Origin of the sequence: Sphingorhabdus sp. (genome assembly GCF_040079335.1) — a bacterium.
Taxonomy (GTDB): Bacteria; Pseudomonadota; Alphaproteobacteria; order Sphingomonadales; family Sphingomonadaceae; genus Sphingorhabdus_B.
The window spans coordinates 1-56256 of record NZ_JBEBKL010000006.1; the positions used below are offsets into that span (position 1 = coordinate 1).

General features: G+C 57.8%; 61 protein-coding genes, 1 tRNA gene and 1 pseudogene (1 of these 63 only partly in view). 38 read left to right on the forward strand and 25 right to left on the reverse strand.

Going from position 1 to position 56256, the window contains the following annotated elements; genetic code table 11:
• Positions 1–143 precede the first annotated feature (143 nt).
• Genes zwf through pgl form a run of 5 tightly spaced genes read left to right on the forward strand, consistent with a single transcriptional unit; the run spans position 144 to position 5767 of the window.
• On the forward strand, positions 144–1589 hold the full coding sequence (gene zwf, locus ABL922_RS03250) for a glucose-6-phosphate dehydrogenase (protein WP_349022768.1): 1446 nt from the start codon (positions 144–146) through the stop codon (positions 1587–1589).
• Positions 1582–3405, forward strand: coding sequence for a phosphogluconate dehydratase (edd, locus tag ABL922_RS03255; protein WP_349022769.1), 1824 nt, complete (start codon positions 1582–1584; stop codon positions 3403–3405). Before zwf ends, edd begins: the two co-directional genes overlap by 8 nt.
• A gap of 44 nt (positions 3406–3449) precedes the next feature.
• Positions 3450–4418 (forward strand): glucokinase, encoded by a 969-nt coding sequence (glk, locus tag ABL922_RS03260; RefSeq protein WP_349022770.1) that lies wholly within the window; start codon positions 3450–3452, stop codon positions 4416–4418.
• A 9-nt stretch (positions 4419–4427) separates the two neighbouring features.
• On the forward strand, positions 4428–5042 hold the full coding sequence (gene eda / locus ABL922_RS03265) for a bifunctional 4-hydroxy-2-oxoglutarate aldolase/2-dehydro-3-deoxy-phosphogluconate aldolase (protein WP_349022771.1): 615 nt from the start codon (positions 4428–4430) through the stop codon (positions 5040–5042).
• Between the two features lie 17 nt (positions 5043–5059).
• Positions 5060–5767, forward strand: coding sequence for a 6-phosphogluconolactonase (gene pgl / locus ABL922_RS03270; RefSeq protein WP_349022772.1), 708 nt, complete (start codon positions 5060–5062; stop codon positions 5765–5767).
• 4 nt (positions 5768–5771) lie between these two features.
• Here pgl and ABL922_RS03275 read toward each other — a convergent pair whose 3' ends face one another.
• The 3 genes from ABL922_RS03275 to ABL922_RS03285 all read right to left on the reverse strand — a co-directional run bounded on the left by ABL922_RS03275 (position 5772) and on the right by ABL922_RS03285 (position 6759).
• The gene (locus ABL922_RS03275) at positions 5772–6179 is read right to left on the reverse strand and encodes a PilZ domain-containing protein (protein ID WP_349022773.1); all 408 of its coding nucleotides are present in this window, start codon (positions 6177–6179) and stop codon (positions 5772–5774) included.
• 172 nt (positions 6180–6351) lie between these two features.
• On the reverse strand, positions 6352–6516 hold the full coding sequence (locus ABL922_RS03280) for a Flp family type IVb pilin (protein ID WP_349022774.1): 165 nt from the start codon (positions 6514–6516) through the stop codon (positions 6352–6354).
• Positions 6517–6618: 102 nt separating this feature from the next.
• Positions 6619–6759, reverse strand: coding sequence for a Flp family type IVb pilin (locus ABL922_RS03285; protein WP_349022775.1), 141 nt, complete (start codon positions 6757–6759; stop codon positions 6619–6621).
• A gap of 137 nt (positions 6760–6896) precedes the next feature.
• Between ABL922_RS03285 and ABL922_RS03290 the strand changes: the two genes are divergently transcribed.
• Positions 6897–7295, forward strand: a complete 399-nt coding sequence (locus tag ABL922_RS03290) for a (deoxy)nucleoside triphosphate pyrophosphohydrolase (RefSeq protein ID WP_349022845.1) — start codon at positions 6897–6899, stop codon at positions 7293–7295.
• On the opposite strand, the gene ABL922_RS03295 is transcribed toward ABL922_RS03290, so the two are convergent.
• Positions 7284–8156: a methyltransferase domain-containing protein gene (locus ABL922_RS03295; protein WP_349022776.1), complete on the reverse strand. Its 873-nt coding sequence runs from the start codon at positions 8154–8156 to the stop codon at positions 7284–7286. The genes ABL922_RS03290 and ABL922_RS03295 overlap by 12 nt on opposite strands.
• A gap of 7 nt (positions 8157–8163) precedes the next feature.
• Here ABL922_RS03295 and ABL922_RS03300 point away from each other — a divergent pair.
• The 5 genes and pseudogenes from ABL922_RS03300 to ABL922_RS03320 form a co-directional block, all read left to right on the forward strand.
• Positions 8164–8361 (forward strand): annotated as a pseudogene (locus ABL922_RS03300) (double zinc ribbon domain-containing protein); the annotation flags it as partial.
• 9 nt (positions 8362–8370) lie between these two features.
• Entirely contained in the window at positions 8371–8916 is a 546-nt protein-coding gene (locus ABL922_RS03305) for a ComF family protein (RefSeq protein WP_349022846.1), read from the forward strand.
• Between the two features lie 43 nt (positions 8917–8959).
• Positions 8960–9220 carry a glutaredoxin 3 gene (gene grxC / locus ABL922_RS03310; RefSeq protein ID WP_349022777.1) on the forward strand — a complete coding sequence of 87 codons (261 nt, stop codon included), beginning with the start codon at positions 8960–8962 and terminating at the stop codon, positions 9218–9220.
• A 4-nt stretch (positions 9221–9224) separates the two neighbouring features.
• Entirely contained in the window at positions 9225–9707 is a 483-nt protein-coding gene (locus ABL922_RS03315) for a DUF1178 family protein (RefSeq protein WP_349022778.1), read from the forward strand.
• A gap of 34 nt (positions 9708–9741) precedes the next feature.
• A tRNA-Arg gene (locus tag ABL922_RS03320) sits at positions 9742–9818 on the forward strand.
• A 150-nt stretch (positions 9819–9968) separates the two neighbouring features.
• Here ABL922_RS03320 and ABL922_RS03325 read toward each other — a convergent pair.
• Together ABL922_RS03325 and ABL922_RS03330 are read right to left on the reverse strand one after the other, a co-directional pair.
• The gene (locus ABL922_RS03325) at positions 9969–10283 is read right to left on the reverse strand and encodes a hypothetical protein (protein WP_349022779.1); all 315 of its coding nucleotides are present in this window, start codon (positions 10281–10283) and stop codon (positions 9969–9971) included.
• A 100-nt stretch (positions 10284–10383) separates the two neighbouring features.
• Positions 10384–11934, reverse strand: a complete 1551-nt coding sequence (locus ABL922_RS03330; protein ID WP_349022780.1) for a CpaF family protein — start codon at positions 11932–11934, stop codon at positions 10384–10386.
• A 197-nt stretch (positions 11935–12131) separates the two neighbouring features.
• Here ABL922_RS03330 and ABL922_RS03335 point away from each other — a divergent pair, with 197 nt between their 5' ends.
• Both ABL922_RS03335 and ABL922_RS03340 read left to right on the forward strand, forming a co-directional pair.
• The gene (locus tag ABL922_RS03335; RefSeq protein WP_349022781.1) at positions 12132–13025 is read left to right on the forward strand and encodes a DMT family transporter; all 894 of its coding nucleotides are present in this window, start codon (positions 12132–12134) and stop codon (positions 13023–13025) included.
• The gene (locus ABL922_RS03340; RefSeq protein ID WP_349022782.1) at positions 13022–13477 is read left to right on the forward strand and encodes a DUF6265 family protein; all 456 of its coding nucleotides are present in this window, start codon (positions 13022–13024) and stop codon (positions 13475–13477) included. Before ABL922_RS03335 ends, ABL922_RS03340 begins: the two co-directional genes overlap by 4 nt.
• Here ABL922_RS03340 and ABL922_RS03345 read toward each other — a convergent pair whose 3' ends face one another.
• Genes ABL922_RS03345 through ABL922_RS03370 form a run of 6 tightly spaced genes read right to left on the reverse strand, consistent with a single transcriptional unit; the run spans position 13478 to position 18910 of the window.
• On the reverse strand, positions 13478–13732 hold the full coding sequence (locus ABL922_RS03345) for an ATP synthase F1 subunit epsilon (protein WP_349022783.1): 255 nt from the start codon (positions 13730–13732) through the stop codon (positions 13478–13480).
• A 2-nt stretch (positions 13733–13734) separates the two neighbouring features.
• Entirely contained in the window at positions 13735–14265 is a 531-nt protein-coding gene (locus tag ABL922_RS03350) for a hypothetical protein (RefSeq protein ID WP_349022784.1), read from the reverse strand.
• A 7-nt stretch (positions 14266–14272) separates the two neighbouring features.
• Positions 14273–15865 carry a F0F1 ATP synthase subunit beta gene (atpD, locus tag ABL922_RS03355; RefSeq protein ID WP_349022785.1) on the reverse strand — a complete coding sequence of 531 codons (1593 nt, stop codon included), beginning with the start codon at positions 15863–15865 and terminating at the stop codon, positions 14273–14275.
• A gap of 27 nt (positions 15866–15892) precedes the next feature.
• Positions 15893–16771: a F0F1 ATP synthase subunit gamma gene (locus tag ABL922_RS03360; protein ID WP_349022786.1), complete on the reverse strand. Its 879-nt coding sequence runs from the start codon at positions 16769–16771 to the stop codon at positions 15893–15895.
• Between the two features lie 12 nt (positions 16772–16783).
• Entirely contained in the window at positions 16784–18313 is a 1530-nt protein-coding gene (gene atpA, locus ABL922_RS03365; RefSeq protein WP_349022787.1) for a F0F1 ATP synthase subunit alpha, read from the reverse strand.
• Between the two features lie 30 nt (positions 18314–18343).
• Positions 18344–18910 carry a F0F1 ATP synthase subunit delta gene (locus ABL922_RS03370; RefSeq protein WP_349022788.1) on the reverse strand — a complete coding sequence of 189 codons (567 nt, stop codon included), beginning with the start codon at positions 18908–18910 and terminating at the stop codon, positions 18344–18346.
• Positions 18911–19284: 374 nt separating this feature from the next.
• Between ABL922_RS03370 and ABL922_RS03375 the strand changes: the two genes are divergently transcribed.
• The 17 genes from ABL922_RS03375 to ABL922_RS03455 all read left to right on the forward strand — a co-directional run bounded on the left by ABL922_RS03375 (position 19285) and on the right by ABL922_RS03455 (position 37854).
• Entirely contained in the window at positions 19285–20979 is a 1695-nt protein-coding gene (locus tag ABL922_RS03375; RefSeq protein ID WP_349022789.1) for a hypothetical protein, read from the forward strand.
• Between the two features lie 25 nt (positions 20980–21004).
• Entirely contained in the window at positions 21005–21682 is a 678-nt protein-coding gene (locus ABL922_RS03380; protein ID WP_349022790.1) for a dienelactone hydrolase family protein, read from the forward strand.
• 1 nt (position 21683) lies between these two features.
• Positions 21684–22076, forward strand: a complete 393-nt coding sequence (locus tag ABL922_RS03385; RefSeq protein WP_349022791.1) for a hypothetical protein — start codon at positions 21684–21686, stop codon at positions 22074–22076.
• Positions 22076–22801, forward strand: coding sequence for a type 1 glutamine amidotransferase domain-containing protein (locus ABL922_RS03390; RefSeq protein ID WP_349022792.1), 726 nt, complete (start codon positions 22076–22078; stop codon positions 22799–22801). The genes ABL922_RS03385 and ABL922_RS03390 overlap by 1 nt, the downstream gene beginning before the upstream one ends.
• Positions 22802–22875: 74 nt before the next feature.
• Complete coding sequence (locus ABL922_RS03395) at positions 22876–23340, forward strand: DUF1203 domain-containing protein (RefSeq protein WP_349022793.1); 465 nt, start codon at positions 22876–22878, stop codon at positions 23338–23340.
• A 1-nt stretch (position 23341) separates the two neighbouring features.
• On the forward strand, positions 23342–24358 hold the full coding sequence (ada, locus tag ABL922_RS03400) for a bifunctional DNA-binding transcriptional regulator/O6-methylguanine-DNA methyltransferase Ada (protein ID WP_349022794.1): 1017 nt from the start codon (positions 23342–23344) through the stop codon (positions 24356–24358).
• A complete protein-coding gene (locus ABL922_RS03405; protein ID WP_349022795.1) occupies positions 24355–25131 on the forward strand; it encodes an isocitrate lyase/phosphoenolpyruvate mutase family protein in 777 nt (258 codons plus the stop codon). The genes ada and ABL922_RS03405 overlap by 4 nt, the downstream gene beginning before the upstream one ends.
• Positions 25132–25339: 208 nt before the next feature.
• Positions 25340–25981, forward strand: a complete 642-nt coding sequence (locus ABL922_RS03410; protein ID WP_349022796.1) for an XrtA/PEP-CTERM system exopolysaccharide export protein — start codon at positions 25340–25342, stop codon at positions 25979–25981.
• Positions 25982–26002: 21 nt separating this feature from the next.
• On the forward strand, positions 26003–27499 hold the full coding sequence (locus tag ABL922_RS03415) for an XrtA system polysaccharide chain length determinant (protein ID WP_349022797.1): 1497 nt from the start codon (positions 26003–26005) through the stop codon (positions 27497–27499).
• A 14-nt stretch (positions 27500–27513) separates the two neighbouring features.
• Positions 27514–28512: an AAA family ATPase gene (locus ABL922_RS03420; protein WP_349022798.1), complete on the forward strand. Its 999-nt coding sequence runs from the start codon at positions 27514–27516 to the stop codon at positions 28510–28512.
• 1 nt (position 28513) lies between these two features.
• Entirely contained in the window at positions 28514–30205 is a 1692-nt protein-coding gene (locus tag ABL922_RS03425; protein WP_349022799.1) for a hypothetical protein, read from the forward strand.
• A gap of 26 nt (positions 30206–30231) precedes the next feature.
• Positions 30232–31314, forward strand: a complete 1083-nt coding sequence (locus ABL922_RS03430) for an XrtA/PEP-CTERM system-associated ATPase (RefSeq protein ID WP_349022800.1) — start codon at positions 30232–30234, stop codon at positions 31312–31314.
• Between the two features lie 27 nt (positions 31315–31341).
• On the forward strand, positions 31342–32184 hold the full coding sequence (locus ABL922_RS03435; protein ID WP_349022801.1) for an XrtA system polysaccharide deacetylase: 843 nt from the start codon (positions 31342–31344) through the stop codon (positions 32182–32184).
• Entirely contained in the window at positions 32181–33254 is a 1074-nt protein-coding gene (locus ABL922_RS03440; RefSeq protein ID WP_349022802.1) for a FemAB family XrtA/PEP-CTERM system-associated protein, read from the forward strand. The genes ABL922_RS03435 and ABL922_RS03440 overlap by 4 nt, the downstream gene beginning before the upstream one ends.
• Complete coding sequence (locus ABL922_RS03445; protein ID WP_349022803.1) at positions 33254–34462, forward strand: TIGR03087 family PEP-CTERM/XrtA system glycosyltransferase; 1209 nt, start codon at positions 33254–33256, stop codon at positions 34460–34462. Before ABL922_RS03440 ends, ABL922_RS03445 begins: the two co-directional genes overlap by 1 nt.
• Positions 34459–35949 carry an exosortase A gene (gene xrtA, locus ABL922_RS03450; protein WP_349022804.1) on the forward strand — a complete coding sequence of 497 codons (1491 nt, stop codon included), beginning with the start codon at positions 34459–34461 and terminating at the stop codon, positions 35947–35949. The genes ABL922_RS03445 and xrtA overlap by 4 nt, the downstream gene beginning before the upstream one ends.
• Positions 35950–35961: 12 nt before the next feature.
• Entirely contained in the window at positions 35962–37854 is a 1893-nt protein-coding gene (locus ABL922_RS03455) for an XrtA/PEP-CTERM system amidotransferase (RefSeq protein ID WP_349022805.1), read from the forward strand.
• Here ABL922_RS03455 and truA read toward each other — a convergent pair.
• Together truA and fmt are read right to left on the reverse strand one after the other, a co-directional pair.
• Positions 37851–38591, reverse strand: a complete 741-nt coding sequence (gene truA / locus ABL922_RS03460; RefSeq protein ID WP_349022806.1) for a tRNA pseudouridine(38-40) synthase TruA — start codon at positions 38589–38591, stop codon at positions 37851–37853. The two genes, ABL922_RS03455 and truA, sit on opposite strands and share 4 nt — an antisense overlap.
• Complete coding sequence (gene fmt, locus ABL922_RS03465; protein ID WP_349022807.1) at positions 38588–39493, reverse strand: methionyl-tRNA formyltransferase; 906 nt, start codon at positions 39491–39493, stop codon at positions 38588–38590. Before fmt ends, truA begins: the two co-directional genes overlap by 4 nt.
• Before the next feature lie 141 nt (positions 39494–39634).
• Here fmt and recR point away from each other — a divergent pair, with 141 nt between their 5' ends.
• From recR to ABL922_RS03505, 8 genes are all read left to right on the forward strand, one after another.
• A complete protein-coding gene (gene recR, locus ABL922_RS03470) occupies positions 39635–40231 on the forward strand; it encodes a recombination mediator RecR (protein ID WP_349022808.1) in 597 nt (198 codons plus the stop codon).
• 31 nt (positions 40232–40262) lie between these two features.
• Complete coding sequence (gene def / locus ABL922_RS03475; protein ID WP_349022809.1) at positions 40263–40820, forward strand: peptide deformylase; 558 nt, start codon at positions 40263–40265, stop codon at positions 40818–40820.
• Between the two features lie 231 nt (positions 40821–41051).
• On the forward strand, positions 41052–41843 hold the full coding sequence (locus ABL922_RS03480; RefSeq protein WP_349022810.1) for an enoyl-CoA hydratase-related protein: 792 nt from the start codon (positions 41052–41054) through the stop codon (positions 41841–41843).
• 354 nt (positions 41844–42197) lie between these two features.
• Positions 42198–42566, forward strand: coding sequence for a plasmid mobilization relaxosome protein MobC (mobC, locus tag ABL922_RS03485; RefSeq protein WP_349022811.1), 369 nt, complete (start codon positions 42198–42200; stop codon positions 42564–42566).
• Positions 42563–43852 carry a relaxase/mobilization nuclease domain-containing protein gene (locus tag ABL922_RS03490; RefSeq protein WP_349022812.1) on the forward strand — a complete coding sequence of 430 codons (1290 nt, stop codon included), beginning with the start codon at positions 42563–42565 and terminating at the stop codon, positions 43850–43852. Before mobC ends, ABL922_RS03490 begins: the two co-directional genes overlap by 4 nt.
• A 138-nt stretch (positions 43853–43990) precedes the next feature.
• Positions 43991–44599 carry a DUF6088 family protein gene (locus ABL922_RS03495; RefSeq protein ID WP_349022813.1) on the forward strand — a complete coding sequence of 203 codons (609 nt, stop codon included), beginning with the start codon at positions 43991–43993 and terminating at the stop codon, positions 44597–44599.
• A complete protein-coding gene (locus ABL922_RS03500) occupies positions 44592–45653 on the forward strand; it encodes a nucleotidyl transferase AbiEii/AbiGii toxin family protein (protein WP_349022814.1) in 1062 nt (353 codons plus the stop codon). Before ABL922_RS03495 ends, ABL922_RS03500 begins: the two co-directional genes overlap by 8 nt.
• Before the next feature lie 237 nt (positions 45654–45890).
• On the forward strand, positions 45891–46064 hold the full coding sequence (locus ABL922_RS03505) for a hypothetical protein (RefSeq protein ID WP_349022815.1): 174 nt from the start codon (positions 45891–45893) through the stop codon (positions 46062–46064).
• A 31-nt stretch (positions 46065–46095) separates the two neighbouring features.
• Here the strand turns inward: ABL922_RS03505 and ABL922_RS03510 are convergent, their stop codons facing one another.
• The 11 genes from ABL922_RS03510 to ABL922_RS03560 form a co-directional block, all read right to left on the reverse strand.
• Positions 46096–46299 (reverse strand): hypothetical protein, encoded by a 204-nt coding sequence (locus tag ABL922_RS03510; RefSeq protein ID WP_349022816.1) that lies wholly within the window; start codon positions 46297–46299, stop codon positions 46096–46098.
• 322 nt (positions 46300–46621) lie between these two features.
• A complete protein-coding gene (locus ABL922_RS03515) occupies positions 46622–47302 on the reverse strand; it encodes a class I SAM-dependent methyltransferase (RefSeq protein WP_349022817.1) in 681 nt (226 codons plus the stop codon).
• Positions 47303–47340: 38 nt separating this feature from the next.
• On the reverse strand, positions 47341–48324 hold the full coding sequence (locus ABL922_RS03520) for a sugar ABC transporter substrate-binding protein (protein WP_349022818.1): 984 nt from the start codon (positions 48322–48324) through the stop codon (positions 47341–47343).
• A 16-nt stretch (positions 48325–48340) separates the two neighbouring features.
• Positions 48341–49027 (reverse strand): TylF/MycF/NovP-related O-methyltransferase, encoded by a 687-nt coding sequence (locus ABL922_RS03525; RefSeq protein WP_349022819.1) that lies wholly within the window; start codon positions 49025–49027, stop codon positions 48341–48343.
• On the reverse strand, positions 49020–50021 hold the full coding sequence (locus ABL922_RS03530) for a hypothetical protein (RefSeq protein WP_349022820.1): 1002 nt from the start codon (positions 50019–50021) through the stop codon (positions 49020–49022). The genes ABL922_RS03525 and ABL922_RS03530 overlap by 8 nt, the downstream gene beginning before the upstream one ends.
• Complete coding sequence (locus ABL922_RS03535; protein ID WP_349022821.1) at positions 50018–50722, reverse strand: ATP-binding cassette domain-containing protein; 705 nt, start codon at positions 50720–50722, stop codon at positions 50018–50020. The genes ABL922_RS03530 and ABL922_RS03535 overlap by 4 nt, the downstream gene beginning before the upstream one ends.
• Complete coding sequence (locus tag ABL922_RS03540; protein ID WP_349022822.1) at positions 50719–51510, reverse strand: hypothetical protein; 792 nt, start codon at positions 51508–51510, stop codon at positions 50719–50721. The genes ABL922_RS03535 and ABL922_RS03540 overlap by 4 nt, the downstream gene beginning before the upstream one ends.
• 459 nt (positions 51511–51969) lie before the next feature.
• A complete protein-coding gene (locus ABL922_RS03545) occupies positions 51970–52278 on the reverse strand; it encodes a hypothetical protein (protein WP_349022823.1) in 309 nt (102 codons plus the stop codon).
• Between the two features lie 250 nt (positions 52279–52528).
• The gene (locus ABL922_RS03550) at positions 52529–54610 is read right to left on the reverse strand and encodes a hypothetical protein (RefSeq protein WP_349022824.1); all 2082 of its coding nucleotides are present in this window, start codon (positions 54608–54610) and stop codon (positions 52529–52531) included.
• A 148-nt stretch (positions 54611–54758) separates the two neighbouring features.
• A complete protein-coding gene (locus tag ABL922_RS03555; protein ID WP_349022825.1) occupies positions 54759–55685 on the reverse strand; it encodes a zincin-like metallopeptidase domain-containing protein in 927 nt (308 codons plus the stop codon).
• Positions 55686–55884: 199 nt separating this feature from the next.
• On the reverse strand, positions 55885–56256 hold the 3' portion of the coding sequence (locus ABL922_RS03560; protein WP_349022826.1) for an ATP-binding protein. The gene runs 1890 nt beyond the window's last position; 372 of the gene's 2262 nt are visible here — the last part of the coding sequence; its start codon lies off the right edge, out of view — the gene reads right to left on this strand; its stop codon occupies positions 55885–55887.

A 56256-nucleotide genomic window follows, 5' to 3' on the forward strand; every position in this document is an offset into this window, starting at 1 on the left:
GTCTCGCTGCCCCTCCCCTGAAGAGGAGGGGAGAAGGTGATCGTTACATACGAATAAACGCTTTCCGCCCCTCCTAGCCATTTGACATCGCTGCTATATGGTTGTCGAAGGCGCGCGACCATGCGGCTGGGAGAAGGACTGAAATGAGCCAGCATAGCGAGACCCTTTTGCTGTTCGGCGCGACCGGCGATCTGTCGCGGCGGATGCTGCTGCCTTCGCTTTATGCGCTGCATTCGGACGAGTTGATCGCATCCAATCTGCGCATCTTCGGAACCGCCCGCAGCGAGCATGACGATGAAAGCTTCCGCAGCTTTGCCAAGGAAGCCTTGTGCGAATTCCTGCCCGATGACCGCAAGGACGAAGGCAAGATCGACACCTTTCTGACGCGGCTGCACTATCAGGCGCTCGATGCGTCAAAGCCCGAAGGGTTTGCGGCACTCGCCGACAAGATTGGCGACATTTCGGGAGGCCTTTCGATCTTCCTGTCGACCGCGCCCTTTCTGTTCGAACCGACAATCAAGGGGCTGCATGCGGCGGGCCTTGCCGGTGACAATGTCCGCATCGGTCTGGAAAAACCGCTGGGTAACGATCTGGCCTCCAGCCGGTCGATCAACGACGCCGTCAACGCGGTATTCCCCGAAAACCGCACCTTCCGCATCGACCATTATCTCGGCAAAGAGACGGTGCAGAACCTGATGGCGCTGCGCTTCGGCAACATGCTGTTCGAGCCGCTTTGGAACGCCAATGCGATCGAGCATGTGCAGATCACCGTCAGCGAAACGGTGGGTCTTGAAGGGCGCGCAGGTTTCTACGACGATACCGGCGCGCTGCGCGATATGGTGCAGAATCATATGCTGCAACTGGTCGCGCTGACCGCGATGGAACCTCCGGCAAATCTCGATTCCACCGCAATTCGTGATGAAAAGGTGAAGGTGCTCCGCGCCTTGCGTGCGGTTCAGGAAGGTGATGTTGTTACGGGCCAATATGGCGAAGGCGCGGTCAAGGGCGCACCGGTTACAAGCTATGACAGCGATCTCGGCAAGCCTTCGGACACCGAAACCTTTGTCGCGATCAAGGCCTTTGTCGACAATTGGCGCTGGCAGGGCGTGCCCTTTTATCTGCGCACCGGCAAACGCCTCGCCGAGCGGCGCAGCGAGATTGTGATCCAGTTCAAGCCGGTGCCGCACAATATCTTCAAGGATCGCGGCGGGCGGCTGGAGGCCAATGCTTTGATCATCCGCCTGCAGCCCGAGGAATATGTCCGCCTGCTGGTCATGGCGAAGGAACCGGGGCTTGATCGTGGCGGCGTTACTTTGCGCGAGGTGCCGCTCGACCTGTCGCTGACGACTGCCTTTGCCGGTTCGCGCCGCCGCATCGCTTATGAACGGTTGCTGCTCGATCTGATCGAAGGCGACCAGACTTTGTTCGTCCGCCGCGACGAGGTGGAGGCGCAATGGACCTGGGTCGATGCGATCCGCAAGCTTTGGGCAGACACCGGCCTGAAACCCAAAAATTACGGTGCGGGTGGATGGGGGCCCAATGCGGCCATCGCCTTGGTCGAGCGCGACGGGGTGAGCTGGCATGAATAAGCCCCATCCAGTTGTCGAGGCGGTTACCAACCGGATCATCGAACGGTCGAAACCGGGGCGCGCCGCCTATCTCGACCTCATCGCCCGCGCCCGTGATGCCGGGGTCAACCGGACTGCACTTTCCTGCGGAAATCTGGCGCATGGTTTTGCCGCGAGCGGGGACGACAAGACCGCGATCCGCGGCGGCAAGGCGATGAATATCGGGATCATCACCGCCTATAACGACATGCTGTCGGCGCATCAGCCCTATGGCCGCTACCCCGAACAGATCAAATTGTGGGCGCGCGAAAGAGGCGCGACGGCGCAGGTCGCAGGCGGCGTGCCTGCGATGTGCGACGGGGTGACTCAGGGCCAGCTGTCGATGGAATTGTCACTGTTTAGCCGCGACAATATCGCCATGGGCGCAGCCATAGGCCTCAGTCACGGCATGTTCGAAGGCGCGCTGCTGCTCGGCCTTTGCGACAAGATCGTACCCGGTCTGTTGATCGGAGCGCTGCGTTTCGGCCATGTGCCGATGATCCTGATCCCGGCGGGACCGATGCCTTCGGGCCTTGCCAACAAGGAAAAACAGCGCGTCCGGCAATTGTTCGCCGAGGGCAAGGTAGGACGCGAAGAACTGTTAAAGGCAGAGGCCGCATCCTACCACGGCGCAGGCACATGCACCTTTTATGGCACTGCCAATTCGAACCAGATGATGATGGAAATGATGGGCCTCCACATGCCCGGTTCCAGCTTCTGCAATCCCGGGACAAAGCTGCGGCAGGAACTGACCCGCGCGGCGACGCACCGGATTACCGAAATCGGTTGGGAAGGCGAGGATTACCGTCCCTTTGGCCAATGCGTCGATGAAAAGGCGATCGTCAACGCAATCGTCGGGCTGCTGGCGACCGGTGGATCGACCAACCATGTTCTGCACTTGCCTGCGATCGCGCGCGCAGCAGGCATCATCGTCGACTGGCAGGATATGGACGAGCTGTCGGCGGTCGTCCCATTGATCGCGCGCGTCTATCCCAATGGTGCGGGCGATGTGAACTATTTCGCTGCCGCTGGCGGCATGCCCTTTGTGATCCGCGAACTGGTAGAGGCGGGTCTTGCACATGATGACATCATGACCGTTTATGGCGGCGGGCTAAGCGCCGGTGCACAAGAACCGCGGATGGATGGCGAGGCTTTGGTCTGGGATCCGGCACCCAAGCAATCCGGTGAAGAAACCATCCTGCGCGGCGTTGCAAACCCCTTTTCGCCCGATGGCGGGATGCGGCTGGTGCAGGGCAATCTCGGGCGCGGCACGTTCAAGACCAGCGCGGTCGAGGAAGCCCGTTGGACCATCGAGGCGCCGTGCCGTGTCTTTAGCGATCAGAATGATGCGCTGGCCGCGTTCAAGGCAGGCGAGCTGGAACGCGATGTTGTCGTTGTCGTCCGCTTTCAGGGGCCTGCAGCCAATGGCATGCCGGAGCTGCACAAACTCACCCCTGCGCTCGGCGTGCTGCAGGATAAAGGCTTCAAGGTCGCGCTTGTCACCGATGGTCGCATGTCGGGCGCTTCGGGCAAGGTCCCTGCCGCCATCCACATCAGCCCGGAAGCTGTCAAAGGCGGCCCGCTCGCAAAGTTGCGCGATGGCGATGTCGTCCGCCTGTGTGCCAACCGAGGCAGTCTGGAAGCGTTGGTCGATGCTGCCGAATGGGATGTGCGCGAACATGCAAAGCAGCCACCTTTCGAACCAGGCGTAGGCCGCGAACTCTTTGCGATCATGCGCCATTTTGCCGATGAGGCCGAAAAGGGCGGCTCGGCAATGCTGGCGGAGGCGGGGCTGTGAGCGCTGTGCAATATTCTCCCCTCCCGCAAGCGGGAGGGGGACTTATGAGACTTGTCACCGTTGACATCGGCGGCACCCATGCGCGCTTTGCACTTGCACAAGTCGCGGACGGCAAAGTGGTCTCGCTTGGCGAACCCGTGACCATGAAAACCGCCGAACATGCGTCGTTCCAGACGGCGTGGGAGGCGTTTGACGAGATGATCGACGAACCGATCCCGCAGGCCGTTGCCATCGCAATCGCTGGTCCGATCAACGCCGAGGTGATCAAGTTCACCAACAATCCGTGGATCATCCGCCCCGCGCTGATCAAGGAGAAGCTGCGGGTCGACGCCTATACGCTGGTCAATGATTTCGAAGCGGTCGGCCATGCCGTGGCTCAAGCCGATGCCGAGCATTTCGTCCATCTGTGCGGGCCGGATCAGCCGCTGGCGGCGACAGGCACAATAAGCATCATCGGTCCCGGTACCGGTTTAGGCGTTGCGCATTTGTTGCGCACGGGTGGCCATTATCATGTGCAGGCAACCGAAGGCGGGCATATTGATTTCGCGCCGCTCGACAGCATCGAGGATGCGGTGCTGGCGAAGCTCCGCAAACGCTATCGCAGGGTCTCGGTCGAGCGCGTTGTTTCGGGGCCAGGCTTGCTCGAGATCTACGAAACGCTCGCCGGTATAGAGGGCAGGGCGATCCAGCAACTGGATGACAAGGAATTGTGGGCGCTTGGCACTTCGGGCGAGGATAGTCTGGCGGCCGCAGCTGTCGACCGTTTTTGCCTGTCGCTCGGTAGCATTGCAGGCGATATCGCGCTGGCACAGGGTGGCTTTGCAGGGGTTGTCGTTGCTGGCGGGCTCGGTCTGCGGATCAAAGACACGCTGCTGCGGTCGGGTTTTGCCGAACGGTTCCGCGCCAAAGGGCGTTTTGAAGGCTTGATGGCCGGGATTCCGGTCAAACTGATCACCCACCCGCAGCCCGGGCTGTTCGGGGCGGCGGCGGCCTTTGCCCGCCAGCATGGATAAGGACACCCAATGAAACCCATTGAAACCATCATGCGCACCGCGCCGGTGATCCCCGTTCTGGTGATCGAAGATGTGGCGCACGCCAAGCCGATTGCCGAGGCGCTGGTCGCGGGCGGGTTGCGCGTGCTTGAAGTGACGCTGCGCACGGAGGCCGGGCTTGATGCCATCCGCGAAATGAAGAAGGTGCCGGGCGCGATTGTTGGTGCAGGCACCGTCGTCGACGTTGTCGGTCTCGAAAGCGCGATTGCGGCGGGTAGCGAGTTCATCGTGTCTCCGGGGCTTACCGAACCGCTGGGTGCAGCAGCCGTCGCCAAGGGCATTCCATTCCTTCCCGGCGTCGCCAATGCAGGCGATATCATGCGCGGGCTCGATCTTGGCCTTACCCATTTCAAATTCTTCCCGGCAGAAGCCAATGGCGGCCTTCCGGCGCTCAAATCGTTGATCGGCCCCTTTGGTCAGTGCAAATTCTGCCCCACCGGCGGCATTCGGCAAGATACCGCAGCAGATTGGCTGGCGGTTCCCGAGATTTTATGTGTTGGCGGAAGCTGGCTTGTTGCTAAAGGAACCCCCGATGCTGCGGCGATAGAGGCCGCGGCGCGCGCCGCCGCTGCGCTGGCGCGCTAGACTAAGGGAAAAGATATATGGCCGAAGAAATCGAGTGGTGGGAATTTGATTCGGCCGAAGAGTTTATCGACGGTGTCGTCGGCGATGTAACTTTCATCATCGAAAGCGCTTTGGATGCGCGTGGACAGGCGCTGGTCGCCTTTCCCGGTGGCAATACCCCCAAGCCGATCCTCGAGAAACTGGCTCAGGCCCCGTTGCGTTGGAAGGGCGTGACCATCATTCCGACTGACGAACGGCTCGTTCCGGTCAGCGATCCGCTGTCCAATGTCGCGATGCTCGCCAAGATTTTCCTGCCCAAAGGTGCTCGCGTATTGCCGCTCAACAGCGAGGCTGCGGACTATAAGCTGGCAGGAAGTGCTGCCAACGCCCGGCTGTCGGATTTGCACTGGCCGCTCGATCTGGTCTGGCTGGGCATGGGCGCTGACGGGCATACCGCGTCAATTTTTCCGGGATCCGATTATGAAGAGGCGTTGAATCCCGCCAAGGGGGTTCGTGCGATCGGCGTTCGCCCGGATCCGTTCCCACCCGAAGCGCCAGTCGACCGGGTCACGCTTACAGTTCCAGCGATTGTCGAGGCGCGCACTACGATGTTGGTCATCAATGGTGCCGAAAAGCAGAAAGTGCTGGAACAGGCTATCGAAGAGGGCAAGAAATCGGCATTTCCGGTCGCGCGCGTGATCGATGCGCTGACCGTACCGGTCGATATCTACTGCCTCAGCGTGTGAACCGTCAAAGTCGGCGCAGAGGCGCTTTTGGTGCAAGCGCCTGATTGTTCAATTTGCGCAGATAGAGCGGAATATTCTCGTCGTTGCTGTTACCGCCAATTTGCTGTCGTGCCGCTTTAGGGTCGATCGGATAGTCAAAGGCAATGCCACAGCGCGATTCTGCGATCCAGGCGACCTTGCCGGTCACCCACCCCAAATTTTTGAGATTGACTTCAACGGGCTCGCCGCGAACCGCTTGCACGGGCGCTTCAGCCATCAGGCCGCCCGATGATACATTCCGCACCCGCACTTCACCCTGAGTTCCGCTCGAGGGGAAGCGCAAAACTGCCATCATAAACAAGCTGTTGCGATCTTGCGCTCGCGGCTTGTCTTTGGCGTTTTCAGTTTCCATTGGATCAACCGGTTTGTTCATGGCGCCTTTTCGGGTGCTATATTTTGTGACTGTAAGCCTATCGCTACCAACAATTGGTCGCCAATTGGTTAATGCATCATTCGGAATTTCATAGAAAAAGGGCGGAAACCAATTGGTTCCCGCCCCGTTTTCTCAGACGTCCGATCCGTTTGGATCGAGCGAACCTGACGGATTAGCCGTCGAGTTCGTTGTTCACGTCGTTGAAGGTGTTCGACAGATTGTCACCGAGGCTCGACATTGCAGTAATTGCAGCGACGGCGATCAGAGCGGCGATCAGGCCGTATTCGATTGCGGTTGCACCTTTTTCATTCTTGAAAAGCTTTTTGATCATTTTCATCTCAGGTCTCCTGTTCAACTATTCACCCTGGCAGTCAGATAAAATTCCAACTGTCATCGAACTGATAAAACAGACTCTCCTACCAAATCGTTAACCCGGCGATTACTCGCTGGCGTCGGTAATGTCGTTCGTAACGCCATTCCACATATTGGTAGTGGAGTCTGCGACATTGCCGAGCGAAGCCATGATGGCAATCACGATCAATGACACAATCAGCCCATATTCCACTGCCGTCGCACCCATTTGGCAACTTGCGATGCCTCGAAAAAATTTCAACATGAGTTGGTCCTCTTCATGTCATGGTGACGACGCTCGCTTTTTTCCACAAAGGCGTTAACAAAAACTTTCCAGCGGGAACGAAGTTGAAAAAAAATCCGACAATGTTGATCGTGGCCGCCGCCGCTTTGCTTCGTTCCGATGGCCGAATTCTGCTGCAAAAACGGCCGGAAGGCAGGGAAATGGCGGGCCTTTGGGAATTTCCTGGTGGGAAGTTGGAGGCGGGCGAGCAGGCTGAGCAGGCGCTGGCGCGAGAGCTGGCTGAGGAGCTTGACATAAGTGTCGATCCCGAAAAATTGACACCAGCCTGCTTTGCAAGTGCCGCAATCGGCAGCAAAGATCTGCTTCTGCTGCTTTATACCTGCCGCGAATGGGACAGGCAGCCACGCGCTGTCGAAGGACAGGAGTTGGGATGGTTCGCCCTAACTGAAATGGAAAATCTGGCTATGCCGCCTGCGGATATCCCATTGCTTGCACTGCTGCAGCAGATTTTAAGGGCGTAAATTCTTACCGGTCTTTTCAAATACGGACGTTAGCGAGACTTTGCCGCTGCCGCGCGCAGCAGGCTTTGGCTGGTCGGGGGAGGGCGCCCATCCGCTGAGATGCAGAAACTCAAACCGTTCGCGTACCTTTCCGTTGGCATTGCGCAAAGTGGCCCATGCTGCATCCAGCCGGGCGGGATAGGAGCTCCCGAGATAAGGCTTGGGTCCGGCAAGGCTGTTGCCAATCCCTGCGTCGCGCAAGTCGGCAATCAGGGTCCGCCAGTCGCCATAATGGACATTGGTTTCGACTTTGTCCGCCACCTGCAACGCAAAGCCGGCGCGTGCGAGCAGGTCGGCAGCAGTGCGCAGCTCGATCTGCGGGTGAACATGGGCGCTTGTGCGGTCGCCATCAGCGATCATCATCGCTCTTTTCAGACTGGCAAGTGTGCCTGCCCCGAACATCGCGCCGAGAAATAGCCCGTCCGGTCGCAATGCCCTGCGTATTTGGACCAAGGCGCCGGGCAGATCGTTGACACTGTCGAGCGTGCCCGCCGCGATGACGAGATCGAAACTGCCTGAATCGATGCCAAGCCGATCTTCTTCGGCAAAAGGAAGCGAGACCAAATCGGCGGCCTTTCCACCCCAAGTTTCCTCTGCTTGCCCGGCAAGCGGGCCCAGTATCAGAGCCCTGTCGAACTGCCGCGTAGTGCAGTTGAGTCGGTCGATCAGATCGTCGGCCAGTAACTCCCAAAGAAAATGCCCTGCGCCTTTCCGATGTGCACCACGTTCACGCATGGCGCAGCGGCGGCGGCGGTCAAAGATTTCCTGGGGGCTGGCAACTTGCATGTCGCTGCTTGTGCCCTGCACGATAATGGCCGACAAGGGGGATATGCAGGCTTTGACCTTTCCCTTGCATGCAATACTGGATTTTGCCTTGCCGCCGCGCTGCCCGGCATGCGGTGTTATTGCTTCGGGGGCGAACCAGTTTTGCCTGCAATGCTGGCAACAGCTGAACTTCCTGTCCCAACCCGCCTGTTTCACATGCGATCTACCGCTTCCCTTTGCGGTCGATGACCGGGCACAATGCGCTGGATGTATGGCGCAGAAACCCCGCCATTCGGGCATCAAGGCAGCGGTTGCCTATGGCGACATTTCACGTGAGATTGCGCTAAAACTGAAACATGGCGGCAAAATTGGTCTTGCAAAGCTTATTGCCGGCCAGTTGCGCCGCTATCTCGCGGATGTGCCTGATAATGCCGTGTTAGTGCCGGTACCGCTGCATTGGACACGGCTCTGGCGGCGGCGCTACAACCAGTCTGCACTGATTGCCCAAGAACTTACCTGGATGTCAGGGCTCGAACATTGCCCCGATGCTCTCGTTCGAACGCGGCGCACACAGGCGCTGGGCGGATTATCGGCGCGCGAGCGGGCGGCGATGGTCAAGGGCGCCTTTGCAATCAACGAACGGCAGAGCGCGCGGATTTCCAGCAAGCCTGTCATATTGGTCGATGATGTTTACACCAGCGGCGCGACGACCGATGCATGTGTTGCAACCCTGCTAAAGGCTGGTGCCGCCAGCGTCACGATTTTCTGTTGGGCCAGGGTGCTGCCCGAGGCGCTTGAGGCCGGACTACCGGCCTAAGCCTGCACTTGACTAGCGGCCCAAGCCCTCCCACATAAAATCCATGAGCGCGCATGTTGAAATCTTCACCAAATTTGCCTGCCCCTTTTGCTATCGGGCCAAGGCGCTGTTCGACGCTAAAGGAGTCTCCTATACCGAACGCGATGCGAGCGGCGGGTCAGCGCGCGAAGATATGTTGGCTCGTTCGAACGGGCGGACAACGGTGCCGCAGATCTTTATCGACGGCCACCATGTTGGTGGATGCGATGAATTGATGGCACTCGACGCATCCGGGAAGCTCGATCCGATGCTGGCGGGGCATTGACCGCATGATTGCCTATGATCTCGTCTGCAAGGCAGGCGAACACAGATTTGAAGGCTGGTTTGGATCCTCATCCGATTTTGACAAGCAAAAGTCGGAGGGGCTGTTGGCCTGCCCGGTTTGTGGCGATCCGGAAGTTGGCAAAGCCGTTATGGCCGCCAATGTCGGGCGCAAGGGCAATCAAGTGCCTGCCATACGCAAGAATGACGATGGGGCCGAAGCGGTCGCACTGGCCAATATGCCCGAAATGCCTGCCGAAATGGTCGAAATGATCGGTAAAGTCGCGCAGTTGCAGGCAAAGATGCTGGAAAAGTCCGATTGGGTTGGCGATCGCTTTGCCGATGAAGCGCGCGCGATCCACTATGGCGATTCGCCCGACCGGATCATTCACGGAAGCGCCACGATCGACGATGCCCGCGAATTGCATGATGAGGGCATATCGGTCGCTCCATTGCCCCTGCCTTTCGTGCCCCCCGAAGCCAAAAATTGACGCTTCCAAGCGGCGCAGCTAAGGCGAAGTCGGCGCACCCGTAGCTCAGCAGGATAGAGCATCAGATTCCTAATCTGGGGGCCACAGGTTCGAATCCTGTCGGGTGCACCAGTCTTTAGACGCCAATTCGGCGTCGGAAGGCTGGTATATTCGGCCTTGCCACCCCTTACGGGCTCGATTGGGCAACAACACCATTTCCATGCGCAAAAAGAAAGCCCGCCACGGCATGCCGGGCGGGCCCTCTTGAAATTTGTGGAATGCTTATTTGGTAGCTTCCTTGGCGGCGTCTCCGGCTGCCTTGGCAGCATCGCCGGCCTTTGCAGCAGCGTCGCCAGCTGCAGCTGCGGCATCGCCGGCTGCATCCTTCATGGTGTCGCCAGCCTTGGCTGCGGCATCGCCATCGGCAGCGCCTTCAGCAGCGTCGACGGCTTCTTCAGCAGCCGCATCTACGGCTTCGCCGGTGGCTTCTACAGCTTCGCCGGTTTCTTCGGCAGCTTTGTCAGCTTCCTGACCACCGCACGCAGCGAGCGGGGCAAGCAAAATCGCAGCGACCGCTACTTTCGTGAATTTTTTCATGCAACTTTCCTCCCCGGATGAATTCCGGAAAGTTCAAGCTAATGCAGCATGCTTTAACGATGCAAGAAGAATTCGCTTCGCACCGCCAATTGAGCAGGCGTTACAGGCAGGATTCGAGATAAGGCTGGTCAAAGCCGAATTGGCGCGCTTTTTCCAGCGTATAGGGCCGCACGCTGCCAGAGACGAATTCGCCAATGATCTTGCCATCGGCATCTTCATCGCGATATTCGAACTTGAACAGATCCTGCGTCACGATGACATCGCCTTCCATCCCGATCACTTCGGTGATCTGGGTGGTGCGGCGCGAACCGTCGCGCAGACGCTTTACCTGCACGATCAAGTCGACCGAATCGGCGATCTGTTTCGAAATCGCTTCCTTCGGGATTTTGATGTCGCCCATCAAAATCATGTTTTCCATACGGCCAAGGCATTCGCGCGGGCTGTTGGAGTGGAGCGTACACATAGAGCCATCGTGACCGGTGTTCATGGCGGCGAGAAGGTCAAAACATTCCGCGCCACGAATTTCGCCGAGGATGATGCGGTCAGGGCGCATACGCAGGGCGTTCTTCACAAGGTCACCGATGGTGATCGCGCCATCGCCTTCAAGGTTTGGCGGGCGGGTTTCAAGCGGCAGCCAGTGCGGCTGCTGCAAGCGAAGTTCGGCCGCGTCTTCAATCGTCAGCACGCGTTCACCCGGGTCGATCATCTTCGACAAGGCATTGAGCATGGTCGTTTTACCCGAACCCGTACCGCCCGAGATGACGATGTTCATGCGGCAGGCACCGGCGATTTTCAGCACCGTCGCCATCGGTTCGCTCATCGAGCCAAAGCCCTTGAGCATATCGATCGTGATCGGCTTTTCGGAGAATTTACGAATCGAGATTGCGGTGCCGCGCAGCGACAGCGGCGGGACGATGACGTTCACACGGCTGCCGTCCTTCAAGCGGGCGTCGGCGAGCGGCGTGGTCTGGTCGACGCGGCGGCCGACCTGGTTGACGATGCGCTGGGCAATCTGGAACAGATGTTCCTCGTCGCGGAACTGGATTCCGGCGATCTGCAGCTTGCCCTTCTTTTCCACATAGGTCTGGAACGGGCCGTTGACCATGATGTCCGAAATATCGGGATCGTTCAGCAGTTCTTCGAGCGGACCGAAACCGAGCAGTTCGTCGACCAGCACCTTTTCCAGCGCAAACTGTTCGCGACGGTTGAGCGTCAGCTTGAGTTCGGCGAGCACCTCAAGAATGATTGGCCGGAACTCTTCAGTCAACTCTTCCTTGTTGAGTGTGGCAGCCGCTTCGGGGTCAACACGTTCGAGCAGGCGCGGAAGAACCTGTTCCTTGATCTTGTGCACCGAGGCTTCAAAGCCTTCGCCACCTGCTACCACTTCATTTGAACCGGCAGCACGTTCGGCGAGGCGCGACATGGCGTCGCTCATCGGCGCCGAGGCAGCATTTATGTCGAGTGCGTCGATCGGCGGGAATTGTTCCCCGCCTGCGGGTGGCATCGGGGCTCCGCCCTGCTCTGGACGATAGGCCGATGGCGCCGTCGTCGGATTATTTGATGCAGCGCCTGAACCGCCGGACATGGGGCGGGCGACGCCGAACGCAGGTCGACTGTTGTTCAATCCCGGTCGTTTGCCAAATGCGCTCACTGGAACCCCATATGCTGTTGCAAGTCACTGTTGACGGGGTTGGTATCGTGAAATGGTGAATAAATGGGTAATGACGGCGAAGACGGACTGGTGATTTGGTTCAAAGTTGTGCTTTAAGGCGGAGGCTACAAACGCTAAGACCAGCATAATTATGGCGGTTTTCGACGCCATTCTCTTCCCGGTTTCCAAGGTAATTCATGCGCCATTCTTCCGGTTTCACGCTTGCGCTGGCGGGCTTTACCTTGCTCACCTGCGGCGATGCGATCATCAAGTCGATGGCTGGATTATGGCCCGCACCCGCGATTGCCGCATTGCGATTTTCGATCGCTGTGCCGTTGCTCGTGGTCTTTGTTGTCGCATCGCAAGGGAAGCAAGCGCTGCGTGTTCGTAAACCTTGGATCCAGTTGGGCCGGGGACTCTCGATTGCAACATCGTCGTGCCTCTTCTTTTTCAGCCTCTTCCTTTTGCCGCTGGCAGAGGCAACGGCGATCGGGTTCGTCAGCCCGGTTATCACAGCCTTGCTGTCTGCCTTGTTCCTGCGTGAGCATATGCGACCGCTGGCTTGGGCAGCAACATTTCTGGCGTTGGCGGGCGTTGCAATGGTGTTGCGCCCCAATCTGGCTGAAGTCGGCATTGTCGCCTTTCTGCCGCTGGCCGCGGCATGTTTTTTTGCGACGATGCTGATCCTGAACAGGCTGGCCGCCGGCACCGGCTCTCCGATGGCGCTGCAATGGGTGGTGGCGACTGTGGCCGCGCCCGCATTGTTAGTTGTTGCTTCAGTCGGGCATTTTTCGGGATTTGAACCGCTACATGTCAATTGGCCGCACTGGTCGGTCGTGTTGCGATGCGCGATCGTCGCGATCACTGCAAGCACCGCGCATTGGCTCATCTATCTCGGGACGACCCGGGGGACAGCCGCCGACGCCGCGCAGGCGGTGTATATCCAGCTGCCGGTCGCCCTTTTGATCGATGCCTTATTGTTTCGGCACCTTCCCGATGCGCTGGCTCTCGGCGGTTCGCTTCTGATTGTTTGCGCGGGCCTGATAATGTGGCAAAACCAGCGGAGAATAGCAGGAGCCTCGTCACCATGAAGTCTGCACTGCTCGCGGCATTGGCGCTCTTTTCCGTTCCGGCGGCTGCCCAGCCGCCAACCCATGCGCTGCCTTCGTGGATGACCGGCGCGTGGGAAAAGACCGAAGGCGAAAAATGGGCCGATGAGTTTTGGACGCCACCGCGCGCGGGTATCATGATTGGTGCCAGCCGCTCGGGGAATGGCGACAAGCTAGGTTTCTGGGAACATATGCGCATCATGCGCGAAACGGACAGTACATTGGCCTTTTGGGCGATTGCCGGAAACCAGCCAGCGGTGCGTTTTGCCGCAACCAAATCGGGCCCGGAAGAAATTGTCTTTGAAAATGCGCAGCATGATTATCCGCAACGCATCCGCTATTGGCGGAACGGAAAGACCCTGATGGCGGAAATTTCGCTGCTCGATGGCAGCAAGTCCAGCCGTTTCAGCTTTGAGCCGATGGCTGGGCCCTGATTAGCCCAGCTTTTCAGCCAGTATCGTCAGGCCCTTTTCACTGACCTCGGCCACACCGCCATCAAGCGTGATGGTTTCGGGCGTTGCACCCTGGGTTTTATAGATAGCTACCTCGCCTGCGCGTAGCGTGGAGACCATCGGGCTGTGCCCTTCGAGCACGCCGAAATCGCCCTCGGTGCCGGGGACGGTGACCATATAGACCTCTTCCGAGCGGACGAGGCGTTCCGGGGTGACGAGTTCGAAATGGAGGGGCATCGTTATTCCTCTAGCCAATACTGCTGGACAATAAAAATGGGATTGGAAGCTGCAGGGGTTGTGCGCACAAACTGAACTCCGAGATACATCCCGTCCGTCGCGGTTGTTCTGAGCGTTTCAATTTCCAAGCCGGGAATTTTGGGTGCTACCGCCTCAGTATCGGTGACCAAACCATCAGCAAGTTGATTGATCGACCTCCGGATCGCGGTAAAAGTCTGCTCGGCACCGGGACCATCCAGCACGACTGAGCAGAGGGCGGCCTCATCGCTAACACCAATCGCAACTGAGCCGTTGTCAAGCGTTGCTTCCAAGGTACGCAGCTTTCCCACTCTAGGATGAGGACGCTCGCCCAGATCCTTCGTAAAGCCGTCGGCGATTAGTTTCCTGTCTTCGAGAATATCGGTCTCTGACTCGAACAGTCGCGGGCAATGTTCAAGGACTGCCCGCAACCCAACCTCATTTACCGGCTTGGCCTGCGCTGTTGCAGGCAACAAGAGCACTGCCAAAACACAAGCATGAGCAATCGCTTTCATTTCTGAATCAAGCCGCTTCTGCAGCCAGCTTCTTGCCCTTTTCGACGGCTTCGTCGATGCCGCCGACCATGTAGAATGCGCTTTCAGGCAGGTGGTCATATTCGCCATCGACGACAGCCTTGAACGACTTCACGGTGTCTTCGATCTGCACGAACTTGCCCGCGATGCCGGTGAAGACCTCAGCAACGTGGAACGGCTGCGACAGGAAGCGCTGGATCTTGCGCGCGCGGCTGACGGTCAGTTTGTCGTCTTCCGACAATTCGTCCATGCCGAGGATGGCGATGATGTCTTGCAGCGACTTGTACTTCTGCAGCGTTTCCTGAACGCGGCGGGCGGTGTCGTAATGCTCTTGTCCGACAACCGAAACCGAAAGGACGCGCGAAGTGGAGTCGAGCGGGTCAACCGCCGGATAGATGCCCAGTTCCGAAATCGCACGGTTGAGAACCGTGGTTGCGTCCAAGTGCGCGAATGATGCAGCAGGGGCAGGGTCGGTCAAGTCATCTGCGGGAACGTAAATCGCCTGAACCGAGGTAATCGAACCCTTGTTGGTCGAGGTGATGCGTTCCTGCAACTGGCCCATGTCGGTTGCCAGCGTCGGCTGATAGCCCACTGCCGAAGGAATACGGCCGAGAAGCGCCGAGACTTCCGAACCCGCCTGCGTGAAGCGGAAGATGTTGTCGACGAAGAACAGAACGTCCTGGCCTTCCTGGTCGCGGAAATATTCCGCGATGGTCAGGCCCGAAAGTGCCACACGAGCGCGCGCACCCGGAGGTTCGTTCATCTGGCCGAACACGAGAGCAACCTTCGAACCATCGGGGGTCGGGTTGCCATCCTTGTCCTTGGCGATAACGCCAGCGTCGAGGAATTCGTGGTAAAGGTCGTTACCTTCACGGGTACGCTCACCCACGCCTGCGAACACCGAGGTGCCGCCATGGCCCTTGGCGATGTTGTTGATCAGTTCCTGAATAAGAACGGTCTTGCCGACGCCTGCACCGCCGAACAGACCGATCTTGCCGCCCTTTGCATAGGGTGCGAGCAAGTCGATCACCTTGATACCGGTGACGAGAATTTCGGTTTCGGTTGACTGGTCGACAAAGAGCGGCGCTTCTGCGTGGATCGGTGCGCGCAGATCGGTGGCAACCGGGCCCTGCTCGTCAATCGGCTCACCGACAACGTTCAGAATACGACCGAGCGTTGCGGGGCCGACGGGAACCGAAATCTGTGCGCCGGTCGAGCGGACAGGCTGGCCACGGGTCAGACCGTCGGTCGAATCCATCGCGATGGTGCGCACGGTGTTTTCACCCAGATGCTGCGCCACTTCGAGGACGAGGCGGTTGCCATTATTGTCGGTTTCAAGCGCCGAGAGAATAGCGGGCAGGGTGCCGGTGAAGCTGACGTCGACGACAGCGCCGATAACCTGCGAAACGCGACCGGTTGCACCAGCGACGTTCAGCTTGGTTGCGCCGCTTGCCTTTGCAGCAGGGGCTTTCTTTGCCGGTGCCTTGGCAGCAGCCTTCGGCGCAGCCTTTGCAGCGGCGGGCTTTGCGGCGGCCTTGGGTGCGGCGGCCTTAGCAGCGGTTTTCTTCGGGGCGGTTGCCATGTCTGTCTTCCTTGCCTTTTGGATATCTTAGAGCGCTTCGGCGCCCGAAATGATTTCTACGAGTTCTGTGGTGATCGCAGCCTGACGGGTGCGGTTATACTGGATGGTCAGCTTGTTGATCATGTCACCCGCGTTGCGCGTGGCGTTGTCCATCGCGGTCATTTTCGAACCCTGCTCCGACGCCGCATTTTCGCGCTGGGCGCGCAGCAGCTGCACGGCCACATTGCGCGGCAACAGGTCGGCGAGGAGTTCTTCCTCATCGGGTTCATATTCGACTGAGGCTGACGCACCGGCAGGCGCGTTGTCGTTCGACAGCGCAACTGGCATCAGCTGCAATTCGGTCGGCTCCTGCGTCAGGACGCTGACAAATTTGTTGAAGAACAGGTGGGCGACATCAAATTCGCCGCCTTCAAAGCGTGCAATCAGATCATCGGACCAGCCTTTGACAGCATCATAGCCAAGCTTGCCTAGATCGCCGGGCTCAACGCTTTCGACAATGTCGTTGCGATAGAAACGGACAAGCCCATCCTTCGCCTTCTTGCCGATGGTGTAGAATTTGACGGTCTTGCCCTGACCCTTAAGCTCTTCGGCGCGCTTGCGGGCGAGGCGGACGATATTGGTGTTGAACGCACCCGCCAGCCCCTTGTCGCTGGTGGCGACTACGAACAGATGGACATCGTCCTTGCCCGTACCAGCGAGCAGCTTGGGCGATTGCGGACCAACGGTAACCTTGGAGGCGATGGACGACACCACCTTCTCCAACCGCTCGGCATAAGGGCGCGAGGCTTCAGCAGCCTCTTGCGCGCGCTTCAGCTTCGCTGCGGCGACCATCTTCATCGCCTTGGTGATCTTCTGGGTCGATTTGACCGAGTTGATCCGTATTTTGAGGGCCTTTAGGCTAGCCATCTAATTATCCGATCAGGCGAAAGTCTTCACGAACTTGTCGAGTGCGGCAACCAGCGCTTTCTTGCTGTCGTCGCTGAAGTCGCGGCTGTCGCGAATGCCCTTCAGCACGTCGGCATGGTTGGCGCGCAGGTCAGCGAGCATCGCCTCTTCAAAGCGGGTCACGTCGCTAGCGGCGATGCCATCGAGATAGCCGTTGGTGCCAGCGAAGATCGAGCAGGTCTGCTCTTCGAACGGCAGCGGGCTATACTGCTTCTGCTTGAGCAGTTCGGTCAGGCGCGCACCGCGGTTGAGCAGCTTCTGTGTCGAGGCGTCGAGGTCAGAACCGAACTGGGCGAAGGCCGCCATTTCGCGATACTGCGCGAGTTCGAGTTTGATCGAGCCCGACACCTTCTTCATCGCCTTGGTCTGTGCCGCCGAGCCAACGCGCGAAACCGAGAGGCCAACGTTAATCGCAGGGCGGATACCCTGATAGAAGAGGTCGGTTTCAAGGAAGATCTGGCCGTCGGTGATCGAAATCACGTTGGTAGGAATGTAGGCGGAAACGTCACCAGCCTGCGTTTCGATAATCGGCAGCGCGGTGAGCGAACCGCCGCCATTGGCGTCCGACATCTTCGCGGCGCGTTCGAGCAAACGGCTGTGGAGATAGAACACGTCGCCAGGATAAGCTTCGCGGCCCGGCGGGCGACGTAGCAGCAGCGACATCTGGCGGTAAGCCACAGCCTGCTTCGAAAGATCGTCATACACGATCACGGCGTGCATGCCATTGTCGCGGAAATATTCGCCCATCGTCACGCCGGTATAGGGTGCTAGATACTGGAGCGGAGCAGGTTCCGAAGCGGTTGCAGCGACGACGATCGAATATTCCATCGCGCCCTGTTCTTCGAGTGCGCGGACGATCTGTGCGACGGTCGAGCGCTTCTGGCCGACGGCGACATAGATGCAATACAGCTTCTTTGATTCGTCCTTGCCCTGATTGACGCCCTTCTGGTTGATGAAGGTGTCGATGGCGACGGCGGTCTTGCCGGTCTGGCGGTCACCGATGATCAGTTCGCGCTGGCCACGGCCAACGGGGACGAGCGCGTCGAGCGCCTTGAGGCCGGTCTGCACCGGTTCGTTCACCGACTGGCGCGGGATGATGCCGGGGGCTTTGACTTCAACGCGGCTGCGCTGTGTGGTCTTGAGCGGGCCCTTGCCGTCGATGGGGTTGCCGAGGCCGTCGACAACGCGACCGAGCAGTTCCTTGCCGACGGGGACGTCCACAATGGTGCCGGTCCGCTTGACGACATCGCCTTCGCGGATTTCCGCGTCCGAACCGAAGATAACGACACCGACATTGTCGGCTTCGAGGTTGAGCGCCATGCCCTTAATGCCATTGGCGAACTCGACCATTTCACCTGCCTGCACATTGTCGAGGCCGTGAATACGGGCGATACCGTCACCCACCGAAAGCACGGAGCCGACTTCGCTCACTTTGGCTTCGGTGCCGAAATTGGCGATCTGGTCCTTGATGACCTTTGAAATTTCTGCGGCGCGGATATCCATGGTTTAGCCTTTCACCGACGGCGGATGCCGTCAGCCTTTCATATTTTGCGCGAGGGAGTTCAAACGGGTTTTGATCGAATTGTCGATCAGGGTGCTTCCGATCTTGACGGTCAGGCCGCCAAGGATCGTGGGATCGATTTTGCTGGCGATCGCGACATCGCGACCGACACGGGCCTTAAGCTGTGCGCCAAGCGCCTTCGTCTGTGCAGCCGACAATGCGTGGGCGCTGGTGACCTCAGCGGTGATCTCGCCGCGATGGGCGGATGCCAGCGCAGCATAGGCGCGGGCGACGCCAGCGGTTTCAGCAAGGCGACGGTTCTGGGCCAGCACGCCGAGCGTCTTGGCGGTCAGCGCATCGAGCTTCATCGCCTTGGCGATGGCAGCAACGACTTGCTTGGCAGCATCGCGCGAGATCGAAGCATTGGTCGTGAGCGAGGCAAAATCGCTCGATTCGCTCAGAGCTTTCTGCACCTTTGCAAGGCTGGCTTCGACTGCGTCGATCGCCTTTGCCTCGCGCGCCAAATCGAACAAAGCGGTAGCATACCGCCCTGCAAGGCTGGCTTGCACATTAGCCTGATTGCCGCCGGAGTTATCCACGCGTTTTAGTGTCCCTGTACAGACTGGAATATATGTCGCGACTGAAGCGCGAGGGAATCAATCCTTCGCAAAGTCGACGGGCCGGTAGCAGGGGATTTGCTGCGATGCAAGATGGGCTGTCGCCGAATTATCGGCTTCGATGCACAGGCTCTGCAATGCGGGGTGATGTGGCGACCAAAAGGTCGGATGGGCATAACGCCAATCAATTGTGAATCCCGGCAATGGCGATTCTAACAGACCCTTTCGAGGCATCGAACCAAACAGTCGATATCATGCGATATTTCATCGGCTTTTTGCATCACGCCGCTTGACCGCGCTCAACTGGCCCACTTAGATGCTGACGATCAGAAAACCATCGTTCGGGGAGCAGGTAGTTGATTTTCAAATCGGCGGTCAAATTCATTACAGCGGTATCAATGATGGCCCTGTCGGCTCCGGCAATGGCCGAATGGAAATTTGCCACCAGCGAGCATTTCGAAATGTATTCGCAGGAGAAAGAATCGGAGGTTGTCGACTTCGTCGCCAAGCTTGAACGGTTCAACATGCTGCTCACTTATTTCAGTGGAGTAGCTCAAGAGCGTCCGGGGCGACGACTGAAGGTCTATTGGGTCCGCAACGCGAACCAGGTGCAAGAGATTATCCGCGCCATCAACAGCGGTGTTCAGGGCTATTATGTATCCGCAACGCCCTATGGTGCGATTGCCGTCGTCCCGGGCGAAACCAAAGCACGCGGCAGCCGGCACGCGGGGGCAGACAAGCAGGAAGGCATCGATCCGGAGGAAGTCATCTTCCACGAATATAGCCACCATTTCATGCTGCAGAATTTTCCCGTCGCGCTGCCGGGCTGGTTTATCGAAGGCTTTGCCGAATATTATGGTTATACCAAAATGGACCCCAATGGCGACATCCGGCTGGGCACCTATGCCGAATCGCGCACGGCGGAGATCAACTATTTCGGCGTTGCGAACTTGGAGAAACTGCTCGATCCTGATGAACGTTCCGGGATTGGTAGTTTCTACGGCACATCGTGGCTGCTGACCCACTATCTCAATTTTGATCCCGCCCGCAAAAAGCAATTCGACGGCTATCTTGCCGATGTGCAAAGCGGAATGCCGAGCGTCGATGCGGCCAACAAGAACTTCGCCGGCGGCATTTCGCAACTACGCAAGGAGCTCGACAAATATTGGCGTGGACGGAATTTCAAGTTTCAGACTCTGTCCAATGTTCGTGACTATGATCGCGCCAAAATCAAGGTAACGCAGCTGCCAGCCGACGAAGCCTCTGCCATCATTCAGTCTATCCGTTTCTATTCTGGCGGTGCCGAAGACAAGACCGAAAGGCAGCGGCTGCGTGGCTTCCTTCAGGACACTGTGAGGGCGCAACCGCATTCGGCTTTCATGAAGGCGTTCCTCGCTGACATCTACTACCAGAATGACGAAGATGATCTGGCGATTGCCTCGGCGGCAGAGGCGCTGACACTGAACCCGAGCCACCACCGCGCCCGTCTGGTCAAGGCGGTGGCGCTGATGGAAAAGGCACAGACACTAGAAGGGGGCAATACCAAGCGGAACGAATTGAGCGCGGCGGAAGCCAAAGTGACACCGCCCGATCCCGACGGCACCATTGTCGTGACCGCCAGCCGCAATGCCCAATCACAACCCTTATGGGCAGAGGCGCTCAAGCTGATTTCAGCAGCCAACCGCGCCGACCCAGACGATCCCTATCCGCTCTATCTCTATTTTGAATATCTGCGCCGCCGGGGCGAGCCTTTGAACGAGGTTGCAGTCGACGGCCTGACCAAGGCGCATGTGACATCACCCCAGTATACGCCCTTCCGCTTTGCACTGGCACAGGCTTTCTCAGCAGAAGGCGACAACAAATCGGCGGCAGCGCTCGCCAAGGCGATGGCCTATTCCCCGCATCCGAGCACTGATCGCCGGATCGCACGGGCTTTGCTCAAGCGCTATGAATGCCTGATTGCCGATCCGGCTGCGGCCTGCGATTTCAAGGTGCTGACAGCCGAGGAAGAGGAAAAGGAAGAGAAAGCGGCAAAGGATAAGCCCGCCTGACCACCGCCTGCTTGGAGAGAATGACATGGCCGAAATGACCAAAATGAAAATGTCTGACGGCGCCGAAATCGCCGTCTATCATGCAGAGGCCGAAGGTCAGCGTAAGGGCGGGCTGGTCCTGATTCAGGAAATTTTCGGCGTCACCGATCATATTCGCGAGCTATGCGATGAATATGCGGCGGATGGCTATGAGGTGCTCTCACCTGCGTTGTTCGACCGTGAGCATCCGGGGTTTGAATGCGACTATACCGGCCCGGAATTTGAACGCGCGGTTGAACTGGCGCGCAAGCTGCACCCTTTTGATCAATCGCTCGCCGACGCGCAGGCCTGCATAGATGCGCTGAAAGACAAAGGTCCGGTTTTCATTACCGGCTACTGCTATGGCGGCTCTGTGGCATGGCGGATGGCGCAGATCAGCCCCGATCTGGCGGCATCGTCATCCTATTATGGCAGCATGGTGCCGACGATCTTTGCCAATGAGGCACCCCGCTGCGCGACCATCGCCCATTTCGGCCGCTTCGACCAAGGCATCCCGATGGAGGGTGTCGAGGCATTGATTGAGAAGGCCCACCCGACCGCGCAGATATTCGTCTATGATGCCAATCACGGCTTCAACAGCGACCGGCGCAAGGATTATCACGAGCCCAGCTCGGAGTTAGCACGGGAGCGTACGCTGGCCCTGTTCACAGCGTGCGGAGGTTGAAATGATCGGTATCTACGCAGCCCACGCCCAAAGCTTTCTGCTTGTCCTCGGGATCATCACCACTTTGGCTTTCGCCTTACCGCTCTTTTTTGCGCCATTAAAATGGGCGCGGTTGATGCTTTTCAAGGTACCCGAAGATACCGATCTGAATGTCTATTTCGGGCGCTGTCTGGGCGCCTTCATCCTCGTTGTCGAAATGATGATCTTTCGTGGGGCCTTTGACCCGGCGATCACCCGAATAACGTTTGACATCCTGTTTGCCGTTTTCGGGATCATGCTGGTGGTGCATCTCTATGGTTGGTTGAAGGAGATTCAGCCCGTGACCGAAAATCTTGAAAATATCATGTGGGCGGTCCTGTTGGTGCTGGCCGCGCTGTTCTATCCGCTGACCTGATGGCGCGCCTACTGATCATCCTTCCGCAGACTGATTTCGATCCCACCGAAGTTGCCGTCCCGTGGAAAGCATGGACTGATGCAGGCCATGTTGTCGCTTTCGCGACGGAAACGGGCGAGGTTGCCGCATGCGATCCGGTGACTTTAACCGGGCAGGGGCTGCCGGTCTGGGCAAAATCGCTGCGCGCGCGGGACGAGAATGTGGTGCTTTATCGCGCGATGGCGCAGTCACCCGCGTATAATGCGCCGCTGCGCTGGAGCGATGCGCATGCTGCCGATTTTGCGCTGGTCCATTTCCCCGGGGGGCATGCGCCGGGGATGAAACCCTATCTGGAAAGCGCCGAAGTGCAGCGCATAGCTCGCGAGGCCTTCGCCGCCGATCAACCAGTATCGACCATTTGCCACGGTGTCATTCCATTGGCCCGCGCGGGTGTCCTCAAAGGACGAAAGACGACAGCGTTGACCGGAATGATGGAAGGGATAGCAGTTGCCCTGACCCGTTCTCGATTGGGCAATCACTATCGCACCTATCCTCAAAGCGTCGAGGACGAGGTGAAGGGCGTGCTGGCAAGTCGCCGCGATTTTGATGCCGGGCCGATTCTTCCGCACTTCGCGACCGAAGCGCAGCCTGAGCGGGGTTTTATCGTTCGGGACGGAAATTATCTGTCGGCGCGCTGGCCGGGTGATGCCTGGACCTTGGCGATGGCGGCGTTAAAACTGGTTTGAACGCAAGAATCGGGACGCGGCACTTAAATCCTGTGGCTAATGGCGGAATCCACATCAAAGATGAGGATAAAGCCATGACCTATAAAATTACCGGACTTACCCCCGCCGCCCATGCACCTCTTTTCGCAATGAGCGATGCTGAACTTGCCGCGATCAATGCCCGGCGCGTGACGGCGGCCAGCAACGGCTTTCCCTGCCGAGTGACGCTTGAGGATGCAAAAGAGGGCGAAAGACTGATCCTCTTCCACCATGTCAGCCATGATGTCGCGACGCCCTATCGCTCGGCTTATGCGGTTTATATCCGCGAAGCCGCGCAGCAGGCTGCCGTTTATGTCGACCAAACTCCTCCGGTGTTTGAAGGCCGCCCGATTGCATTGCGAGGTTTCGATGCGGCAGGCAATTTACGCAATGCAGCGCTGGCTTTGCCCGGTCAGGCTGATATGCGCATTCGCGAACTTTTCGAGGCCGACGAGATTGCCTATATCCATGCCCATAACGCTGCGCATGGATGTTTCTCTGCTGCGATAGAACGGACCTGAGATGATTGACGCCGATACCGCATGGGCCGCTGTATTGCGCCGCGACCGCGGCTTTGACGGGCGCTTTGTAACAGGCGTGCTGACCACCGGAATCTATTGCCGCCCCAGTTGTGCGGCCCGCCATCCGTCGCGCACCAATGTGCGTTTCTTCACCGATGGACCGGCGGCACGGGCAACCGGATTGCGCGCGTGTAAAAGATGCCTGCCCGATGATGCCGGACGCGACGAGGTGGCGATGGCGAAGGCGCTCGATCTGTTGCGTTCAGATGAGCCTCCGGCGCTCGACGAACTGGCGGCGGCGGTCGGCTATGCGCCGCACCATTTCCTTCGGCTTTTCAAGCGTGCGACCGGAGTGACACCTGCCGCCTTTGCCCGCGCCGAACGCGCCAAAAGGGCGACTGCCGCCTTGTCGAGCGAAGAGCGGGTGACCGATGCGATTTACGAGGCTGGCTATTCAGGCCCAAGCCGCTTTTACGAAGACACCAAAGGACGTTTGGGGATGACGCCGAGCGCATGGAAAAATGGCGGGGCAGGGGCGGTCATCCGCTGGGCCGTGGTGCCGACGTCGCTTGGACAAATGCTTGTTGCGGCGACAGAAAAAGGGATTTGCCGCTTATCGTTCGATGAATCCGAAGCGGCGCTGGCAGATCGTTTCCCAAAGGCACAGATTCTGCCCGCTGATGCGACAACACAGACGTTGATCGAGGGCGCGGTGCAGGCGGTCGAAAATCCGTCGCGCATGCCCGACCTGCCGCTTGATGTTGCTGGCACGGCGTTTCAGGAAGCTGTATGGCAGGAGCTGCGCCGGATCCCGATTGGCGAGACGCGGACCTATGCCGATATCGCGGCTGCGGTCGGCAAACCCAAGGCCGTACGTGCGGCAGGTTCGGCCAATGGCGCGAACAATGTCGCGGTGCTGATACCGTGCCACCGCGTTATTCGCACCGACGGAACGCTCGGCGGCTATGCCTATGGGTTGGAACGCAAACGGATTTTGTTAGAAAAGGAAGCGACATGACCAGCAAGATTGAAACATTCGCGCGTTATCACATCCCCGGAAATCCGCTGGTTCTGTTCAACATCTGGGATGCAGGCAGCGCAAAAGCGGTCGCCGAAGCTGGCGCGCAGGCAATCGCCACTGGCAGCTATGGCGTCGCCGAAGCGCAGGGCTTCAAGGATGGCGAGGCGTTCACGCTGGACCTCGCACTGACCAATCTTGCACGCATCGTTGGTGTGACCGACTTACCGGTTACGCTCGATATGGAATCCGGCTATGGCGCGACCGCCGAGGAGGTTGGGCGTTCGGTAGCTGCGGCGCATGCGGCAGGTGCGGTCGGTATCAACCTTGAAGATCGCATGCCGGGGCAGACCGAGCTGACCCCCGTTGCCGAACAAGCGCGCCGGATTGCGGCGGCTGCGGCAAGCGGGATATTTGTAAATGCGCGCTGCGATGTCTTTCGCGGCAAAGCGGCGGACAGTCATGGACCGGAGCTGGTTGAGCAGGTGCTTGAACGCGCACGCGCCTATGCCGGTGCCGGGGCGAATGGCCTGTTTGTTCCTTTCACGACCAACCGCGCCTGCATTGCTGCCATTTGTGAAAGATCGCCATTGCCGGTCAACATCATCTGGACACCCGCCTCTGCCGGGGGTTTCTCCAGTCGCGATGAACTGGCCGAACTCGGCGTTGCCCGGATCAGCCACGGGCATCGACCTTGGGCTGCGGCGATGGACTGGTTGTCAGCGGCGGCGAAGACGGTCCTGTCGGGCAATGCGCCTCCTTATGACGGCTGACTCGACGTCATTCGCTATGCTATAACTTCCGCTATAACGCAGATTTGCGTTAGCTGGCGGATATGGCGGGGTTTTTACATCCCTGGCACTTTAATACTAACGGTCTGTTCACCCTTTTCCGCCATAGGGAATGCGATGCTGTGCGTAGTGCAGCTTTGGATTTCCGCTGGAAACGTCTGGTTTCTGTGCGGGCTGAAAGGGATGTTTGATGAACAAGTCGCTGAAGTTAAAGGCTTTGCTTGCGGTTGGCGCGAGCAGTTTGGCTATCACCGGCTGCTCGTCCACTGGCGGTTCGAACCTGCCAGCGGCGCCCTCGATTCCCTTGCAGCAGCAGGCGAGCGATGAATATCTGATTGGCCCGCTCGACCAGATCACCATTTTCGTCTGGCGCAACCCCGAATTGGGCGCCAAGGTGCAAGTGCGCCCCGATGGCCGCATCACCACCCCGCTGATCACCGACATGCCCGCCGCCGGCAAGACCGCGACGATGTTGCAGCAGGATATCAAGCTGCAGCTTTCGCAATATATCAACGATCCAATCGTCTCGGTGATCGTCAACGAATTTGCCGCGACCAATAATCAGCAGGTGCGGATTGTCGGCGCGACTGAAAAGCCCGCCTCGATCCCGTTCCGCGCCGACATGACGCTGCTCGATGCGATGATCGCCGTGGGCGGACTTTCGGAATATGCCGCAGGCAACAAGGCGCGCCTCGTCCGCTTCAGCAAGGCGACGGGCAAGAGCCAGGAATATGCGTTGCGCATCGGCGATCTGATCAAGCGCGGCGACAGCAAGGCGAATGTCCTCCTTCAACCCGGCGATGTCATCATCATCCCCGAAAGCATGTTCTAAGAAGGTTGGCGGCGTAGCGATATGAACGGATTGTACGACGAACTGCGCATTGCCGTCCACAGCGTGTGGAACCGCCGCTGGCTGGCGCTTGCGATTGCGTGGGGTGTCTGCCTGCTCGGCTGGCTGGTCGTCTCGCTGATCCCCGCCAGCTATGAATCGAGCGCGCGCATCATGGTACGCCCGCAGACGGTGTTGTCCGAAAAGGTCGGCATTACAGCAGGCGAACGCCGCAAGGCGGTTGAACAACTGCAGCAATCGCTCGGGTCCTCCGCCAATCTCGAACGCGTCGTCAAGGGCACCGATCTGGGCCGCACCGTGGTGTCCGAGGCTGAACTGGGTAGCGCGATTTCCGCGCTGCGCCCGAATATCGCGGTGAAGGCCGATCCGACCAATGAAAGCGTTTTCTCGATCACCGCAATGCACAAATCGCCCCGCTTGGCGCGCGATATCGTGCAAAAACTGATCGACATTGCCGAGGAAGAAAATATCGCAGGCGACCGCGCCGAAACCTCAAAAACCCTCAAATTCCTCGATGCCCAGCTAGAGGCGCGGCAAAAGGAATTGGCGGAGGCAGAGGCCAAGCGCGTTGCCTTTGAAACACAGAATCTGGGCATGCTGCCCGGTGCCGGTTCGGCCTCGACCCGCATGGAAGCGGCGCGTGCCGAAATGTCGCAGATCGATTCGCAGCTGATTCAGGCACGCAGTGCCGTGGCCGCGCTAGGCAGCCAGCTTGCCGGAACCCCGCGCAGTCTGGCCGGGGCGGGCGGCGGAGCCAGTCCGCTTGGCTCGGCGCAGAACGACCTCGCCTCGATGAAGGCGCGCGGTTACACCGACGACCATCCCGACGTGATTGCGATCCGCAACCAGATTGCGATCCTGCGCTCGCAAGGTGCAGGTGCGGCGGCAGGTGCGGGCGGGATGCCCAATCCGGCCTATGCCTCGCTGCAGTCGATGCTCGCCGAGCGGCAGGCCTCCGTGACCGCGCTGTCGGCACGCAAAACCGCGCTTCAGGCCGAGATCAGCGACTATACCGCCAAACAGATTTCGCAGCCCGGCCTGTCTGCCGAATATTCGCGCATCAGCCAGGATTATCAGGTGCTGAAAACGCAATATGACAAGCTGCTCGCCGACCGCGAAGCTATCCGCCTGCGCGGGCAGGTCGAAACCGAAACCGGCACGGTGCAGTTCGAAGTTGTCGACCAGCCGGGCGTGCCCTCGTCGCCGTCAAAGCCCAACCGTCCGCTGTTGCTGGCGCTTGTGCTGTTTGCAGGCCTTGGCGCCGGGGCAGGCGCAGCCTTTGCCCTCGGCCCTTTGCAAACCAGCTTCCCGACCGCCGCAAAGCTCGAAAAAGCGAGCGGCCTGCCCGTGATTGGCGCGATTTCGCAGATGCTGACCGGCGCGCAACGCGAAGAACGCAAGCGCAAGATGAAGCTGTTCGTCGGTGGAGCCAGCGGGCTTGTCGGCGTCTTTGCGCTGCTGCTGGTGGTTGAATTCATCCAGCGTGGCATGGCGGCATGAAGGGGCCCGATAAAATGAACAAACATACCCCGATCAAGCCGCCTGCGTCGCTGCTCGAGCGCGCCAATGAGCTGTATGATTTTGGTGCGGCCCTGCGCGGTCCGGCAAAAGAAACCGCCCCGGTTGAACAGCCAATTGCACAACCCGTTGCCGAGCCCGAAACCGTGCAGCAGCCAGCGGCACCCGTTGCCGAGCCCGAAACCGTGCAGCAGCCAGCCGCGCCCGCTGCAGCGCCTGCCGTTTCACCGCCAGTAGCACGCCCTGCGTCAAGCTATGCCAAATCCCGCGTGCATATCGACCGCGTGGCTTTGCGCACTGCCAATTATATCGATCCCGAAGGTCCGGTTACCGGCCTTTCCGAAGAGTTCCGCATCGTCAAGCGCCAGCTGCTTCTCGCCGCGCGCGGTGGCAAGGGCTTTGATCCGATCGAACATGGCGAACGCATCCTGATCTGTTCGGCCAACCCCAATGAGGGCAAGACCTTCTGCGCGGTCAACCTCGCGCTGTCGATGGCGACCGAAAAGGATAATCGCGTGCTCCTCGTCGATGCCGATTTCGCCAAGCCGAGCGTGCTCGCACGGCTCGGAATGGAAAGCGGACGCGGCTTGATGGATGCGCTCGCCGATCCGTCGATCGATGTCGAAGATCTGGTGATCGAAACCGACGTCAACGGATTGTCGGTGCTGCCTGCAGGCGCGCAGACCAATCAGGATACCGAATATCTGGCCGCCGCCCGCACCGCGGCTGTGCTCGACCAGCTGACCCGCCACGATCCGACGCGGATCATCATTTTCGATTCACCGCCCGCACTCGCTGCATCACCCGCATCGGTGCTCGCGCTGCATGTCGGGCAGGCGGTGATGGTCGTGCATGCCGATGTGACCACCGAAAACGCCCTGCGTGATGCGCTGTCGCTGCTCAGCGGCTGCGAGAATATCCAGTTGCTTCTCAATCGTGCCAAATTTTCACCGACCGGACGCAAGTTCGGCAATTACTATGGATATGGAGCGTAATATGCCCAGCCAGACTCTCCCTGCTATCAAACTCTTGCTCGCCTCCGCTGCGCTGATCGCGCTGCCGACGGTTGCGCACGCACAACTGCTCGACACCGACTGGTCGGATGCGGACGAGGGTGCGCCTGCCGCTGACGAGGCACCTGCAAAGGCCAAGAAAGCATCATCACGCCGCGCAGAAATCCGCCCCTATATAGAGGCGCAGCAAGTGTTGCTCGCTGACCTCGACGATGGCGATGTGCTGACCTATTCGACCATCGCGGTCGGGGCGGACATGTCGGTTGCCGAACGTAATGCCGAGGCGCAGGTCAATGTCCGTTATGAACGGTTGATCGGCTGGGACAATGATGTACGTGATCAGGATATCATCAGCGGTTTGGCCCGCGGTTCTGCCCGCGTAACGCGCAATCTGACGATAGAGGCCGGCGCTTACGCCAGCCGTGCGACAATCGACAACCGCGCCGGATCAGCGGGCAGCTTTGTTGGCCGCGAGGATAATGTCAGTCAGGTCTATTCGGTCTATACCGGGCCCAGCTTTGCCGCCCGGGTCGGCGACCTTTCGGTCAACGCCGCCTATCGCGCGGGTTATACCAAGGTTGAAAGCGGCGATGTCGGTCCGTTACCCGCGGGCCAACGTGCCGTGCCGACCTTTGACGATAGCGTCAGCCATGCCGCCGCCGCATCGGTCGGGATGCAGCCGGGCACATTGCCATTTGGCTGGGCGGTAGGCGCAGGCTGGAACCGTGAGGACGCCAGCCAGCTCGACCAGCGCGTTGATGATAAATATGCGCGCGTCGACATCACCGTTCCGGTCAGCCCGACCCTCGCGGTTGTTGGCGGCGTCGGCTATGAAGATGTCCGCATCAGTGAGCGTGATGTGCTGCGCGACAGCCTTGGCGCACCCATTGTCACTCCGGGTGGACGTTATGTCACCGATCCCGCCTCTCCACGGCTGACCGTCTTTGAAAGCGACGGGTTGATCTGGGATGCAGGCGTGATGTGGCGGCCCAGCCGTCGCACCTCGCTTGAGGCGCGCTATGGCCACCGCTATGGCAGCGACACTTATATCGGCAGCTTCAACTACACACCGACCGAGCGCATGGCGGTCAATGTTTCGGTCTATGACACGATTTCGGGTTTCGGCGGCTCGCTTAACCGCACGCTGGCGGCCTTGCCGACGCAATTCACCACGATCCGCAACCCGCTGTCGGGCGATCTGGGCAGCTGCACCTTTGGCAATGGCGGCACCACCTGCTTCAACAATTCGCTCAATTCTCTACGCCCGGTGGCCTTCCGTTCGCGCGGAATTCAGGCGTCTGCGGTCACCAACAGCGCAGGCTGGGATACCGGTCTTGCCATCGGTTATAACCGTAACAAATATTTGACCTCGGCCATCGGCGCGCTGCCCGAAATGTCCGGAATTATCGATGAAAACTATTATGTCGCAGGCTATCTGGGGCGCGATCTCGATCGCCGGTCGCGCTTTGAGACAAATGTTTACGGCAATTATGTCGATCCGGGTTTCACGCTCGCACCCGATGTCTATAGTGTTGGTGCCAATGCGGCCTATTATCGTCAGATATGGCGCGGTCTGACCGCAGGCGCGGCGCTCGGTATCGACAGCGTGAAGCCCGAAGATACCGATGGTGACGTCACTGCATCGGCGTTGCTCGGTCTTCGCTATAGTTTTTAAGTCTATCTGACAGGGAAGATAAGACCATGTACGATCAATATTACGGCCTGTCGGGACGCCCTTTCCAGCTGACGCCTGACCCGCATTATTATTTCGAGAGCGGAACGCATCGCAAGGCGCTGTCCTATCTCGGCTATGGCCTGGCGCAGGGCGAAGGCTTCATCGTCATTACCGGTGAGGTGGGGTCGGGCAAGTCGACGCTGGTTAGCCATTTGATGCAGACGATCGACAAGGCGCGGCTGACCGCGGCGACAATCGTCACCAGCCAGCTCGACGCCGTCGATCTGGTGCAGATGACCGCCGAAAGCTTTGGCATCGACACGCGCGGGATGGACAAGGCCGCCGCACTAAAGGCGATCGAGAATTTCCTGCATGCCGAGGCACGCGCTGGTCGCCGTTGCCTGCTGGTGGTGGATGAGGCGCAGAATTTGACGGTCGATGCGCTCGAAGAATTGCGCATGCTGTCGAATTTCCAATTGGGTTCGACCGCGTTGCTGCAGATATTCCTGCTCGGCCAGCCCGAATTCCGCAACCTGTTGCAGACCGCGCCCGAACTGGAGCAGTTGCGCCAGCGGGTGATCGCAACGCACCATCTGGAAGCGATGGATGCCGACGAAGTGCAGCCCTATATCGAACATCGCCTGAAGTGCGCTGGCTGGACTGGCCGCCCGCAATTGACCGCCGATGCCTATGATGCGCTCTACAATGAAACCGGTGGCGTTCCGCGCAAGTTGAACGCGGTGATGAACCGTTGCCTGTTGATGGGTGCTGTCGAGCAGACCGATACCATCGACGGCGCACTGGTTGGTGCAGTTATCGTCGATATGAACGGCAAGCCGTTCGAATATGATGCGACGATGGCGTCGCAAGCGCCCTTTGCCGAACCGGTTGCCACTAAGACCGCGCCCGTCGCCGCCATGGCGCAGCCTGTCGTGGCTGCCGCTGATACGGCACATTATCAGGCGCTGGCATCGCGCATCGACCAGCTTGAGGCGCGCATGGCGTCGCAGGATGTTACCATGCGCAGGGTGCTTGCCATGCTGATCGATTGGATGGAAAAGGAAAACCAGTCGCTAGCCGCTCGGATGCGGGATATGCGCGCAGCCTGATCTTTAAAGGATGAAGGACTTTATCCTTTGTACAATGCTTTGTCGGTCGATGTTGAAGACTGGTTTCAAGTCGGGGCGTTCGAGAATGTAATCTCGCGCGACAGTTGGGACACGCGCGAATGCCGTGTCGAACGCAACACCGATGCGCTGCTGTCGATGTTTAGCGATGCGGGAATCAAGGCGACCTTCTTTACCTTGGGCTGGGTAGCCGAGCGCTACCCGGCACTTATCCGGCGGATTGCCGATGCCGGACATGAGTTGGGCAATCATGGCCAGAACCATGATCGGGTATTCACATTCACGCCGCAACAGTTTGCGGCCGATCTGGATCGTTCGCGCAAGTCCATCGAAGATGCGGGCGGCGTTGCGGTGCGCGGCTATCGCGCGCCGAGTTTCTCGATCAACCCGAACACGCCTTGGGCGCACGAAATCATGGCCGAGCAGGGCTATGCCTATTCGTCGAGCATCAATCCTATAGCGCACGATCATTATGGCTGGGCAGACGCCCCGCGTTTTGCCTTTAACCCAATATCCGGCAGCGATTTTGTCGAAATCCCCGTGACCACCGCGATGCTGGGTCCAAAACGTATCGCGGCGGGCGGTGGCGGCTTTTTCCGGCTGCTGCCCTATGCCTATTCGCGCTGGGCGGTGCGTCAGGTGAATGCAGAGGCACGCCCCGGTGTCATCTATTTCCATCCGTGGGAAATCGACCCGGACCAGCCACGCGTCGCCAATGCTCCGCTCAAATCGAAGCTGCGCCATTATACCAAGCTCGACGCGATGGCAGGCAAGTTGAAACGGCTGATCGGCGATTTCAAATGGGATCGGCTCGACCGCATCGTCGAACAGGAAAAGGCGAAGTTCGCATGAATGCACCGCTGGTCCATGAAAAGCTGGCGGTGCGACAAGTCGATCTGAATGCTGCCGATGAGGCGGCCCGGATCGATGCTTGGGTGCGCATCCAACCCGGCGCAACGCCGTTCCATTTGCCGCGCTGGCTGACAGCGATTGAACGCGGTACGGGTAACAAGGCCTATTGTCTTGTGGCCGAGAATGAGGTGGGCCAGTTGGCCGGGATGGTGCCGTTGCACGCCGTCGGCTCGCCGCTATTCGGGCGCGCAATGGTCTCGAGCGGTTTTGCGGTTGGCGGCGGGATATTGGCGCTGTCGCAGGGTGTGGCGGACCGGTTGGCCGATGCGGTTTGGGAATTGGCGATTGCGCTCAAATGCCCGACCGCCGAACTGCGCGGCGGGGCCATCCCGCATCAGGGCTGGACTATCCAGAGTGATGCATATGCGAATTTCGAGCGCGAACTGGCAGCGGATGACGAGGCGCAACTGCTCGCCATTCCGCGCAAACAACGCGCCGAGGTGCGCAAGGGGCTCGAGAAGGGGTTGGTTGTCGAAACCGGCAACGCACAGCGCGATCTCGACTGGCACTACCGCGTCTATGCCGAAAGCGTGCGTAATCTTGGTACACCGGTGTTCCCACGCGCGCTGATGGCGGAGACGCTGAAGGCCTTTGGCGACGAAGCCGATATCCTGACGGTGCTATCAGATGGGAAGCCAGTGGCGAGCGTGCTCAGCCTGTATTTCAACGGCGCAGTCATGCCATATTGGGGTGGCGGCGTGTGGCAGGCACGGGCGCTGCGCGCCAATGATGTGATGTATTATGCGCTGATGAACCATGCAAGACAGCGCGGTTGCACACGCTTTGACTTCGGGCGCTCGAAAGTAGATAGTGGAGCCTATTTCTTCAAGAAAAACTGGGGGTTCGAGCCTGAACCTCTGTCTTATTCTACGCGTACTGCCGATGGCTCACCGCCACGTGACGTCAATCCGAACAGTGCAAAATATAGGTCAGTTGTCTCTGCATGGCAGAAATTGCCAATGCCGATAGCAAATCTGATCGGCCCCTGGATTTCCAGAGGATTGGGTTGATGCGCGAGATATTGTTCCTCGCCCACCGCGTCCCCTGGCCCCCGGACCGCGGCGACAAGATTCGTTCCTTCCATATCCTCAAAAAGCTGCAGTCGATGGCCCCGGTACATGTCGGTGCCTTTGCTGATGACACCCGCGACGTCGAGTGTGCCGAAGCCGAAGCCGAACGGACCGGGCTCGCCTCGTTACATGTTGAACTGCGCGATAAGCCGCAGTGGTTTTCGGGCATCGAAGCATTGGCCAGCGGCAAACCGGTTTCGCTGACATCCTTCGGTTCGAAGGCGATGCGGGATTGGGTCAATGAGCGGCTGGCAAGTGGTGCGATCAGCCACATTTTGGTCTTTTCAGGCCAGATGGCGCAATATGTGCCCGCCGATTTCGACGGTCGTTTCATCATGGACTTTGTCGACGTCGATAGCGCTAAATTCGAAAGCTATGCCGGCGACGGCAATGCGATGATGCGATGGGTCTATGAACGCGAAGGCAAAAAACTAGCCGATTTTGAAGCTGAAATCGCCCAGCGCGCCGATGCCAGCCTGTTTGTCAGCGTGGCCGAAGTCAAGCTGTTTCAGGAGCGCAGCGGCGCCAAAAATGTCGCGGCATTGGGCAACGGCATCGACACGGTTTTTTACGATCCCAACGCGAAGTATAAGAAACTCCATCCGGTCTTCGCCGATCCGTTGATCGTTTTCACCGGCCAGATGGACTATCGCCCCAATATCGAAGCCGTCAGCGATTTTGCCCGCAATGCTTTACCCGCCATCCGAGAAGCACATCCCGAAACCACCTTTGCCATTGTCGGACGCAATCCGACACCGGCGGTGGTCGAACTGTCGGCTCTGCCCGGTGTGCAGGTGACCGGAGCAGTCGACGATGTGCGCACATGGCTTGCCGGGGCGGATGTCGTTGTTGCCCCTTTGCGGATTGCGCGTGGCATCCAGAACAAGGTGCTCGAGGCGATGGCGATGGCCAAGCCGGTCGTGGCGTCGACGGCGGCTGCGGAAGGCATCGACGCGGTTGATGGCGAACATCTGCTAGTTGCGCGCGATGTGTCAGATGAGGCAGCCAAGGTTTCGGCTCTGCTTTCCGATACCGATGAACGCTTGCGCCTTGGTGCGGCGGCGCGTGCGCATGTGATTGCCCACTATGGCTGGGATGCACAACTGGCTCCGCTTGATTCACTGATGGAAGTCGGAGCGGCGAAATGACCGCCCTATGGCGCGAAGCGCTGGTGCGGCTTGGCATTGTCTGGACTGCCATGCTTGCCCTGTTCTGGCGCGATGCGGCGGACATGGCGGCGATCTGGTGGAACAGCTCGACCTTCAATCATTGTTTGCTGATCATCCCCATCCTGTGGTGGCTGGTCGACCAGCGCAAGGCGGAACTGGCGAAGCTTGAACCAAGGCCTTGGGCGCTGCCCTTGCTCTGGATTGCTGCTGCCGCCTTTGGTTGGCTGCTGGGTGATGCTGCCGGAGTCGGGTTGGCGCGACATGCCGGGCTGGTGATGCTGCTGCAGGGCAGCGTCGCCTTGTTGCTCGGGCCTGCCGTGACACGCGGGCTGCTTTTCCCGCTCTTCTACATGTTCTTCCTTGTGCCTTTTGGGGAGGAATTCGTCCCTGCCTTGCAGACCATCACCGCCGAAATGTGCATGTGGCTGCTGGGATTGACGGGGATACCCGCGCATATTGACGGTATCTATATCGCAACCCCGACCGCGCTGTTCCGCGTGGCGGAGGCCTGTTCGGGCATGAAATTCCTTGTCGCGATGGTGGCATTGGGCGCGCTAGTCTCAAACCTGTGCTTCAAAAGCTGGTCGCGCCGGATTGCCTTCATGGCGGCATGTATCGTCATCCCAATTATTGCCAATGGCCTGCGCGCCTTCGCGACGATCTACATCGCGCATCACGGCAATCTCGATTTTGCTGCGAGCTTTGACCATGTGGTTTTTGGTTGGGTCTTTTTCGGCATCGTGATCGCCTTGGTGATGGCGGCAGGCTGGCCTTTTTTCGATCGGGCGGCGGATGCGCAGGCGATTGATGCTGATAAGCTCAAGCAGGTCACAGGTCTTCCGATGAAGCCCGTTGCTGCAATTGTCGCACTGGCCGCAACAGTGCTGCTGCCGGTGGGGTGGAGCACCTACATTGCCAACCGCGCCTCGCCGGTTCCAGCACAGATTGACCTACCAGAGTTGGCAGGTTGGACGCGCGTCGATTACCGGCCAGCACATCCGTGGAAGCCACATTTCGTCAAAGCCAACCACATGTTGCTCGGCCGCTATCGCGATGCGCAGGGCCACAAGGTCGATCTTTCAGTTGCCGTTTATGATCGCCAGTCCGAAGGACGCGAACTGGTCGGCTTCGGGCAGGGTGCTGCAGGTGACTCAAGCGACTGGTCATGGATCGAGGGTTGCGATGCACCCGCCAATGCCCGCTGCGAACGGATTGGCACCAAGGACCAGTACCACCGTGAAGTCGTCAGCTTCTATCGTGTGAATGGCACCACCAGCGGCTCGGGCGCGGCGATTAAGCTGGCGACCCTTAAGGCTAAATTGCTGGGTGGAAACCAGCAGGCGGTGGCAATTCTGGTCTCTGCAGAGCAAAAGGGTCGCGAAAATCCGCGCCCGGCCATCGACTCGTTCCTCAAATCGATTCGGGATATCGATAAACTGGCTGACCGCATGGCTGGACTAGACTAAGGCGCTGGCATCATGTGCGGCATCGCCGGTATCTTCCATGTCGAGAGCTCTAAGCCGGTCGACCCCGAACGCCTCAGGCGGATGACCGATGCGATTGCGCATCGCGGGCCTGACGGGTCGGGTGTGTGGACAGCGCCCGGAATAGGATTGGGGCATCGCCGCCTGTCGATCATCGATCTGGGCGGTGGCGCGCAGCCGATGCTGACCGAGGATGCGGGTTATGCGCTCTCCTTCAACGGCGAAATCTACAATTTCCAAGAATTGCGTAAGGAACTGGAGGCGCTCGGCCACCAATTCCGCACGCACAGCGATAGCGAAGTCATATTGGAGGCCTATCGCGCATGGGGCCCGCAGTGTGTCGAACGGCTGCACGGCATGTTCGTGTTCGCACTTTATGATCAGGCCACCCGGCAGTTGCTACTGGCGCGCGACCGGCTAGGGGTGAAACCGCTGTACCATGCGCGTTTGGCCGACGGCAGCATCATCTTCGGCTCAGAACTCAAGGCGCTGCTCGAACATCCCGCGCTACGGCGGGAGCCCGATCTGGCGATGGTCGATGACTTTCTGGCCTTCGGCTATGTCCCCGATCATGGCTGCATCGTGGCCGGTGTACAGAAGCTAGCAGCCGGCCATTATTGGCTGCTGACCCAAGGCAAGCCCGAGCCTGCGCCGACCCAATATTGGGACCTTGATTTTTCAAACCGTATTCGCGGCAGCGAAGCTGAATTGCAGGAAGAGTTGCTCCGGCTGATGCGGCAGGCGGTGCTCAGCCGCATGGTCGCCGATGTGCCTTTAGGGGCGTTCCTGTCGGGCGGCGTCGATAGCAGCAGCGTCGTGGCGTTGATGGCGGAGGCGTCGCGGATGCCGGTCAAAACATGCTCGATAGGCTTCGATGTCAGTGAGCTGGATGAGAGCGAATATGCCAGCCGCATCGCCAAGCGGTTCCTGACCGACCATCATAGCAAGACCGTCGCCGCCGACGATTTCGGCTTGATTGATACGCTCGCTTTCCATTTCGACGAGCCCTTTGCCGATGCCTCGGCGCTGCCCACTTACCGCGTCTGCGAAATGGCGCGCGAGCATGTGACGGTGGCGCTGTCGGGTGACGGCGCGGACGAGGCGCTGGCCGGATATCGCCGCCACGTCTTCCACCACGGCGAAGAACGGATGCGCAGCCTGTTGCCGCAATCGGTGCGCGGTTCCTTGTTCGGGACGCTTGGAGCACTTTATCCCAAGGCCGATTGGGCGCCACGTCCGTTGCGCGCCAAGACGACCCTGCTGTCGCTCGCGCGCACCGGGGCCGAGGGCTATGCCGAGGCGGTTGGTGTCACTCCGCCGCATCTCCGCGACCGGCTTTATTCGCATCGCACCCATCAGTTGCTGCGCGGCTATCGCGCCGAATATCATATGCATCGGTTGATGAAAAATGCCCCGGCGCGCAGCGGTCTCGATCAAGCGCAATATGCCGATATGAAGCTTTGGCTGCCGGGTGATATCCTGACCAAGGTAGATCGCACCAGCATGGCGGTGGGGCTGGAGGCGCGTGAGCCGCTGTTGGACCACCGCTTGCTCGAATTTGCGGCGAGCCTGCCCGAGAATATGCGCGTGCGGCGCGGGCAGGGCAAATGGCTTATGAAGCGGACGATGGAACGCTATCTACCTGAAGACATCCTCTACCGGCCCAAAATGGGTTTTGTGACGCCGATTGCGCAATGGTTTCGCGGGCCACTGGCCGAAACGGCGCGGGGGATTGCATCGAAAACTACGCTTGCGCGCACAGGCTGGTTTGACAGCGCGGAAATCGCCCGGATTGCCGAGGAGCATATTGGCGGTCGTTCGGATCACAGCCGATTGTTGTGGCAATTGTTGATGCTTGAGAAATCGATCAGCCGGATTTTCGGCTAGGGATAAACCGCCCTCACAAAATACAATCCATCGGGCGGCGCATTGAACGCGAGCGCAGCGCGATCTTTGGCTTCCAATGCCCTTTGCAGATCGTCCGCGCTCCACCGTCCCATGCCGACAAAGGCTAGGCAGCCGACCATCGAGCGCACCTGATGGTGCAAGAAGCTGCGCGCTGCAGCCTCGATCAGAACATGTTCGCCTTCGCGCCGCACATCGAGCCGGTCGAGAGTTTTGACCGGGCTTTCGGACTGGCAATGTGCCGAGCGGAAGGTGGTGAAATCATGCAGGCCGACCAGCCGCTGGGCTGCTGTGTGCATCGCCTCTGCATCCAGTGGCTGCGGTATCTTCCACGCCCTGTGCGATTCGAGGGCCAGCGGCGCGCGGCGGTTGGCGATGCGATAGACATATTCGCGGCCGATGCATGAAAAACGCGCGTGCCAGTCGTCGGCAACCACTTCGCAGTCAAGAATGGCTATCGGCTCGGGTCGCAATTGCGCGTTCACTGCTTCCATCAGGCGGAAGGGTTCGATGGCTTTTTCGATATCGCTATGCGCGCGCATGCCCAAGGCATGGACCCCGGCATCGGTGCGGCCTGCGGCGTGCACTGCGGCTTCCTCTCCGGTGACGCGCGCAATAGCCTTCTCGATCGACTGCTGCACCGATGGGCCATGCCCCTGCCGCTGCCAGCCCATGTAGGGCGTGCCATCAAATTCGGCGGTGAAGGCGAAGCGGGTCATGTGAGGATGGTGTCGACCGGAATAGCATTGCCGCGGAGGAAATCCGCAAGCGGCATGACGGGCTTACCCGCTCGCTGTATGAGATTCGGGCGAATGGCTCCGGTTGCGCAGGCGATGGTAAGCTGGTCGTCGACGACGGTTCCATTTACTCCACCTGCTTCCACAATATCCGCCGCCAAAATCCGATATCGCTTGCCCTCAAACTCAATGAACGCCCCCGGCACAGGGTTGAATGCACGGATCTGTCGTTCCAACGCATCCGCGCTCTGGCTGAAATCCAGTCTGGCTTCGCTCTTGTCGATCTTCCGGGCATAGGTCACGCCGCCTTCAGGCTGTGCAATCGCAGGATGGCTGTCGATGTCTGCAAGGACCTCGACCATCAGTCCGGCACCCAGTCGCGCCAGTTCTCGAGTCAGTTCGCCAGCCGTTTTGCGGTCGATCGGCGTCCGCGCCGTCGCGCGCACCGGCCCGGTATCGAGCCCGGCCTCCATCTGCATCACCATGACTCCCGTTTCGGCATCCCCCGCCAAGATTGCCCGCTGCACGGGTGCTGCACCGCGCCAGCAGGGGAGGAGTGAACCATGAACATTGAGGCAGCCATATTTGGGCGCGTCGAGGATAGGCTGGGGAAGAAGAAGGCCATAAGCGGCCACAATGGCGGCTTCAGCATTGAGTGCTGCAAAAGCGGCCTGTTCGTCGGCGCCTTTCAGCGAGACCGGCGTGCGCACCTCCAGCCCTATTTCCTCTGCGCGCGCATGCACTGCGGAGGGTGTCAGCTTCTTTCCGCGATTGGCGGGGCGCGGTGGCTGCGAATAGACCGCCACCACATCATGCCCCGCTTCGACCAGCGCGTTCAGCGTCGGTACGGCAAAATCCGGGGTTCCCATGAATATCAGGCGCATTTTGGTTCCAGCTCATACCGTAGCCCTGAGCCTGTCGAAGGGCGCCTTAAAGGATAGCGCAAACCGTGAACCGGCCTTCGACAGGCTCAGGCCTGCGGTTTATTCTTCAAACTTGTGGAGGATGCCGATAAGGCCCATCCTATGGCATCGCAAGAAATAGACGCATTGGCACAGGCATTGTCGCGGCTTCCCGGCCTCGGCCCGCGCTCGGCCCGCCGCGTCGTGCTGCATTTGATGAAAAAGCGCGAGACGGTGTTGCAACCATTGCTGCGTGCGCTCGAAATGGTCGAGGAACGGCTCAAGACCTGTGCAACCTGCGGCAATCTCGACACCAGCGATCCGTGCGGCGTCTGCGCCGATGCGCGCCGCGATACCCGCGCGCTGTGCGTGGTCGAAGATGTGTCGGACCTGTGGGCGCTCGATCGGTCGCGCCTATTTCCGGGAAAATATCATGTGCTTGGCGGGCGGCTATCGGCGCTCGATGGCGTGCGGCCCGAGGATCTCAATATCGACGGCCTGGTCGCTCGCGTTGCGGAAGGCGGCATTGACGAAGTGGTGCTCGCGATGAACGCGACGCTCGAAGGCCAGACCACGGCACATTATCTTGCCGAGCGGCTGGAAAGCTATCCCATCCGCTTGACGCAACTCGCACATGGCGTGCCCGTTGGTGGCGAACTCGACTATCTCGATGAAGGCACATTGGCGCAGGCGTTGCGCGCGCGGCGTCCGGTCGGTTGACGCTGGCCCGCCCAGTCCCTATTTTAGCGCCATGGCCATACTCCCTATCCTCGAAGTGCCCGATCCGCGGCTCAAAATCATCTCGACCCCCGTCACCGAATTTGACGATGGGTTGAAAAAGCTTGTCGAGGATATGTTCGACACGATGTACGACGCGCCAGGTATCGGGCTGGCCGCGATCCAGGTGGGCGTGCCCAAGCGCATTTTGGTTATCGACCTTCAGGAACCCGCCGAGCATGACCATGAGCATGGCGAGCATTGCAACCACGACCATGAAGTCGTGCGCAACCCGCGAATCTTCATCAATCCCGAAATCCTCGATCCGTCCGAAGACTATTCGGTTTACACAGAGGGCTGCCTTTCGGTTCCCGACCAATATGCCGAGGTCGAACGTCCTGCCTCCATCCGTGCCCGCTGGCAAGATCTGGATGGCAAGGTGCATGAAGAAGAGATGGAAGGGTTGATGGCCACCTGCCTGCAACACGAGATGGATCATCTCGAAGGCATTCTCTTCATCGATCACCTGTCGCGCTTGAAACGCCAGATGGTGCTCAAGAAGCTGGAAAAGCAGCGCAGAACCGCGGCTTGAACCTGTTGATTCAAGCGAAGGGCATCTTCGCGAACGAAACGCGCTGGTCGAAGCTCGATGCTAGGCTGACAAATTTCAACTCACAGCTTCCTGTTCACTGTAGAACACCACCAACTACCGAATTGCATGATGTTATTGCATCCGCAGGGTGTTTCGCTACGCAACGACCGAGCGAATGGGCCAATTAGGGCCTTCAACCGCCTGGAAGAGCCCGATATACGGGAGTGCATAATGAGTGCAGATGTCAGTTACGAAGTATCGGATGGCGTTGCGACGCTGACGTTGAATCGGCCCGAGCGCATGAACACCATCTCCGGCCCGATGCTTGATGAGCTGACCCGTCTTTTGGTGAAGGCTGGCGAAGACGGCGAAGTACGCGTGATCGTCTTGACTGGAACCGGTCGCGCCTTCTGCGCCGGGCTGGATTTGGGTCAGGCGCAAAAAGGAGAGGGTATTGGCTCGTCTTCGGCCACTTTCAACGCAACGATCGACCTTCGGAATACTCCGCCTACTGTCCTGCACGCGCTGGACAAACCGGTTATCGCGGCGCTCAATGGATCTGCCGCCGGCTATGGCATGGATCTCGCGCTGGGCTGTGACATCCGCGTGATGGCGTCGGATGCCAAACTGGCGGCTGCTTTTGTAAAAAGGGGTGTGCTGCCCGAATCGGGCGGCACCTGGTTCCTGCCGCGTATGCTCGGCTGGGCGAAGGCGGCAGAGATCATCTTCACCGGACGCACGCTTTCGGCCGATGATTGCCTGAAGGAAGGGCTGGCCAATGAAGTTGTGCCGGGCGAGCAGGTTGCGTCGCGTGCACGGGAGCTGGCGCTAGAAATTGCCAATAACGCGCCTTTGGCGGTGCAGGGTGCAAAGCGGCTGATGCGGATGGGAATGGACGAAACTTTCGACACCCATGTGCAACATGTCTATCTCCAGTTGCTGCCTTTGTTTCAGAGTTCCGATTTCAAGGAAGGTATTGCCAGCTTCATGGAAAAGCGTCCGGCAAAGTTCACTGGCAGTTGAGACCGGTTAGGCCGACGACCGAGAACATCTGATCAGCCCGATTTCGCTGCAGCAAGCTGGTCTGGACGGACGATATTTTGGAGATGGCGCACCTTGGAGGAGAAAGTTCGAAACTTCTCTTCAAGGTGTTAGCGGAGTGGAACCACGCTCTTAGCCATACGTCAATCGCTTCTGATACCCCACCGGCCAATGGCAATGCGCCTTCCGTCAAGGTCAAATCGCCTAAATCTCAATCTGTAGAATCCCTTTCTGACAACATCATCGATGTCGATCTATCGGTGCGGCGTCCGCCGCGTCCAACGGATCGCAGCCCAAAGGTCAGAGTGAGAGACGATGAAGCTTTGGAGGTCGGTCATGGTTGATCGCCGTCCACCTCCCTTCTCGTTGCGATTGACGTTCGAAGAACGCGCAAAGATTGAAAGCGATGCCGCCGGTATGTCACTCGGCGGCTATATCCGTTCACGCCTGCTTGATCCTGATTGGATTGCTCCGCGTCGTCGGGGCAAGTTTCCGGTGAAGGATCATCGCGCGCTTGCGCAGCTCTTGGCGATGCTCGGTCAATCGCGATTGGCGAACAATGTGAACCAACTCGCCAAGGCCGCAAACACGGGCAGCCTTCCTGTCACACCTGAGACAGAGGAAGCGCTGCTCACCGCAGTTCATGAAGTCACACGAATGCGGCAACTTTTGATCGAAGCTCTCGATCTGGATGCGCGGCTATGATCTTCAAAGCCTCCAAGCGCAGCGGTGGTCGTCAACTCGGAGCGCATTTGCTGAAAGCCGAAGAGAATGAGCATGTCGAGATTCATGAAGTGTCGGGGTTTATCTCCGACAAGGTGATGGGCGCGATGAATGAGGCCTATGCGGCGGCGCGCGGTACGAAGTGCCAACGCTATCTGTTTTCAATGTCGCTCAGTCCGCCCGCGCACGAGTCCGTGCGCGTCGAGACGTTCGAGAAGGCCATTTCGGATATCGAAGAGCGGCTCGGTCTCACCGGTCAGCCGCGTGTGATTGTCTTCCACGAAAAGGAAGGCCGTCGCCATTGTCACGCCGTCTGGTCGCGCATCAACGCAGAGACCATGACGGCGATTGATATGCCGTTCTTCAAGAACAAGCTGCAAGCCCTCGCGAAGGACATCTATCTCGAAAATGGCTGGGCGATGCCGAAGGGCTTCGCCAATCCGCGCCTGCGCGATGCGCGCAATTTCTCATTGGACGAATGGCAGCAAGCCAAACGCGCGGGCGTCGATCCGCGCGAATTGAAATCAGCAATTCTCGATTGCTGGCAGCAAGCGGACAATGCCAAAAGTTTCGCGGCGGCGCTCGAAGAGCGCGGCCTCTTTCTTGCGCGCGGTGATCAACGCAGCTTCGTCGCCGTCACCATTGACGGCGATGTCCATTCAATCACGCGCATTTTGCCTGACCGGAAACGCGATATCATCTCGCGCCTCGGTGATCCTGCTGCCCTTCCATCGGTCAGCGACACCAGACAAAAAATTGCTGAGCAAGTCGCCCCGCGCCTCTCTCGCTACATTGCGGAAGCCAAACGTATCGCCCACCACAATATGCTACCACTGATAGCGAAGCGCGAAGCGCTCAAGGTTCAGCATCAAGCTGAACGCCAAGCCTTCGATACCAAACTCGAAACCCGCTGGAACGAAGAGCAACGCATTCGCTCATCACGTCTGCGCAAGGGCATTGCCGGTGCGTGGGATTTCCTGACGGGGAAATATTTCAAAACGCGCAAGCAGAATGAGATGGAATCCAAATTTGCGCGCGAGCGCGACAGCCATGAGCGGCACGCTCTGATCCATGCGCAGCACAAGGATCGCCAAGCCCTTCAAGAATTGATCAAGGAGAACCGCCGCAAGGAAGCTGAACGCGTCCTCGGTCTCTATCGCGATGCTGCCACCTTCCGCCGTATGCGCGGAGGGGAGCGCGACACGGATCGAGCGCGCGGTGGGGCAACCCTCAAACCCAAGCGTGATCGTGGGTTGGAGCTGGGATAGTTTCACTATATAGTGCCATAGGCACGTAGGTTCATGTGATTCAGCAATATCCCTAGAAATACGTCATTTTATGGAATTTATAGCGTAATTGCTTGTTAGATAATTGTATGCTATTATCTAACGATAAGGAGTCGAAAAATGTCTGCGGTAGCCGGCAAAATCATCAAACGAGTGCGCGGGAAAGGGCGAGGCTGGGCCTTTACGCCCAAGGATTTTCTCGACCTCGGCACGCGCGCATCGGTAGATATGGCTCTCACCCGCCTTGTGCAATCGGGCGTCATTCGCCGTATCGGTCGCGGCCTCTATGACTATCCCAAGCTGCACACCAAGCTGGGTGCGCTCACGCCTGACACCGATACCATCGTGCAGGCGGTCGCAACGCAAAGCGGCGACAAAGTGTTTGCCTCGGGCGCGCAATCAGCCAACCGCCTTGGTATCTCGACACAGGTTCCCGCCAAAGCAAGCTATGTCACGGATGGAACGTCGCGCATCAAGACAGTCGCCGGTCGCACGATTGCGCTCAAGCGATCACGCGCGCCGATATTGGATGATGCATCGGCAGATGTGAATGCCGTTCTGCAAATGCTCGCGCATATCGGCAAGGCGAACATTGATGCTGATCTGCTTCATCGCCTCGCAATGCAGCTTGATGATCGTGATTTGAAAGCTCTCCGAAAAGCGCAGCCGCTCATGCCAGGTTGGATGAGCGATGCGGTGCTCAAGATCGGCATGGTCAAACATGGATAAGTTTGCACTACGAGCAAACGATGATCGCCTCGCTTTCATAAATGAAGCGGCGGCCCGGCGCGATGTGACGCCGATCATCATCGAAAAGGATCTCTGGGTCTGCTGGACGTTGCGCCGCTTGATGGAAACACCAATTCTCGGCGAGAATCTGACATTCAAAGGCGGAACCTCGCTTTCCAAAGCCTATGGCATCATCGAGCGATTTTCGGAGGATATTGATCTGACCATCGGACGCGATGCACCGATGATTGTCGAGACACTGCTGCCAATGGAAGATGGGATAAGCGGCAAGGAACGCGAGCGTCGCACAAAGGCGCTCAAAGCGGCGGCACAATCCTATGTCGAAACCATCGCGCTTCCCACTATACGAGCGGCAATCGCAAACGCGCTCGGCACGGAAAAAGGGTGGGATGTCATTCTCGATCCCGATGATCGCGATACCCAGACGATCCTGTTCCAATATCCAAGGCTTTTGAATTACGGCGGTGGCTTCGGGGCTGGGCGCTATGGCGTCGGCAATTTCGGCGAAGGCGAAGATGGTTACATCAAGCCTCGCATCAAACTTGAATTTGGCGCGCGCGGCGAATCTGAACCTGTCGAAATCAGAACGATCACGCCTTATCTCGCGCAAGCCTTCCCTGACGAATTGCCAGATGCGGATGTGCGCGTTTCGACATTATCCGTTGAGCGCACTTTCTGGGAGAAGGTCACAATCCTGCACGCGCTTCACCACGGCACGAAACTCTTGCCTGAAATGTCGCGGCACTATTACGACACGATGATGCTGGCCGCCAAAGGCATCGACGATGCGGCGATGAAATCGCCTGATCTGCTCGCTCGGGTTGTACTCAACAAGAGCCTGATGTTTGCGGATAACAAAGCATCCTACGGCACGGCGGTGATTGGCTCACTGCGCCTTGTCCCGAACAATGATCTGCGCGCGCGCCTTGCGGAAGATTATGCTGCGATGGCAGAAATGTTCATGGTCACGCCGCCGTCATTCGATGAACTGATGGCAGCGATTGCAGCACTCGAAGCGAAGCTGAACGGATAAGCTGCATATCGCGGTGTTGTATATCGTTCACATCTCTCCACACTTCCTCCGCTCACATGATCCGCTGATTGATCGAACCTATCCGTGATTGAATGATCTGGGTGCAAGGCGTTGCGACACATCGCAACTGGCCTTCTCCACGCTGTTCTGATCACAAGTGATGCACCTTCATTCATACACGGATTCCAGTCCTCCAACGCGGCCCATGGTGGGCGGCGCAAGACAATGGAGGAAACCATGAACTTCAATCTAAACCGCAACGATCTTGCGACCAAATCAGCATCGCAGCTTGCTGCCTTATTTCAACAGGCAAGCAAAGCCGTCACAGCGAGCAACGCGGCAATCGCATCGGCGCAATCGCTTCTCGCGATTATCGCTCAAGAACTTGGCCGCCGTGGTCCAGCGCCATAGCGACGCTGGCCACAAGCCCCGAAGGGGAGCGTTAGCTCCCCTTCTTTGCTGGCTTTTCCTCGTTGATCCGCATGACGATTCGGCCATTCACAGGGATCGCATTGAGTGCGAGCGTGAAACCTTTGCCGTCCTTGGTTGCCCATGCGACGCCGATGTCAGTCCAGCGGGCGTTGTCGCCGTCACCGGTTACATTGAACAAGCGGTGGCTCGGGCGGTTTGAGTTTGTGTCAGACATTTCAGTTCTCCTTGGTTTCCACCGAAGGACAATTCCCTCGGCTTCATGGGGAGACTCGTGACCTGACGATGTAGGTGAGGATCAAAGGCTGAGCGTAGCGAACACGCGCGCGGAGCTGCACAAACGAAGTGCGGAAGCGAGCGGCCTTGATCCGAGACGCGGCTGGTCAAAAACCCATGAATGAATGCCGTTGGGAATGTCCGCTGCTCGGTGGCAATTTTAGGAGAGCATGATCTGACGCATCAAACTGCGCGCGCCATGATCGGCATCAATCCGGTGACGCGCACTCACGCATCTGCGTTATGATCGTGCAAAGGCGGCATCAAAGCTTGGAGTAACAATAAAAATCATACTCAGGGCGAGAGCTACTCACCGAATCAGCCAGAGCCTCCTCGAAGGAGTAATTTCGAGACCAACCATCAATCGATCCTAAGATCGTTCGCCAAGTCTCGGTGGACAAGATCGTCGGATGATATCTGTATGGATTATCTGAGTTGATCGACAAAATCACAGAGTCGCGTGAAACTCGAAAAATCTGTTGCAAAGCATCAATGACGTCAAAAACGGGAATATGTTCCAGAACATCCAAACAGACAACAAGATCAAATTCCTGATCGCCAAAAGGAAGGTCGATCAGTTCAGCCTGAGTTAGCTCTACTCTGCTATCTGACTTAAGATGTTGTGCTCCAATTTCGATTGCGTCAGGCGATGCATCAATCCCTACGAGTCGTGAAGAAGACGCAATCTCCAAGGCTATCAACAAATCCCCAAGTCCACATCCCGCATCTAGCACTGCTGAAAAATCAGACAGTCCGCAAAGTGCGCTCGCGATTATACGAAAACGTTCGGAGTGATTGGGATCATCATAGGAAAGTCCGCGGTTTCCTAAGATCCCAAGGAAATCTTCCTTCCAATATTCTTCGAAAAAATAGGCACGATCATACTTAGCAAGCTCCGACCGGCGGAACTCACGTCGCAAATTCTCTGGAATATCAAATTTCATGCGATGCGCCCTAGAGGAGAAACCTCACAGACTCAATGTCAGCGTGACTTGGGCAGATTCGATTTTGTGACAACGTCCACCTTAACCAGAGTCTTCGTTTTTGGATCGCTCGAAGCTCGCCCCTCGATCAATGCAATTAACTTGCGCAAACCGTTTGCTCCCATTTCCTCTGCCTGCTGTCGAATCGAAGCAAACATATATCCATCACGAATGGCGGTTTGTGCATCGGCGGTAGCGTCAAAGCCAATGATGATTGGCCACCTGCCCTGCGGCACATTCAACTTCCGGAGTGCGGCGACTGCCCCCAATGCCATCTCGTCATTGCTCGCGAAAATCGCCGAGAGGGGTTCACGCGAAAACTGACTGGCGGTGATCTCATTTGCAGTCTGCTTGCTCCACTCTCCGCTGCGTTCAACAATTCTAAGAACGGGCTTCGCTGCACCGATAAAGCCTTCTGCGCGGTCAATCGCGCTTTGATGGACATAGCTACCCTTGAGCAAGAGAACGGATTTTGGTCCGCTGGCTGCGGCCAAAGAGTCGATAATCGTTTTGGCAGCCATTTGCCCGCCTAGCCTGTTGTCAGAGCCAATGAAGGCATCCCACTGTGCATTTACCTGCTTCTTGGCTTCGGCATTCAAATCAGTGTCTATCAGGACGACCGGCGTTTCGTTGCGATTGAGCTGAGCAACGAGTGGTGCTGGTGCGCGATCGTTCGTCGGAGCAAGAACGACACCATCGACTTGCCCTCTGGCAATCGCCGTGGACATTTGATCGATCTGATCGGAACCGTCGGTGCTGGCGGTCGTTACGATTCTAACGTCATACTCAGGGCCAAGCGTTTTGGCTTCCCGCTCAACACCTTCGCGAACATCAAGCCAAAACGGGTTTTCAACCGATGGAAGAAACACATAGATTTGCTTTTTGTCAGTGGTCGAACGCGAAATGAAAACATTCGCGAGTACGACCAGCGCCAGCACGACAATTGCTGCTGATATCCAAGGATGTTTCCGAATGAGGGCCATGCTGTTCCGTCCGTTTCTATCGCAGGTGTGGTGACTCAGCGAGCGTCCAATCGCCAAGCCGAGTGATTGAAATGCCGCCAAATTTACCAACCGATCTTATCGGCTCGCGCGCTTCGTGGCGAGACAAAAAGTCATGGACTGCCCGTCGGCAGCCCTCCCAATCGTAATAGTCGTCAATCAAAATGACCCCGCCAACTGCCATCTGCGGCCACAGGCGCTCTAGGCAGGTGTAGGTCGAATCATACCAATCGCAATCGAGGTGGGCAAATGCGACTGGCCCCGCATCCAAACGAGCGAGGCTTTCAGCAAACCAACCCTTGTTGATCTGAAATTGCAGATGCCCTGGCCGGAGCTTTTGCAGGACGCTTTGGAAATCCGAGAGGTTCGCGCGGCAATTGTCAAAATAGCGCGGGTGCCCAGGATGCGAGGCCCAATAACGCGCGTCGTTGCCGTCTCGTTGGGTTGGGGAAGGCATTCCATCAAACGAGTCAAAGAATGAATAGTTACGCGCGGCACCAAAGATGCGCATCATCGCCAATGCCATGCCTCCTTTCCAGACGCCGCACTCTACGATGCTGCCTTCTGGAAAAGAATGGTTGCCTTGGATATCGACGAGGTAGCGAATGTTCTCGGCAAAGCGCTCGGCTTGAATCATCGTGTAAGAAGAACATTCTCGGATGATCTGGTCGATCTCGTTAAGCACCGTCACTCCCCCTTGACGATCTGCCACCCATCTCGAATGCCACAATAACAAAGAGCAGAGCACCGAAAACGAGTGACGCGACTTCGGCCGGGATGCCAAGGTCATTGGTGATGATGTCGCGTGAGATATAGACTGCCAATGAGGCAGCCAGGATTCCAATCGGATTGAAGCGCCCGCCGCTAATTCGTGTCCCGCCAATCACCGCAATGGCGATTGCCAAAAGTTCATCGCCCCATCCGGTGTTGGCGGACCACCCGCCATCGTTCGGACCATGCAGTCGCAAAAACGTAGCGAGAAAGACCAACCCACCTGCGACTAGAAATGCGCGCGTGTAAATCGCCTTCACAGGAATGCGCGAAAATTCAGACGCCGCAACGTCCATTCCAACGGCTATGTGATCCAGCCCCCATCGGGTTCGGTGTCGCCACGCAAGGAAACCTGCAAGAGTCAAGCCGAACGCAAGAATCGAAAACCATGCATCGCCCACAAAATCGAGAACTGCCCAATCGGGCAAAATGGCACTGCCGCCACTCATGATCCTGCTTGATCGACAAATCTCGCCTACGCCTTGCAAGCAGGATTGCAGCAACGTCGATGAACCTTTGACAACCAGCAACAAGCTCAAAGTCACAATGAATGTCGATAGACCACGTTTCGCCGCATAGCCGTAGATCAAATATATCAAAATGATGATGCAAAAAGCGAGACCATGCGCTACAACTCCCCCCAACGCTGTGCCACCAAATGCATTGAAGCTTGCAACAATGACCATCCCCGCAAGGCTCACGATACCCCCTGTTGAGATGTCGATCTGACCGCAGGAAATGATGACGGCTGCCGCGAGCGAAAGCATGAAATATGGAAGTGCATTCGCCAGCCATACCTGAGCAAGTGACATCGAGAGCGAACCGCCGGCGAACGGCACGACCACACAAAGCAGAAGCCAGATGGTTAGTGCTATGGTACCAAGCGAGGGGCGACCAAAGTCTGTCATGCCTCAGTTCTACTCAGTATCGAGGAGTTCGCGGTGCGAGAGATATGAAAGCTGGCCGATGCTTTCTCGTTCAGCAAGATTTGGCGATCTCGTTGGCTGTGAGAGACAATGACCAAGCAATGTCCATCTCGCACTAGCCGGATGCAGGAATCGAGGAAAAACTTGGCTCTCGCATCATCAAGGAAACTCGAAATCTCATCCACGATGATGACTGGGCAATCGGCAACACAGGCTCGCGCCAGCTTTACCAATGCTCGGCCTCCACTAGAGAGCGATCCAAGGGGTCTAGCAAGAACTGCATCATCAAAAATGCCAGCCCTATCGAGTAGCGCCTTAGCCTTGTCCATGGACGATTGCAGTCCTGCGAACGGAATGCTTCGATTGGATATCGCTATGTTTTCTCGCACAGAAAGCTCAGGAAACATCTTGTCGTCTGCCGACAGAATAACAGACATCGCCGCGAGATCAGTTTGAGTCAGCGCAGCGCCCAAACTTCCGACAACTTGCCCACCGCAATCCTCTATCGACCGTAAGCCCGCCAGCACGCTTAGGAGGGTGCTCTTGCCAGACATGTTGTCGCCACTGATGACGGCGATTTCGCCATCACTGAGGGAAAAATCAGGAATGGACAGCATCCAACCTGATGCCGATCCAGCATCGTAGCTGAATGAAAAATCCCGCATGCTCAGCAAACGAGTCATGTATTACCTGCCTCAGTAGATTTTTGTTTATTTACTTCCTCTTCGTATTGATGCCCCCTTAGCACCAAGCACGCTAAAACGGATTGGAGAGTTGTTTTATAGTATACTAAGCCCTGTGTGGCTGCAAGATACCTAAACCCACGAGAAAAGCACCTAGATTGGAAAATCTCGCACGCCCTATACATCTGTCCATCATCGAGATATCCACTAGTGTATTTTTCAATCGCAAATTCTAAATTATCTATTTCGACAAATACGAACATTTTTTGCTCGAATGTAAACTGTTCAACATCTATTAAATACGTGCGGTCCTGAATTTGATTGATTTTAATTTCAGCCGCCTCCGGGTTTATCAAACTCCGCTCCCAAAGGGCCACGATGCGCCTATCAACCGCTTCTTTTAATAAGTCTCTAAGATCATTTTGCTCCATCAAAAGAAAATTGATCCCCCTTTTTCTATCAAAGAATTCATTCATGGAGGACTGCCGATTTTCCATTCTCCACTGAAAAACAGCATACATAAATGCCAACATCGTTCCGTATGCAGCGACAATCGCTACATTGAAAACGCCATCATCCGATATTTTATCTTGTTGACTTACAATACGAGATGGCTTCGTTGTATCTGGAATCTGGTCAATTTTTGGAGATTCTTGCTCTGCGGAATTTATTGTTGATCCAATTTGCGTCTTTGTTTCTAGATATATACTTTTGCAACCGCCGAACCAATAACCGCACCCTGAGAATATCCAAGCGAATAAGAATGTTGCTGCCAGTGCTGCCGTCAAATATATTATAAAATCGCGAGGTCCCATTGAAAGAAATCGATATAGGAAATGTTGAGGAGGAACTCCAATTTCGCGCAAGAGTACTCTATAATCTTTCGGGAGATCGGTTTTTGGTGGGGACAAATCAACGACAAAATTTCGTGCACAAACTCGTTTGACGATATCCTCGTGAATGGGAGATGGCTCTTCGACATCGCAAGCCATAGTGATAACCACAGGCGGCGGTGCCGGTGGTGGTGGTGGTGGTGGCTTTGGAATTCCGGCCTTCCATGACCGGAAAACATTTAGTCTCTTCGAAGTCGAATGCATCTCGATTGGCCGCCCCTCACTTGCACGTCACTTGTCTAATCTCGTGGTCGATTGCGCCGACCTCGGAAAACTTCCTAGCGCGCTCTGTGGGGAATGTCAGCGCCTATCAGCACAGAAAGGCCATACGAAGACTCGATGCGAAACTCGCGCTCAAAAGAGCGCGAGTTGGCGTGCTGCGACGGCCGTTTCGTGCCATGCGTGGGTGCGGGACATCTCATCGATCCATGCTTCGACGTAAGCCTCGGGGCCGCCCATGTGATCGACATTGCTGCGATTGATGAAGTGCGAGCGATATCCGGTTTCGGTGATCGGGAGCGGTGCGCGTGCTGGCTTCACGCTTTCGACCTCAAGATGCGCCATTGATTGCCCATCATCGAATGAGACGTAATCGGCGATCCAGCGAATTTCGATTTCGATGCCGTTCCAGTTTTTGTGAATGATTGCGTAGTCGGTTTTCATGTCTGCCTCCTTTAGCGTTTGGGTTCGTCCGGTGGACGGGGAGGCAAACGGCAGGGTTCGAAGGGGCAGCGTCACTGAAGGGAAACGGCCAACACGGGAGCGCAGCGAATGGATCGGGCAAGCCGTTGACGATGCACCGGCCCTGCCAACATTCCCGTCATCATCATCGGACGATCACAGACGCGGGGCAGACAAAGAAAAGGGCCGACAAGCGGCCCTTCCCATGACACGGTGCTCAATTCGAAAGTAGCTATGTGCTGCCGTCAGCAGCCAAGAGTGCCTCAATGTCTGTTCCTAAGGGCACCTCGATGCGCATCCCGTCAGGACCCTCCCACGGCAGCATTCCCAACTGCCACATGAGCCGTTCAACATGGACGTTCAGTGCCAGAAATTCATCGAAGGATTCCCATAGGCCCATACGCATACGCAGGCGCTCCAACCGATCCCGATAGATCGGAAACCAATTGTGCAAGCCAGCTTCGGAGAGGGCAGCCACCAGTTCGCCATCTCCATCAAAGGGATCAGCGCCGCTCGCCGCGCAATGACCGAGCAGATCGGCGGCAAATTGCAGCACGTAGGAAACACGCGGCATGACGACCCCAAGAAGGCGATCCATGTCACCGTGGTAACGGTAATCCAGTCTTGCTGCCAAACCTGCTGATCTCATTTCGCCCAAGGCGGTGACAAGTAGCTCGCGTTTGACGTCAGTGTGATGTGGAGGGTCGCCAAAGCCCGCGCTGATATGAGACCCCAGATATCCGAAAATGGCTGGATGCAGGCTGGGGTACAAAAAGCCATGCAGCGGGTCACTGATCGGTTTCATCCAAACATCCGGCAGATGGCGCTCGATCATTTCGGATATCGCGACTTCTGCGAGCTGCCTCACAAGGATATACAGCCCCCATTCGACGTCACCGCTTTCATCTGAGAGCAACGCAAATGCAGGTCCGGCATCGACGATAACCCGCTGCTTCCAAACGCCATCTCTTTTGACTGTCACGGTTCGGGCAATGCCTTGGCCAATTTCCTCGGGAGCGGTGTCCGCAGGCGACGCTCCCTCATATCCTCGGTCAAGTGTGGCAACGGCCTCTCGATAATCCGTCGCGACAGTAATGCCATCCAAACGGTGCAGCGGAAGGGCCTGCGCAAGGGAAGCAACAACCCCTTGGATTGCGTTTGATAGCTCCTGCACGTTGTCAGCGTCACCGCAGCCGATGAGGGACAACTCATACTGCCATGCCTGTTCGCTTTGCTTGATGATATCTGACGGAAAGAGTGGCTTATCCTCGTCTCGCGGTTTGGGAACCAGCGCCAGATAAGGTTCCATTGCGCCGCTAACGGCCTCGTCAACGAGCTGCATCGAACGTTCGCCAAGGTACTCTTGCAACTGCTCAAGATACTCATTCGTTGTAGGGGCAAGAAAGAAATCATGGCTGCATCTCGCCGCCGCCTCATTGAAGTCTGGCAACGACACGACATCAAAATCAGCAGCGGTCCCAACCAAGAATCTTTCGGGGGAAATCGGTAGAACAATGGCGACGACTTCATCCCAATCTGCAAACATTGCGGGGGTGGACTGGCCCGCTCGATCAATTGCCAGTGCTGCGCAGTCAGGCAAGATCGCGCCTTGCTGCGGGGCGGCCACAATGCTCCAACTCAACTCCTCAAACATTTTGAGGCGGGGTTTGGAGCTGGAAATCTGAGCGAGTGCGTTGTTGTGACTTTCTCGAACAAGGCCTCCCGAAGCCCGAAGCCAAGTTGCAAAAGTGCTGCGCATCATGGGGAGAAAATCGGCCACCAACGTGGTGAAGTTCTCTTTCGCCATGAAAAACGCAATGCGCCGGATCAGCTCGGTGGGCAGACCCAGATTTTCGAGACCTTCGATCTCGTTGAGCTTGTCGGCAAGGTTCTTTCGGAACACCTCATTTGGTTCATCTTCGTCCAGTCCCATCAACGATTGAAGTCGCTCGTCATCGTTGAGAATGGTTTGGACGCCATCCGCCATCATTCGCAAACCACGCTCCATGCTCACTCTGACATGGGCAGTACGCGGCACAAGGTGGTTTACGATCTCAGCAGCATTCGTTGAGTCTATTGATGAGCCAATAGTCTGAGCGCGCATGTCAGAGAGCATTCGGGAAACTGGTGTTTCGATTTCTGTGATTTCGTCATCGAGAGTACGCACCCCGTCAGCAACGGGATCGGCATAGAAATAGTCCGAAGCTCCCACCTCTTTGAGCCGCTTCTGCTCAGGGGCAGAACCACGCGCGAAGACCCAAATCTCCTTACGTTTCGGGCGAATGCCAAAAGGCTTCTGAAGGAAGCGGGGCAAATAGTGTTGATTGGGGCCTGTGGGCAAGATCGCTCTCGATGCTAGGGTTCAAGAGACGTAATATAGTCTACTTGCCACACCATGACGAGCGAATGTCGAGGATTATCCATGTCGTTTCTGGAACTTCGTGCCAGGGTGAAGGCGGCCGTCAGGCCGCCTCCCTGATGTCATTCGAGGTCAGGCTCAGGAGATATTCGGCAGCCTTGTTCGCAGCACTCGCCGCCGTGAAGATTGCTTTGCGGTCGCCTTTCAGAATGCGCAGCCAATGACCGATGTAATCGGCATGATCGGCGCGTGGTTCTGCGGTGATGCCAAGATCACCAAAGAGGAATGCAGCGCCAAGCTCGGCAACCATTTCTTCCATCGCGTATGCATCATCGCCAAAGCGTTCACCGAAGGTGCGCGCGCAACGTGACTCCGCGCCTGACCAATGCGTCAGCTCGTGCAGCAATGTGGAATACCAACCTTCGGTCGTGGTGCTGGTCTTCGTGCCAACGAAGCGATGACGATCCGGCATCGTGATGCTGTCGGTTGCCCGATTGTAAAATGCACGTTTACCGGCAACGGTGATGTTTGCACCTGTTGATGCGATGAACGCTTCGGCGGCAAAGCATGGATCGATGCGATCAGTGGAAGGTTCGATTGCAGGAAGCTCGAAACCATCGACTTGTGCGACGTTGAACACGCGCGATGCACGGGCAACGAAGAACCGATTGCCGCGATCATCATCATCGCCGGATGATTGCGTATCACGCTCATGCGGTTGAAGATCAGAAAAGAAAATGATGATGGAGGATTTCTCGCCCTTGCGGACTTGTGCGCCTTGTCCTTGCCACTGGCGATATGTGCCCCAAAGGCCATGATCGAATTGCTGGCAATATGCCGATGCCCAAAGGGCGACGGTGTTGACGCCGCGATAGGCGTTCTTGCTTTCGACATTGGTGGGACGTTCGATTGATCCGCCTGCGCGATGCCAAGGCATTTGCGGATGCTCGGCTCCGGCTTCGATTGCGGCAATGATTTGATCGGTGATAGCTCCGTAAACGTCGATGCGTTCTTTTGATGAAGTGGTCATGTCCTGATCTCCTTTCGCTGTATCCTGAGGACGCGAAGGGAACATGCTGGGGGAAAGTCGGACTGTCAGCCGTCAGGCGAAACGGGCAACACGGGAGCCTGAATGCAATGAAGGCGAATGGATCGGGCCGCTCGTTGACGGGACGACGACCTCAGCCACATTCGCGGATGAAACTCAGGGTGCAGTGGAAGGAAGGGTGTTAGGATAGCAACGTTACAAAAAGGCCGTTCAATTCCTCATCTTCGAATTTTTCTTTGGCTCTTCGGTCCCCGCCATCAAAGGACGGCTCGTCAACGGCCTCCCATTCAGACAATTGGTCGCGTCGTTCTTCAATTGCACTCATCGCGGAGGAAATGCTGAACCCATAGCGGGCCTGAAGATCATCGAGAGCGGTCTCACGATCATCAAGCTCAGACGTCGAATCTGCGCCTGCGATCTCACTGTAAACGTTGCGAATGGATTCTTCTGCCGCGTCGCGCGTTGCTGCAACGATCTCATTGGGCAAACGGTCTGAGCGCTCATTGACGAATTCTGAAACCCGATTTGACTCTTCAATCGAGAGGCCTTCGCG

Coding starts and splice junctions, on each gene's coding strand:
- ABL922_RS03290 (WP_349022845.1), top strand. CDS start 6,897: ATGTTGATCGTGGCCGCCGCCGCTTTGCTTCGTTCCGATGGCCGAATT.
- ABL922_RS03545 (WP_349022823.1), bottom strand. CDS start 52,278: ATGAAAACCGACTACGCAATCATTCACAAAAACTGGAACGGCATCGAA.
- glk (WP_349022770.1), top strand. CDS start 3,450: ATGAGACTTGTCACCGTTGACATCGGCGGCACCCATGCGCGCTTTGCA.
- atpD (WP_349022785.1), bottom strand. CDS start 15,865: ATGGCAACCGCCCCGAAGAAAACCGCTGCTAAGGCCGCCGCACCCAAG.
- ABL922_RS03500 (WP_349022814.1), top strand. CDS start 44,592: ATGGATAAGTTTGCACTACGAGCAAACGATGATCGCCTCGCTTTCATA.
- ABL922_RS03455 (WP_349022805.1), top strand. CDS start 35,962: ATGTGCGGCATCGCCGGTATCTTCCATGTCGAGAGCTCTAAGCCGGTC.
- pgl (WP_349022772.1), top strand. CDS start 5,060: ATGGCCGAAGAAATCGAGTGGTGGGAATTTGATTCGGCCGAAGAGTTT.
- ABL922_RS03340 (WP_349022782.1), top strand. CDS start 13,022: ATGAAGTCTGCACTGCTCGCGGCATTGGCGCTCTTTTCCGTTCCGGCG.
- ABL922_RS03305 (WP_349022846.1), top strand. CDS start 8,371: ATGGCGCAGAAACCCCGCCATTCGGGCATCAAGGCAGCGGTTGCCTAT.
- ABL922_RS03430 (WP_349022800.1), top strand. CDS start 30,232: ATGTACGATCAATATTACGGCCTGTCGGGACGCCCTTTCCAGCTGACG.
- ABL922_RS03390 (WP_349022792.1), top strand. CDS start 22,076: ATGGCGCGCCTACTGATCATCCTTCCGCAGACTGATTTCGATCCCACC.
- fmt (WP_349022807.1), bottom strand. CDS start 39,493: ATGCGCCTGATATTCATGGGAACCCCGGATTTTGCCGTACCGACGCTG.
- xrtA (WP_349022804.1), top strand. CDS start 34,459: ATGACCGCCCTATGGCGCGAAGCGCTGGTGCGGCTTGGCATTGTCTGG.
- ABL922_RS03350 (WP_349022784.1), bottom strand. CDS start 14,265: ATGAAAGCGATTGCTCATGCTTGTGTTTTGGCAGTGCTCTTGTTGCCT.
- ada (WP_349022794.1), top strand. CDS start 23,342: ATGATTGACGCCGATACCGCATGGGCCGCTGTATTGCGCCGCGACCGC.
- eda (WP_349022771.1), top strand. CDS start 4,428: ATGAAACCCATTGAAACCATCATGCGCACCGCGCCGGTGATCCCCGTT.
- ABL922_RS03345 (WP_349022783.1), bottom strand. CDS start 13,732: ATGCCCCTCCATTTCGAACTCGTCACCCCGGAACGCCTCGTCCGCTCG.
- ABL922_RS03490 (WP_349022812.1), top strand. CDS start 42,563: ATGATCTTCAAAGCCTCCAAGCGCAGCGGTGGTCGTCAACTCGGAGCG.
- ABL922_RS03410 (WP_349022796.1), top strand. CDS start 25,340: ATGAACAAGTCGCTGAAGTTAAAGGCTTTGCTTGCGGTTGGCGCGAGC.
- truA (WP_349022806.1), bottom strand. CDS start 38,591: ATGACCCGCTTCGCCTTCACCGCCGAATTTGATGGCACGCCCTACATG.
- ABL922_RS03415 (WP_349022797.1), top strand. CDS start 26,003: ATGAACGGATTGTACGACGAACTGCGCATTGCCGTCCACAGCGTGTGG.
- atpA (WP_349022787.1), bottom strand. CDS start 18,313: ATGGATATCCGCGCCGCAGAAATTTCAAAGGTCATCAAGGACCAGATC.
- ABL922_RS03520 (WP_349022818.1), bottom strand. CDS start 48,324: ATGGCCCTCATTCGGAAACATCCTTGGATATCAGCAGCAATTGTCGTG.
- edd (WP_349022769.1), top strand. CDS start 1,582: ATGAATAAGCCCCATCCAGTTGTCGAGGCGGTTACCAACCGGATCATC.
- ABL922_RS03510 (WP_349022816.1), bottom strand. CDS start 46,299: ATGTCTGACACAAACTCAAACCGCCCGAGCCACCGCTTGTTCAATGTA.
- ABL922_RS03425 (WP_349022799.1), top strand. CDS start 28,514: ATGCCCAGCCAGACTCTCCCTGCTATCAAACTCTTGCTCGCCTCCGCT.
- ABL922_RS03495 (WP_349022813.1), top strand. CDS start 43,991: ATGTCTGCGGTAGCCGGCAAAATCATCAAACGAGTGCGCGGGAAAGGG.
- ABL922_RS03380 (WP_349022790.1), top strand. CDS start 21,005: ATGGCCGAAATGACCAAAATGAAAATGTCTGACGGCGCCGAAATCGCC.
- zwf (WP_349022768.1), top strand. CDS start 144: ATGAGCCAGCATAGCGAGACCCTTTTGCTGTTCGGCGCGACCGGCGAT.
- ABL922_RS03445 (WP_349022803.1), top strand. CDS start 33,254: ATGCGCGAGATATTGTTCCTCGCCCACCGCGTCCCCTGGCCCCCGGAC.
- ABL922_RS03405 (WP_349022795.1), top strand. CDS start 24,355: ATGACCAGCAAGATTGAAACATTCGCGCGTTATCACATCCCCGGAAAT.
- recR (WP_349022808.1), top strand. CDS start 39,635: ATGGCATCGCAAGAAATAGACGCATTGGCACAGGCATTGTCGCGGCTT.
- ABL922_RS03515 (WP_349022817.1), bottom strand. CDS start 47,302: ATGAAATTTGATATTCCAGAGAATTTGCGACGTGAGTTCCGCCGGTCG.
- ABL922_RS03480 (WP_349022810.1), top strand. CDS start 41,052: ATGAGTGCAGATGTCAGTTACGAAGTATCGGATGGCGTTGCGACGCTG.
- ABL922_RS03440 (WP_349022802.1), top strand. CDS start 32,181: ATGAATGCACCGCTGGTCCATGAAAAGCTGGCGGTGCGACAAGTCGAT.
- ABL922_RS03395 (WP_349022793.1), top strand. CDS start 22,876: ATGACCTATAAAATTACCGGACTTACCCCCGCCGCCCATGCACCTCTT.
- ABL922_RS03530 (WP_349022820.1), bottom strand. CDS start 50,021: ATGACAGACTTTGGTCGCCCCTCGCTTGGTACCATAGCACTAACCATC.
- ABL922_RS03325 (WP_349022779.1), bottom strand. CDS start 10,283: ATGAAAAAATTCACGAAAGTAGCGGTCGCTGCGATTTTGCTTGCCCCG.
- ABL922_RS03505 (WP_349022815.1), top strand. CDS start 45,891: ATGAACTTCAATCTAAACCGCAACGATCTTGCGACCAAATCAGCATCG.
- ABL922_RS03385 (WP_349022791.1), top strand. CDS start 21,684: ATGATCGGTATCTACGCAGCCCACGCCCAAAGCTTTCTGCTTGTCCTC.
- def (WP_349022809.1), top strand. CDS start 40,263: ATGGCCATACTCCCTATCCTCGAAGTGCCCGATCCGCGGCTCAAAATC.
- ABL922_RS03535 (WP_349022821.1), bottom strand. CDS start 50,722: ATGACTCGTTTGCTGAGCATGCGGGATTTTTCATTCAGCTACGATGCT.
- ABL922_RS03360 (WP_349022786.1), bottom strand. CDS start 16,771: ATGGCTAGCCTAAAGGCCCTCAAAATACGGATCAACTCGGTCAAATCG.
- ABL922_RS03280 (WP_349022774.1), bottom strand. CDS start 6,516: ATGAAAATGATCAAAAAGCTTTTCAAGAATGAAAAAGGTGCAACCGCA.
- ABL922_RS03555 (WP_349022825.1), bottom strand. CDS start 55,685: ATGACCACTTCATCAAAAGAACGCATCGACGTTTACGGAGCTATCACC.
- ABL922_RS03315 (WP_349022778.1), top strand. CDS start 9,225: ATGATTGCCTATGATCTCGTCTGCAAGGCAGGCGAACACAGATTTGAA.
- ABL922_RS03285 (WP_349022775.1), bottom strand. CDS start 6,759: ATGGGTGCGACGGCAGTGGAATATGGGCTGATTGTGTCATTGATCGTG.
- ABL922_RS03420 (WP_349022798.1), top strand. CDS start 27,514: ATGAACAAACATACCCCGATCAAGCCGCCTGCGTCGCTGCTCGAGCGC.
- mobC (WP_349022811.1), top strand. CDS start 42,198: ATGGTTGATCGCCGTCCACCTCCCTTCTCGTTGCGATTGACGTTCGAA.
- ABL922_RS03335 (WP_349022781.1), top strand. CDS start 12,132: ATGCGCCATTCTTCCGGTTTCACGCTTGCGCTGGCGGGCTTTACCTTG.
- ABL922_RS03275 (WP_349022773.1), bottom strand. CDS start 6,179: ATGAACAAACCGGTTGATCCAATGGAAACTGAAAACGCCAAAGACAAG.
- grxC (WP_349022777.1), top strand. CDS start 8,960: ATGAGCGCGCATGTTGAAATCTTCACCAAATTTGCCTGCCCCTTTTGC.